The sequence below is a fragment of the Blastococcus mobilis genome (genome assembly GCF_900188025.1).
In the GTDB taxonomy this organism is placed as follows: Bacteria; Actinomycetota; Actinomycetes; order Mycobacteriales; family Geodermatophilaceae; genus Blastococcus_B; species Blastococcus_B mobilis.
This window is the reverse complement of the sequence record NZ_FZNO01000009.1, coordinates 110,963-165,994: the sequence shown is the minus strand read 5'-3', so window position 1 is coordinate 165,994 and position 55,032 is coordinate 110,963. Positions and strand designations below refer to the sequence as shown.

At 70.5% G+C, this 55,032-nt stretch carries 65 protein-coding genes (2 of these 65 only partly in view); 8 read left to right on the top strand and 57 right to left on the bottom strand.

Translation table 11 applies throughout. The features are described from left to right. From glmM to CHB94_RS10425, 6 genes are all read right to left on the bottom strand, one after another. Positions 1–379, bottom strand: partial view of a phosphoglucosamine mutase gene (gene glmM, locus CHB94_RS10450; protein ID WP_089336496.1) — the 5' end (the start) only. It extends 965 nt beyond the left edge of the window; 379 of the gene's 1,344 nt are visible here — the first part of the coding sequence; the start codon lies at positions 377–379; the stop codon falls past the left edge of the window. A gap of 11 nt (positions 380–390) precedes the next feature. Continuing rightward, positions 391–810 (bottom strand): 30S ribosomal protein S9, encoded by a 420-nt coding sequence (rpsI, locus tag CHB94_RS10445; RefSeq protein WP_089336495.1) that lies wholly within the window; start codon positions 808–810, stop codon positions 391–393. Then, a complete protein-coding gene (gene rplM, locus CHB94_RS10440) occupies positions 807–1,250 on the bottom strand; it encodes a 50S ribosomal protein L13 (RefSeq protein WP_089336494.1) in 444 nt (147 codons plus the stop codon). The genes rpsI and rplM overlap by 4 nt, the downstream gene beginning before the upstream one ends. A 196-nt stretch (positions 1,251–1,446) precedes the next feature. Further along, positions 1,447–3,009: a S8 family peptidase gene (locus CHB94_RS10435; protein ID WP_176445497.1), complete on the bottom strand. Its 1,563-nt coding sequence runs from the start codon at positions 3,007–3,009 to the stop codon at positions 1,447–1,449. A 231-nt stretch (positions 3,010–3,240) separates the two neighbouring features. After that, positions 3,241–3,726: a beta-class carbonic anhydrase gene (locus CHB94_RS10430; protein WP_089336492.1), complete on the bottom strand. Its 486-nt coding sequence runs from the start codon at positions 3,724–3,726 to the stop codon at positions 3,241–3,243. A gap of 36 nt (positions 3,727–3,762) precedes the next feature. Continuing rightward, positions 3,763–4,752, bottom strand: a complete 990-nt coding sequence (locus CHB94_RS10425; RefSeq protein WP_089336491.1) for a PfkB family carbohydrate kinase — start codon at positions 4,750–4,752, stop codon at positions 3,763–3,765. 69 nt (positions 4,753–4,821) lie between these two features. On the opposite strand from CHB94_RS10425, the gene moeA reads away from it, so the two are divergent. The 3 genes from moeA to CHB94_RS10410 are packed head-to-tail and all read left to right on the top strand — an operon-like array spanning position 4,822 to position 6,991. Then, entirely contained in the window at positions 4,822–6,024 is a 1,203-nt protein-coding gene (gene moeA, locus CHB94_RS10420; protein ID WP_089336490.1) for a molybdopterin molybdotransferase MoeA, read from the top strand. Next, positions 6,021–6,494 carry a cyclic pyranopterin monophosphate synthase MoaC gene (gene moaC / locus CHB94_RS10415; protein WP_089336489.1) on the top strand — a complete coding sequence of 158 codons (474 nt, stop codon included), beginning with the start codon at positions 6,021–6,023 and terminating at the stop codon, positions 6,492–6,494. Before moeA ends, moaC begins: the two co-directional genes overlap by 4 nt. Continuing rightward, positions 6,491–6,991 carry a MogA/MoaB family molybdenum cofactor biosynthesis protein gene (locus tag CHB94_RS10410; RefSeq protein WP_089336488.1) on the top strand — a complete coding sequence of 167 codons (501 nt, stop codon included), beginning with the start codon at positions 6,491–6,493 and terminating at the stop codon, positions 6,989–6,991. The genes moaC and CHB94_RS10410 overlap by 4 nt, the downstream gene beginning before the upstream one ends. Positions 6,992–7,139: 148 nt before the next feature. Here the strand turns inward: CHB94_RS10410 and fdhD are convergent, their stop codons facing one another. Continuing rightward, positions 7,140–7,976 carry a formate dehydrogenase accessory sulfurtransferase FdhD gene (fdhD, locus tag CHB94_RS10405; protein ID WP_089336487.1) on the bottom strand — a complete coding sequence of 279 codons (837 nt, stop codon included), beginning with the start codon at positions 7,974–7,976 and terminating at the stop codon, positions 7,140–7,142. 40 nt (positions 7,977–8,016) lie between these two features. Here fdhD and mobA point away from each other — a divergent pair, with 40 nt between their 5' ends. After that, positions 8,017–8,667 (top strand): molybdenum cofactor guanylyltransferase, encoded by a 651-nt coding sequence (gene mobA / locus CHB94_RS10400; RefSeq protein WP_089336486.1) that lies wholly within the window; start codon positions 8,017–8,019, stop codon positions 8,665–8,667. A gap of 55 nt (positions 8,668–8,722) precedes the next feature. Further along, on the top strand, positions 8,723–9,388 hold the full coding sequence (locus tag CHB94_RS10395) for an NAD(P)H-binding protein (RefSeq protein WP_089336485.1): 666 nt from the start codon (positions 8,723–8,725) through the stop codon (positions 9,386–9,388). 66 nt (positions 9,389–9,454) lie between these two features. Here the strand turns inward: CHB94_RS10395 and truA are convergent, their stop codons facing one another. From truA to rpsL, 37 genes are all read right to left on the bottom strand, one after another. After that, a complete protein-coding gene (gene truA, locus CHB94_RS10390) occupies positions 9,455–10,384 on the bottom strand; it encodes a tRNA pseudouridine(38-40) synthase TruA (RefSeq protein ID WP_254920554.1) in 930 nt (309 codons plus the stop codon). Next, positions 10,323–10,760 carry a hypothetical protein gene (locus CHB94_RS10385; RefSeq protein WP_254920553.1) on the bottom strand — a complete coding sequence of 146 codons (438 nt, stop codon included), beginning with the start codon at positions 10,758–10,760 and terminating at the stop codon, positions 10,323–10,325. The genes truA and CHB94_RS10385 overlap by 62 nt, the downstream gene beginning before the upstream one ends. After that, positions 10,757–11,368, bottom strand: a complete 612-nt coding sequence (rplQ, locus tag CHB94_RS26565) for a 50S ribosomal protein L17 (RefSeq protein WP_089336484.1) — start codon at positions 11,366–11,368, stop codon at positions 10,757–10,759. Before rplQ ends, CHB94_RS10385 begins: the two co-directional genes overlap by 4 nt. Before the next feature lie 252 nt (positions 11,369–11,620). Next, on the bottom strand, positions 11,621–12,685 hold the full coding sequence (locus CHB94_RS10375; RefSeq protein WP_089336483.1) for a DNA-directed RNA polymerase subunit alpha: 1,065 nt from the start codon (positions 12,683–12,685) through the stop codon (positions 11,621–11,623). A gap of 151 nt (positions 12,686–12,836) precedes the next feature. Next, positions 12,837–13,463, bottom strand: a complete 627-nt coding sequence (rpsD, locus tag CHB94_RS10370) for a 30S ribosomal protein S4 (RefSeq protein WP_089336482.1) — start codon at positions 13,461–13,463, stop codon at positions 12,837–12,839. A 35-nt stretch (positions 13,464–13,498) separates the two neighbouring features. After that, positions 13,499–13,906: a 30S ribosomal protein S11 gene (gene rpsK, locus CHB94_RS10365; protein ID WP_026857037.1), complete on the bottom strand. Its 408-nt coding sequence runs from the start codon at positions 13,904–13,906 to the stop codon at positions 13,499–13,501. A gap of 111 nt (positions 13,907–14,017) precedes the next feature. After that, positions 14,018–14,398, bottom strand: a complete 381-nt coding sequence (gene rpsM / locus CHB94_RS10360) for a 30S ribosomal protein S13 (RefSeq protein ID WP_089336481.1) — start codon at positions 14,396–14,398, stop codon at positions 14,018–14,020. 14 nt (positions 14,399–14,412) lie between these two features. Then, positions 14,413–14,526, bottom strand: coding sequence for a 50S ribosomal protein L36 (gene rpmJ, locus CHB94_RS10355; RefSeq protein WP_012950458.1), 114 nt, complete (start codon positions 14,524–14,526; stop codon positions 14,413–14,415). Between the two features lie 70 nt (positions 14,527–14,596). Then, positions 14,597–14,818, bottom strand: coding sequence for a translation initiation factor IF-1 (gene infA / locus CHB94_RS10350; protein ID WP_012950459.1), 222 nt, complete (start codon positions 14,816–14,818; stop codon positions 14,597–14,599). A 374-nt stretch (positions 14,819–15,192) separates the two neighbouring features. After that, a complete protein-coding gene (gene map / locus CHB94_RS10345) occupies positions 15,193–16,050 on the bottom strand; it encodes a type I methionyl aminopeptidase (protein WP_254920552.1) in 858 nt (285 codons plus the stop codon). A gap of 15 nt (positions 16,051–16,065) precedes the next feature. Next, positions 16,066–16,671, bottom strand: coding sequence for an adenylate kinase (locus tag CHB94_RS10340; RefSeq protein ID WP_089336480.1), 606 nt, complete (start codon positions 16,669–16,671; stop codon positions 16,066–16,068). Beyond that, positions 16,671–17,981, bottom strand: a complete 1,311-nt coding sequence (gene secY, locus CHB94_RS10335) for a preprotein translocase subunit SecY (protein WP_089336479.1) — start codon at positions 17,979–17,981, stop codon at positions 16,671–16,673. Before secY ends, CHB94_RS10340 begins: the two co-directional genes overlap by 1 nt. A gap of 115 nt (positions 17,982–18,096) precedes the next feature. Continuing rightward, on the bottom strand, positions 18,097–18,540 hold the full coding sequence (gene rplO, locus CHB94_RS10330) for a 50S ribosomal protein L15 (RefSeq protein WP_089336478.1): 444 nt from the start codon (positions 18,538–18,540) through the stop codon (positions 18,097–18,099). Between the two features lie 13 nt (positions 18,541–18,553). Further along, entirely contained in the window at positions 18,554–18,733 is a 180-nt protein-coding gene (gene rpmD, locus CHB94_RS10325) for a 50S ribosomal protein L30 (protein WP_089336477.1), read from the bottom strand. A gap of 1 nt (position 18,734) precedes the next feature. Then, positions 18,735–19,349, bottom strand: a complete 615-nt coding sequence (gene rpsE / locus CHB94_RS10320; RefSeq protein WP_089336476.1) for a 30S ribosomal protein S5 — start codon at positions 19,347–19,349, stop codon at positions 18,735–18,737. Positions 19,350–19,398: 49 nt separating this feature from the next. Continuing rightward, on the bottom strand, positions 19,399–19,815 hold the full coding sequence (gene rplR, locus CHB94_RS10315) for a 50S ribosomal protein L18 (RefSeq protein WP_089336475.1): 417 nt from the start codon (positions 19,813–19,815) through the stop codon (positions 19,399–19,401). Then, positions 19,815–20,354, bottom strand: coding sequence for a 50S ribosomal protein L6 (gene rplF / locus CHB94_RS10310; RefSeq protein WP_089336474.1), 540 nt, complete (start codon positions 20,352–20,354; stop codon positions 19,815–19,817). Before rplF ends, rplR begins: the two co-directional genes overlap by 1 nt. 14 nt (positions 20,355–20,368) lie before the next feature. Next, the gene (gene rpsH / locus CHB94_RS10305; protein ID WP_089336473.1) at positions 20,369–20,779 is read right to left on the bottom strand and encodes a 30S ribosomal protein S8; all 411 of its coding nucleotides are present in this window, start codon (positions 20,777–20,779) and stop codon (positions 20,369–20,371) included. Positions 20,780–20,907: 128 nt separating this feature from the next. Further along, complete coding sequence (locus CHB94_RS10300) at positions 20,908–21,093, bottom strand: type Z 30S ribosomal protein S14 (protein ID WP_089336472.1); 186 nt, start codon at positions 21,091–21,093, stop codon at positions 20,908–20,910. A gap of 17 nt (positions 21,094–21,110) precedes the next feature. Next, on the bottom strand, positions 21,111–21,695 hold the full coding sequence (rplE, locus tag CHB94_RS10295) for a 50S ribosomal protein L5 (protein ID WP_089336471.1): 585 nt from the start codon (positions 21,693–21,695) through the stop codon (positions 21,111–21,113). 5 nt (positions 21,696–21,700) lie between these two features. Beyond that, positions 21,701–22,075 (bottom strand): 50S ribosomal protein L24, encoded by a 375-nt coding sequence (gene rplX, locus CHB94_RS10290; protein WP_438264934.1) that lies wholly within the window; start codon positions 22,073–22,075, stop codon positions 21,701–21,703. 2 nt (positions 22,076–22,077) lie between these two features. Further along, positions 22,078–22,446, bottom strand: coding sequence for a 50S ribosomal protein L14 (rplN, locus tag CHB94_RS10285; protein ID WP_089336470.1), 369 nt, complete (start codon positions 22,444–22,446; stop codon positions 22,078–22,080). A 215-nt stretch (positions 22,447–22,661) separates the two neighbouring features. After that, positions 22,662–22,964: a 30S ribosomal protein S17 gene (rpsQ, locus tag CHB94_RS10280; RefSeq protein WP_089336469.1), complete on the bottom strand. Its 303-nt coding sequence runs from the start codon at positions 22,962–22,964 to the stop codon at positions 22,662–22,664. Further along, a complete protein-coding gene (rpmC, locus tag CHB94_RS10275; RefSeq protein WP_089336468.1) occupies positions 22,961–23,194 on the bottom strand; it encodes a 50S ribosomal protein L29 in 234 nt (77 codons plus the stop codon). The genes rpsQ and rpmC overlap by 4 nt, the downstream gene beginning before the upstream one ends. Beyond that, positions 23,194–23,610 carry a 50S ribosomal protein L16 gene (gene rplP, locus CHB94_RS10270; RefSeq protein WP_089336467.1) on the bottom strand — a complete coding sequence of 139 codons (417 nt, stop codon included), beginning with the start codon at positions 23,608–23,610 and terminating at the stop codon, positions 23,194–23,196. Before rplP ends, rpmC begins: the two co-directional genes overlap by 1 nt. A 3-nt stretch (positions 23,611–23,613) precedes the next feature. Beyond that, positions 23,614–24,528: a 30S ribosomal protein S3 gene (gene rpsC / locus CHB94_RS10265; protein WP_089336466.1), complete on the bottom strand. Its 915-nt coding sequence runs from the start codon at positions 24,526–24,528 to the stop codon at positions 23,614–23,616. Beyond that, positions 24,528–25,007: a 50S ribosomal protein L22 gene (gene rplV, locus CHB94_RS10260; protein WP_089336465.1), complete on the bottom strand. Its 480-nt coding sequence runs from the start codon at positions 25,005–25,007 to the stop codon at positions 24,528–24,530. Before rplV ends, rpsC begins: the two co-directional genes overlap by 1 nt. Positions 25,008–25,027: 20 nt before the next feature. After that, positions 25,028–25,309: a 30S ribosomal protein S19 gene (gene rpsS, locus CHB94_RS10255; RefSeq protein WP_089336464.1), complete on the bottom strand. Its 282-nt coding sequence runs from the start codon at positions 25,307–25,309 to the stop codon at positions 25,028–25,030. Between the two features lie 23 nt (positions 25,310–25,332). Continuing rightward, the gene (gene rplB / locus CHB94_RS10250; protein ID WP_089336463.1) at positions 25,333–26,166 is read right to left on the bottom strand and encodes a 50S ribosomal protein L2; all 834 of its coding nucleotides are present in this window, start codon (positions 26,164–26,166) and stop codon (positions 25,333–25,335) included. Between the two features lie 79 nt (positions 26,167–26,245). Continuing rightward, positions 26,246–26,548 carry a 50S ribosomal protein L23 gene (gene rplW, locus CHB94_RS10245; protein ID WP_089336462.1) on the bottom strand — a complete coding sequence of 101 codons (303 nt, stop codon included), beginning with the start codon at positions 26,546–26,548 and terminating at the stop codon, positions 26,246–26,248. Then, positions 26,545–27,480: a 50S ribosomal protein L4 gene (gene rplD / locus CHB94_RS10240; RefSeq protein ID WP_089336461.1), complete on the bottom strand. Its 936-nt coding sequence runs from the start codon at positions 27,478–27,480 to the stop codon at positions 26,545–26,547. Before rplD ends, rplW begins: the two co-directional genes overlap by 4 nt. Then, positions 27,477–28,142: a 50S ribosomal protein L3 gene (rplC, locus tag CHB94_RS10235; protein WP_089336460.1), complete on the bottom strand. Its 666-nt coding sequence runs from the start codon at positions 28,140–28,142 to the stop codon at positions 27,477–27,479. Before rplC ends, rplD begins: the two co-directional genes overlap by 4 nt. A gap of 15 nt (positions 28,143–28,157) precedes the next feature. Beyond that, entirely contained in the window at positions 28,158–28,463 is a 306-nt protein-coding gene (rpsJ, locus tag CHB94_RS10230) for a 30S ribosomal protein S10 (RefSeq protein ID WP_014377994.1), read from the bottom strand. Positions 28,464–28,582: 119 nt separating this feature from the next. Continuing rightward, complete coding sequence (gene tuf, locus CHB94_RS10225; protein WP_089336459.1) at positions 28,583–29,776, bottom strand: elongation factor Tu; 1,194 nt, start codon at positions 29,774–29,776, stop codon at positions 28,583–28,585. A 182-nt stretch (positions 29,777–29,958) separates the two neighbouring features. After that, positions 29,959–32,055 carry an elongation factor G gene (gene fusA, locus CHB94_RS10220; protein ID WP_089336458.1) on the bottom strand — a complete coding sequence of 699 codons (2,097 nt, stop codon included), beginning with the start codon at positions 32,053–32,055 and terminating at the stop codon, positions 29,959–29,961. Between the two features lie 86 nt (positions 32,056–32,141). Continuing rightward, positions 32,142–32,612: a 30S ribosomal protein S7 gene (rpsG, locus tag CHB94_RS10215; RefSeq protein ID WP_089336457.1), complete on the bottom strand. Its 471-nt coding sequence runs from the start codon at positions 32,610–32,612 to the stop codon at positions 32,142–32,144. After that, positions 32,612–32,986, bottom strand: coding sequence for a 30S ribosomal protein S12 (rpsL, locus tag CHB94_RS10210; protein ID WP_012950487.1), 375 nt, complete (start codon positions 32,984–32,986; stop codon positions 32,612–32,614). The genes rpsG and rpsL overlap by 1 nt, the downstream gene beginning before the upstream one ends. 638 nt (positions 32,987–33,624) lie before the next feature. On the opposite strand from rpsL, the gene CHB94_RS10205 reads away from it, so the two are divergent. From CHB94_RS10205 to CHB94_RS10195, 3 genes are all read left to right on the top strand, one after another. Then, positions 33,625–34,575, top strand: a complete 951-nt coding sequence (locus CHB94_RS10205; RefSeq protein WP_089336456.1) for a chymotrypsin family serine protease — start codon at positions 33,625–33,627, stop codon at positions 34,573–34,575. Between the two features lie 60 nt (positions 34,576–34,635). Next, positions 34,636–34,851: a hypothetical protein gene (locus tag CHB94_RS10200; protein ID WP_089336455.1), complete on the top strand. Its 216-nt coding sequence runs from the start codon at positions 34,636–34,638 to the stop codon at positions 34,849–34,851. Positions 34,852–34,924: 73 nt separating this feature from the next. Then, positions 34,925–35,965: an LLM class F420-dependent oxidoreductase gene (locus CHB94_RS10195; protein ID WP_089336454.1), complete on the top strand. Its 1,041-nt coding sequence runs from the start codon at positions 34,925–34,927 to the stop codon at positions 35,963–35,965. Between the two features lie 206 nt (positions 35,966–36,171). On the opposite strand, the gene CHB94_RS10190 is transcribed toward CHB94_RS10195, so the two are convergent. The 13 genes from CHB94_RS10190 to CHB94_RS10130 form a co-directional block, all read right to left on the bottom strand. Then, a complete protein-coding gene (locus CHB94_RS10190) occupies positions 36,172–40,077 on the bottom strand; it encodes a DNA-directed RNA polymerase subunit beta' (protein WP_089336453.1) in 3,906 nt (1,301 codons plus the stop codon). A gap of 105 nt (positions 40,078–40,182) precedes the next feature. Further along, a complete protein-coding gene (rpoB, locus tag CHB94_RS10185) occupies positions 40,183–43,692 on the bottom strand; it encodes a DNA-directed RNA polymerase subunit beta (RefSeq protein ID WP_089336525.1) in 3,510 nt (1,169 codons plus the stop codon). Between the two features lie 453 nt (positions 43,693–44,145). Further along, positions 44,146–44,700, bottom strand: a complete 555-nt coding sequence (locus CHB94_RS10180; protein WP_089336452.1) for a hypothetical protein — start codon at positions 44,698–44,700, stop codon at positions 44,146–44,148. Between the two features lie 274 nt (positions 44,701–44,974). Continuing rightward, positions 44,975–45,670 (bottom strand): Rv1363c family protein, encoded by a 696-nt coding sequence (locus tag CHB94_RS10175; RefSeq protein WP_089336451.1) that lies wholly within the window; start codon positions 45,668–45,670, stop codon positions 44,975–44,977. Positions 45,671–45,722: 52 nt separating this feature from the next. Beyond that, positions 45,723–46,997: an MlaD family protein gene (locus tag CHB94_RS10170; protein WP_089336450.1), complete on the bottom strand. Its 1,275-nt coding sequence runs from the start codon at positions 46,995–46,997 to the stop codon at positions 45,723–45,725. Continuing rightward, positions 46,994–48,268: an MCE family protein gene (locus CHB94_RS10165; RefSeq protein ID WP_089336449.1), complete on the bottom strand. Its 1,275-nt coding sequence runs from the start codon at positions 48,266–48,268 to the stop codon at positions 46,994–46,996. The genes CHB94_RS10170 and CHB94_RS10165 overlap by 4 nt, the downstream gene beginning before the upstream one ends. Beyond that, the gene (locus CHB94_RS10160) at positions 48,265–49,506 is read right to left on the bottom strand and encodes an MCE family protein (RefSeq protein WP_089336448.1); all 1,242 of its coding nucleotides are present in this window, start codon (positions 49,504–49,506) and stop codon (positions 48,265–48,267) included. Before CHB94_RS10160 ends, CHB94_RS10165 begins: the two co-directional genes overlap by 4 nt. Beyond that, positions 49,503–50,534 (bottom strand): MCE family protein, encoded by a 1,032-nt coding sequence (locus CHB94_RS10155; protein ID WP_089336524.1) that lies wholly within the window; start codon positions 50,532–50,534, stop codon positions 49,503–49,505. The genes CHB94_RS10160 and CHB94_RS10155 overlap by 4 nt, the downstream gene beginning before the upstream one ends. Continuing rightward, on the bottom strand, positions 50,534–51,592 hold the full coding sequence (locus CHB94_RS10150; RefSeq protein ID WP_217899249.1) for an MCE family protein: 1,059 nt from the start codon (positions 51,590–51,592) through the stop codon (positions 50,534–50,536). The genes CHB94_RS10155 and CHB94_RS10150 overlap by 1 nt, the downstream gene beginning before the upstream one ends. Positions 51,593–51,659: 67 nt before the next feature. Then, positions 51,660–53,018, bottom strand: coding sequence for an MCE family protein (locus tag CHB94_RS10145; protein ID WP_176445496.1), 1,359 nt, complete (start codon positions 53,016–53,018; stop codon positions 51,660–51,662). Between the two features lie 23 nt (positions 53,019–53,041). Next, positions 53,042–53,911: an MlaE family ABC transporter permease gene (locus CHB94_RS10140; RefSeq protein ID WP_176445495.1), complete on the bottom strand. Its 870-nt coding sequence runs from the start codon at positions 53,909–53,911 to the stop codon at positions 53,042–53,044. Further along, the gene (locus CHB94_RS10135) at positions 53,911–54,726 is read right to left on the bottom strand and encodes an MlaE family ABC transporter permease (protein WP_254920551.1); all 816 of its coding nucleotides are present in this window, start codon (positions 54,724–54,726) and stop codon (positions 53,911–53,913) included. Before CHB94_RS10135 ends, CHB94_RS10140 begins: the two co-directional genes overlap by 1 nt. Continuing rightward, on the bottom strand, positions 54,723–55,032 hold the final stretch of the coding sequence (locus tag CHB94_RS10130; RefSeq protein ID WP_089336446.1) for an ABC transporter ATP-binding protein. Its footprint extends 827 nt past the window's final position; only the last 310 of its 1,137 coding nucleotides appear in the window; its start codon lies off the right edge, out of view; it ends in the stop codon at positions 54,723–54,725. Before CHB94_RS10130 ends, CHB94_RS10135 begins: the two co-directional genes overlap by 4 nt.

Below are 55,032 nucleotides of genomic sequence, written 5' to 3'. Positions count from 1 at the left end.
CCTCGAGAGCGTCGGGCAGCTTGTGCCCGCCGCGGCTGAAGAGTTTGAGCCCGTTGTCGGGCATGGGGTTGTGACTGGCCGAGATCATGACGCCGAGGTCGGCGCCGGTGTCGGCGGTGAGGTGGGCCAGCGCGGGGGTGGGCACCACGCCGGCCAGCAGCACCTCGGCGCCCGCGCTGCTCAGCCCGGCGACCACCGCGGCCTCGAGCATCTCCCCACTGGCGCGGGGGTCACGCCCGACGACCGCGACGGGACGCGAGGTCCCGTCGCGGTCGGCGAGCACTCCGGCGGCAGCACGTGCCACCGACAGGGACAGCTCCGGCGTGAGGTCTGCGTTGGCCAGACCTCGGACGCCGTCGGTCCCGAACAGACGACCCAACGACGTGCGGGTCAGCGCTTGGAGTACTGAGGCGCCTTGCGCGCCTTCTTCAGGCCGTACTTCTTGCGCTCGGTGGCGCGCGCGTCCCGAGTGAGGAAGCCGGCCTTCTTCAGGGCCGGACGGTCGTCGGCCTCGACCTCGATCAGGGCGCGGGCGATCGCCAGGCGCAGGGCACCGGCCTGGCCGGTGACGCCGCCACCCTTGAGGAGGCCGACGACGTCGTACTGCTCGGTCTTCTCCAGAATCACGAACGGCTCACGGATGAGCTGCTGGTGCACCTTGTTCGGGAAGTACTCCTCGAGGCTGCGGCCGTTCAGCTTGAACTGGCCGGTCCCCGGGAGGAGCCGCACGCGGACGATGGCCTCCTTGCGACGGCCGACCGTCTGGATGGGACGCCCGTCGGCGTCGGTCAGGGTCGCGGCGTGGGTCACTGGGCCACCTGCTTGATCTCGAAGGTCTGGGGCTGCTGCGCAGCGTGGGGGTGCTCGGGGCCGGCGTACACCTTGAGCTTGGAGAGCATCTGCCGTCCGAGGGTGTTGTGCGGCAGCATCCCCTTGACCGCGCGCTCGATGACGCGGTCGGGGTGGGTGCGCAGCTGGTCGCCCACGTTGATCGTCTTCAGACCACCGGGGTGGCCGGAGTGCCGGTAGGCGCGCTTGTCGTCCCGCTTGGAACCGGTCAGCGCGACCTTGCCCGCGTTCACGATGACGACGAAGTCACCGACGTCCACGTGCGGGGCGTACTGGGGCTTGTGCTTGCCGCGCAGGAGCTGCGCGGTCTGGCTGGCCAGTCGACCGAGCACCACGTCAGTGGCGTCGATGACGTGCCAGGCCCGGGCGATCTCGCCGGGCTTGGGGGTGTACGTGCGCACGGCGCTCGTGTCCTCTTCGTCGTCGGGATGGCTGGTGGGTTCGCCTCGCCGAGCACGGGAGACGTTGCGACACGCGGGCACCAGCCGGCTTGCGCGCGCCAGCGGGTCACGATACCAGCCGCCGGGCGGGGGCCGTCCCGCGGACGGACGAGGGGCCGGCCGCGACGCGGCCGGCCCCTCCCCCATCCACCTCAGGTCAGCCGTTGGACCTGTCGTTGGTCACCGCGGCGAGCGCGTCGACCTGGCCCGTCCCGTACCAGGACGTGTGCCCGTCGCCGCCCTGGCAGGTGGGCGGGGTACCGCTCTCCGAGCCGGCACCGACGGTCTCGTAGCGGGCCGGCAGCGTCTCCGGGCAGGACTGCGGGTCCGCTGTCTGCTGGATGAGCTGCTCCACCTGGGTCGGCCGCAGCTTTCCGTTCTGCGGGGTCTCCAGGTCGCCGAACCGGCTGATCACCAGCGCGGCGACGCCCGCGACGTGCGGACCCGCCATCGAGGTGCCCTGCAGGTAGCAGTACGTCGCGACCGGGTAGGTCGGCTCACCCGTCGGCTCCTGCTTGCTGCGCGTGCAGGGCTGGTTGGCGGGATACGTCGACAGCACCCGGCCGTTCACCGAGTCCGGCGTGAAGAAGACCGAGTCACCGCCCGGCGCCGCCACGTCGGCGGTGCTCACGCCGTAGCTCGAGTAGAACGACTTCAGGTTGTCCGGGTACTGGCCGGCGCTGGTGTCCTGCACCGTGCTGCCGGTGGCCGTGACGCCGATGACCCCGGGGAGCTCCACGGGGAGGACGACGCACGCATTGGTCACCTCGCGCTCCACCTCGTTGCCCGGCGGGTAGTCCGGGCTGGTGCGGTCCTGCGACGGGTGCGAGAGGTCCTCGGAGTTGTTGCCCTCCGAGGCGACCACCGTCACGCCCTCCTGCATGGCGTAGCGGACGGCGCGCTGCACGGCCTTCCAAATAGCCCGCTGTTCCTCGTCGTTGCGACAGTTGAAGAGGAACGGGTCGACGAAGTAGCTGTTGTTCGTCACGTCGATCTTCTGCTCGGCCGCCCACATGAACGCGCAGACGACCGCCTCCACGAAGAAGTAGCCCTCCGCGGTAGCGGCCTTGATGCTGGCGATCTGCACGTTCGGCGCGACGCCGACGATGCCCTTACCGTTCGAGGCCGCGGCGATCGTCCCGGCCGTGTGCGTGCCGTGCCCGTTGTCGTCGTCGGCCGCCGCCGCACCCGGCACGGGCTTGCCGCCGAGGCAGTTGGCGCTGTGCGCGTCGGAGATGTTGGCGCGAAGGTCGGGGTGCCGGTAGTCGACGCCGGTGTCGATGGTCCCGACGACGACCGCCTCGCTGCCGCCGGTGATGGCGTGGGCCTCGGGCGCCTGGATCTGCCGCATGTCCCACTGGAGGGGCGAGAACGTGTCCGCGTCGGTCGCGGGAGCGTTGGGCAGGTCGCCGGGCTGCGGCCCGGACGGTGCCCCATCCTGGTCGGGTTCGACGGTCTCGAGTCGCGTGGCGAAGTCGGTCGTCGCCGACGCACCCTCGACCTTGTCGTTGGCGCGGACGGTCTCGTCGAACGCGGTGTTGTTGCTCCGCGCGACGAGCACGCCGATCTCGGCGTAGTTCGCGACGACGGTGCCACCGGCCCGAGTGACGATCGACTCGGCGTCACGGGGGCTGGAAGAACCCTTGAAGAGGACGAGGTAGTTCTCCGTCTCGCCCGTCGTCCCCGCGGGGGCGGCGGTGGCCGCCGTTGGGACGCTCATGCCGGTCGCGGTGATGACCGCGGCACCGACGAGGAGGCGACCAAGTCGCCCTCCAGATCTGCGCATCTACTTCTCCGTCTTCGTCTGGACACGCGCCGTGATCGCGGCAGTCGGACGGTATCTGTGACGGACCGCACACGCATGTCCAAGGTCGGACTTCCCCGTCCCACCCTCGGCGCGTCCCTTGACGGCACGCCGCCCCCGGGGACGGGCCCGGGCGCCTGGGAGCGGTCAGACGACCTCGCGGAGCCGGCCCGTCGCGACGTCGTAGACGGTGCCCCGGACCTCGTGCGAGAGCAGGTAGGGGCTCTCCCGCAGGAGCCTCATCGACTCCCGGACGTCGGCGTCGACATCGCTGAACGCGCGCACCGGCCACGGCGGCCGGTGGCCGGTCGCCTGCTCGACCTGATCGGCGAAGGCCTGTTCGGTGGTCGCCTCCAGGCCGCACTCCGTGTGGTGCACCAGCACGATCTCGCGGGTGCCGAGCAGGTGCTGGGAGATCGTGAGCGACCGGATCGTGTCGTCGGTGACGACCCCACCGGCGTTGCGGATGACGTGGGCGTCACCGACCGCCAGGCCCAGGAGCCCGAACAGCGGCATGCGGGAGTCCATGCACGCGACGACGGCCACGGCGCGGGCCGGGCGCGCGGCCAGCGCACCCGGGAACCGACTCGCCCACTCCTCGTTCGCCAGCAGCATCCGGTCGATCTCGGCCACGTGTTCCTCCCACCCTCGGACCCGTAGGACCGGACCTTAGCCGGGATGCTCAGCGATCCTGTGCCGGCGGACGATCTCGCCCAGCGCTTCCGCGTCCAACTCCGGGCGTCCGCCGGCGTGCGCGACGGTGACCGCCGCGGCCGCCGAGGCGGCCCAGGTGGCATCCTCGGGACCGGCGCCGCCGAGCAGGGTCGCGGCGAGCGTGGCGACATAGGCGTCGCCGGCACCGGTCGGATCGACCGGCCGCGCCCCCAGGTGCGGCACGAGGACGTCGCCGTCGGCCCAGCGGGGATCGATCTCGAGGTCCAGCGCATCGACTCCCAGCGTCGGTCCGGACCGCCAGGCGACCAGGTCCCCGGCTCCCTCGACGCCGAGTGCCACCAGGCGCGGACCGGCCGCGAGCAGGTCGGCAGCGGCCGCACGCACGTCGTCGACCCCCGTGAGGGACCGGCCGACGAGGCGATCGACCTCCGGCGCTTCCGCACGGAGGACGGCTGCGCGACCGAGTACGGCCGCACGGGTCGCCTCGTCGGCAGGGGCGCCGTCCGTGACCACGACCGTGGAGTCCGGCAGGCCCTCCAGGGCTGCCTGCACCGCGTCCCCCGGCTGCTGCAACTGGGCCAGCAGCACCTGGCAGGTGCTCAGCTGGCCGGCCGCGGCCGCGACGTCCGCCGGCGTCAGGAGGGCCTCGGACGGCACGTGCAGGACCAGCCTGCAGTCACCGTCGTCGACGAGGTCCAGCAGGAGTGCGGTGTCGGCGCCCGGCCGGACCACGACGCAGGAGACGTCGATACCGTCCTCGGCGGCCTGGGCGCGGGCCTGCCGACCCGGGCCGTCGTCCCCGACGACGCCGAGGAGCGCAACGGGCACACCGAGCTGGGCGAGCGCCACCGCCTGGTTGGCCCCCTTGCCGCCCAGGAGTTCGCGACGGCCGCTGGCCGACGCGGAGCCCCCGGACGCGGGGATCTCCTCGATGCGCAGGACCAGCTCCCGGCCCACCTGCCCGAGGACGACGACGTCGGCCATCCGTGATCCCTCCGGTCGTGGACGGCACCGAGGGGGCCGGCCCGGGGTCGATCGGTCAGGATGTGCCCCGTGCGCACGGTCGAGGAACACCAGGCAGTGGTCGCCGCGCTGCTCCCTCCCCTCCCCGAGGAGGAGGTCCCCCTCGCCGCGGCCCACGGCCGCGTGCTGGCCCGGGACGTCGCCGCGAGGGTCGCGCTTCCTGGCTTCGACAACTCCGCGATGGACGGCTACGCAGCCCGCTGGGCCGAGGTGGCGGGCGCGTCCCGGGCAGCTGTCCGGCTCACCGTCGCCGAGGACATCCCGGCCGGGCGGACCGACGTCGTCCCGCTGGCGCCGGGCACCGTGCACCGGATCATGACCGGCGCCCCGCTGCCGCCCGGCGCCGATGTCGTCGTCCCGGTGGAGCTGACCGACGGTGGCACCGACGTCGTGGAGATCCGGGACGCTCCCCCCGCCGGCAGCCACCTCCGGGCCGCGGGCGAGGACATCACGCAGGGGACCACGGCCCTCCAGGCCGGCAGCCCGCTCGGTGCCGCCCAGCTCGGGCTGGCCGCGGCCGTGGGCGTCACGTCCCTGCCCGTGCGCAGGAAGCCGCGCGTCCTGATCCTGTCCACCGGCAGCGAGCTCGTCGCGCCGGGACAGCCGCTGCTGCCGGGGCAGATCTACGAGTCCAACTCCCAGCTGCTGGTCGCCGCGGTCGAGGACGCCGGCGGGGAGGCACGCCGGCTGCACTTCGTGCCCGACGACGTCGACCAGTTCCTCGACACCGTCCGCGCCGAACTGGCCACCGCGGACCTGCTGATCACCAGCGGCGGCGTCAGCGCGGGCGCCTACGAGGTGGTCAAGGACGCCTTCCGCGAGCTGGGCACCGTCGAGTTCGTCAAGGTGACCATGCAGCCGGGCGGGCCGCAGGGCGCCGGCACGGTCGACGGCGTGCCCGTCGTCACCCTGCCGGGCAACCCGGTCAGCGCGTTCGTCTCCTTCGAGGTGTTCGTCCGCCCCGCACTGCGGCGCGCCCTCGGGCACACCTCCCCCGACCGGCTGCACGTGCCGGCCCGGCTGGCCGGGGCGCTGCGCTCCCCCGCCGGACGGCGCCAGTTCCTGCGCGGCCGGTACGACGGAGGCCGGGTCTCCCAGGTGGGTGGTCCCGGCTCGCACCTGGTCGCCCACCTGGCCCGCGCGAACTGCCTGGTGGTGGTCCCCGAGGACGTCACCGAACTGCCCGCCGGCGCCGAGGTCGACGTCGTGCTGATCGAAGGAGCGCTGCAGTGAACGAGCAACGCCTGACGCACGTGGACGAGAGCGGGGCCGCCCGCATGGTCGACGTCAGCGCCAAGCCGGTCACCGCGCGAGAGGCGACCGCTGCCGGCCGGGTGCTGGTCAGCCCCGAGGTGATCGACCTGCTGCGGGGGCGCGGGGTGCCGAAGGGGGACGCGGTCGCCGTCGCGCGGATCGCCGGGATCGCCGGGGCCAAGCGGACGCCGGACCTGGTGCCCCTGTGCCATCCGATCGCCCTGCACGGCGTCACCGTCGACGTCGACGTGACCGACGACGGCATCGACATCACCGCGACCGCCCGCACCGCCGACCGCACCGGGGTCGAGATGGAGGCGCTCACCTCGGTGGCGGTCGCCGGGCTCACGATGATCGACATGGTGAAAGCCGTCGACCCGCGGGCTGCGATCACCGACATCCGTCTGCTGGCGAAGTCCGGTGGCAAGAGCGGGGACTGGACGCGGTGACGACCGAGCTGCCGGCGAACGCGCGGGCCGTCGTCGTCACGGCCTCCAACCGGGCGGCCGCGGGTGTCTACGCGGACCGCAGCGGGGAGACCCTGGCCGCCGGCCTGCGCGAGCTCGGCTTCGCGGTCGAGGGCCCGCACGTGCGGCCCGACGACGTCGAGGAGCTCGAGGCGGTGCTGCGCGCCGCGGTGGACGTGGGTTTCGACGTCGTCCTCACCACGGGCGGCACCGGACTGTCCCCCACCGACGTCACCCCCGAGGCCACGCGCCGGGTCCTGGAGCGCGACGCACCCGGCATCGCCGAGGCGGTGCGCCGGTACGGGGCCGAGCAGGGTGTACCCACGTCGGTGCTCTCCCGCGGCCTCGCCGGCACGGCGGGCCGCACACTGATCGTGAACCTGCCGGGGTCGACCGGCGGCGTCCGCGACGCCCTGGTCGTCCTGGGTCCGCTGCTCCCCCACGTCGTCAGCCAGCTGCGCGGCGGCGACCATGCCTGATCGCGGTCCTCCGGACCGCACCGCGGCCACGTGCCGTCCCGGCCTGCGCTGAGCCAGCCCGCCCCTCGGTCGCGGGAGCCTCCGGCCCCCACTCCTCGGTCCGCCTCGCAGGGCGTCCCGCGTCTGCCGGCCTCGCGGGGCGACTCCCCTACCCCACCTCCGGCAGGACGATCCGGTCCTGGTGGGTGTAGACGTTGCAGCCGTCGCCCCGGAGGAACCCGACGAGGGTGATGCCCACCTCCCGGGCCAGCTCGACAGCCAGGGACGACGGCGCCGACACGGCCGCGAGCACCGGGATGCCCGCCATCGCCGCTTTCTGGGTCAGCTCGAAGCTGGCCCGGCCGCTCACCATCAGCACGTGCCCGGCCAGGGGCAGCCGGCCCTCGCGGACGGCGTCGCCGATGACCTTGTCGACGGCGTTGTGCCGGCCGACGTCCTCCCGCAGCGCCCCCAGCTCGCCGGCCGCGGTGAACAGCCCGGCCGCGTGCAGCCCGCCGGTCTTCTCGAACACCTGCTGCTCGGCACGCAACCGGTCCGGCAGCGCGAGGAGCACCTCCAGGGGCACCCGCGCGCCGTCGGCGGCCACGTCGTAGGAGGTCCTGGTCCGGATCGCGTCGATGCTCGCCTTCCCGCAGACACCACAGGAGCTGGACGTGTAGAAGTTCCGCTCCAGCCCGGTGTCGGGCACGGGCACGCCGGGCGCGAGGTCGACGTCCACGACGTTGTAGGTGTTGCGACCGTCGGCGTCCACCGAGTCGCAGTAGCGCAGGCCGGCGACGTCGTCGTGCCCGGCGATCACGCCCTCGGTCGCGAGGAAGCCGTGCACGAGGTCGAAGTCGTCCCCCGGCGTCCGCATGGTCACCGCCAGCGGCGTGCCGGCGAGGCGGATCTCCAGGGGCTCCTCGGCGGCCACGGTGTCGGGCCGGGTGGAGTGCTGCGGCCCGCGGATGCGTAGCACCGGTGTCCGGCTGGTGACTCGTCCCACGCGGAGGACGGTACCCACCTCCTCGCTCTACGGTGACGCAGTGGACCCGCTCCCGCCCTACACGGCCGTCGTGCTGGCCGGCGGCAAGGCGGCCCGGTTGGGCGGCCAGGCGAAACCACAGCTGATCGTCGGTGACCGCCCGATCCTGGCCGCCGTCCTCGACGCGGTGAGCGACGCCGAACGCCGCATCGTGGTGGGTCCCCCGCAACCCGTCCCGGACGATGTCCTGCTGGCCCGCGAGCAGCCGGTCGGGGGCGGCCCGGTGGCCGCCATCCGCGCCGGGCTGGCAGCCACCGGTACCGACGTGGTCCTCGTGCTCGCCGGCGATCTCCCCTTCCTGACGGCGGAGCTGGTCGGCCGGCTGCGGGAGCACCTCACCGGCGACGGCGTCCTGGTCGTGGACGACACCGGCCGCGACCAGTACCTGCTGGGCGCGTGGCGGACGACCGCCCTCCGGGGGGCGGTCACCGCTGCCCAGGGGCCGACGTCCCTGCGCAAGGTGCTCGCGCCCCTGGCGGTCCGCCGCCTGCGGCCGGAGGTGCCGGCCGGCCGGCCACCCCCCTGGCTGGACTGCGACACCCCCGCGGACCTGGCGCGCGCCCGGACCATGGCGCGGGCCGTGGCCGCCCGGGAAGGGCGCGCCAGGCCGCCGGCCCGCCCGCAGTTCCTCGCGCCCCCCGACCCCGGGTGAGCAGCTGACCGTCGCGCCGGTGTGCCGGCGGGCGCGGCGCGGGTAGGGCGGGTCCATGCGCATCGTCCTCGCCGGCGGCCACGGGCAGGTCGCCCGCCGCCTCGGCCGTCTGCTGTCCGCCCGCGGTGACACCGTCGTCGGGATCGTCCGTGATCCCCGCCACGAGGCCGACCTGCGCGACGACGGCGTCGAACCGGTCGTGCTCGACCTCGAATCCGCCTCGGTCGACGACGTGGCCGCCGTCGTGCACGCCGCGGAAGCGGTCGTCTTCGCCGCGGGCGCCGGCCCGGGCAGTGGGGCCGCGCGCAAGGACACCGTCGATCGAGCGGCCGCGGTCCTGCTCGCCGACGCCGCCGAACGGGCCGGGGTACAGCGCTACCTGCTCGTCTCGTCGATGGGGGTGGACTCGGTCGCCGGCGGTGGCCGGCCCGAGGGTCTCGACGACGTCTTCGTCGCCTACCTGCGCGCCAAGCTCGCCGCCGAGGAGGGCGTGCGGGCTCGCCCCGGGCTCCGGACGACGGTCCTGCGGCCGGGCGGCCTCACCGACGAACCAGGCACCGGCCGGGTCGCCCTGGACCGGCACGTGGAGCGCGGCAACGTCCCGCGGGACGACGTGGCGGCCGTGCTCCTCGCCCTCCTGGACGCCGACCCCGACGGCGTGGTCCTGGAGCTGGTCAGCGGGTCGACCCCGATCGACGACGCGGTGGCGGCCATCGGCTGAGCCGGACGAGGCCGACCGGCGGAGCCGGGGCGTCTCCGGCCTGCCGGCCGAACCCCTCGTCGACCGCTAGGCCGGTGAGGTCTCCCGGCGCGCACGGGTGATCTGCGCACGAGCTGCCAGCTCCTCGTCGATCGGGTAGTCGACGCGCACCAGGGTCAGACCGCCGGCCGGCGCCACGGGCACCTCGCTGGACCGCTCGGTGCGGGCGAACAGGGCGGCCGGCCACTCCGGAGGGCGGCGGCCTTCCCCGACGGCGGTCAGCGCACCGACGAGGCTGCGCACCATCGAGTGGCAGAAGGCGTCCGCCGACGCCGAGACGGTGACGAGACTGCCGGTGCGGACGACGTCGAGCGCCAGGAGCGTGCGGATGGTGGTGGCACCCTCGCGGCGGCGGCAGAAGGCTGCGAAGTCGTGCTCCCCGAGCAGCAGGTCCGCGGCCGCCGCCATCGCGTCCGCGTCCACTGCGCGGGGCCATCCCACCGTGTCGGCGCGTCGCAGCGGGGGTGGGCCTGAGGGGTCGTCGGTCAGCCGATAGACGTAGTGGCGGCCGAGCGCACTGAACCGGGCATCGAAGTCGGGATGTGCCTCGACGACCGCGGGAACGGCGATGTCCGGCGGCAGCACGCCGCGGAGGCGCCGGACGAGCCGGTGCTCCTGCTCCCGCCACGTCCCGGTGGGCACGTCGCAGTGGGCGACCTGCCCGGTCGCGTGCACGCCCGCGTCGGTCCGCCCGGCCACGGTCAGGTCGACCGGGACGCGCAGCACCATGGACAGCGCCTGCTCGAGCTCCCCCTGGACGGTGCGTTGCCCGGGCTGCCGCGCCCACCCGTGCAGCTCCGTGCCGTCGTAGCTGACGGCCAGTCGAAGACGGACGAGCCCGCCACCGTTGCCGGTGACGGGCTCGTCGGGGTCATGCGTGGTGCTCAGCGACCGCTCACTTGGGGTCGGGAGCGGCGTCGCCCCCCTGGTAGAGGGTGCCGGAGGTCGCGGCGTCACTCAGCTCCGCGGCCTCGATCTCGGCCGCCGCGGCGGCGGCGAGCTCGGGCGACAGGGCCGGGTCGTCGACGACGGCCGCGTTCTGCCGCTGCGGCTCCGGGTTCACGGCACCGTCGTCCTGGCGCTCGCCGTCCGGGCTGAACACGTCGGTGACGGTCTCCTGCGCCTCCGCGTCGACCGACCCGTTCACCACGGCCGGGGACGTGTCCCCACCGGGCCCGGTCGTCTCGCCGTCGAGGGTCGCCCCCTGGTCGCCGCCGCCCACGCGCACGCCCACCGCGCCGGCGTTGCCGCCCGTACCCGGAGCGCCCTGCTGCGGCGCGGCGTCGCCGTCCGCGGCCTCGGCGGCCGGGACAGGGGCGTCGGGGTCACTCACCGTGCGCCGTCCGTGGCCTCGGCGTCGCCGGGGGACTCCGCGTCAGCGGCGACGACGTCGGCGTCCTCGGAGGACGCGTCCTCGGCACCGTCCGCGGCGACGGCCTCGTCGCCGGCGTCCGCGTCCGTGGACTCGGCGTCCTCGAGCGCGTCGGCCGTGACCTCGCCCGAGGCGGCGGCCGACCCGGCGCCCGACGCGAACGTGGTGCCGCGCGCACGCTCGGCCTCGCCGACCGCCTGCTGACCGACGGTCAGGGCCTCGACCAGCTCGATGACCGCCATGGGGGCGTTGTCGCCCTTGCGGGGGCCCACCTTGGTGATCCGGGTGTAGCCACCGGGACGGTTCTCGTAGCGAGGACCGATCTCGGCGAAGAGGGTGTGGACGACGTCCTTGTCACGGATGGTCGTCATCACCTGACGACGGGCGTGCAGGTCACCGCGCTTGGCGAAGGTCACCAGCTTCTCGGCCAGGGGACGCAGGCGCTTCGCCTTCGTCTCGGTGGTCGTGATCCGCCCGTGCTCGAACAGCGAGGTGGCCAGGTTGGCCAGCATCAGCCGCTCGTGCGCGGGAGACCCGCCGAGACGGGGGCCCTTGGTGGGGGTGGGCATGTCGGTCCTTCCTCAAGCGGCCGGGCGGTGCGTGCTCGGCTGCATCCGTGGTGGTGCGTCGTCCGGGTCGTGCTGCGTTCCTGAGTGGTGCCCTGGTGTCGCGGCTGCTGCTCGCGTCCAGTGTCGCTGCACCGAGGGCGGCGCCGGACGGCGGGTTCCCCCGCCGTCCGACCGGCCCCGCTGCAGGGCCCCACCGTGGCCCCGTCCAGGGTCCCACCTTGGGCGTGCGAAGGGTGGGAGGACGGGGTCCTTTCAGAGCTGCTCGGTCTCCTGGAAGGAGGCGTCGCTGTACTCGACGTCGGCGTACTCGGGCGAACCCTGGTACGCGTCGGTCTCGTAGCCCTCGTCGTAGCTCTCGATCGAGGTGGGGATGAACCCGGGCGGGCTGTCCTTGAGCGCGAGACCCATGGCCGCCAGCTTCATCTTGACCTCGTCGATCGACTTGGCCCCGAAGTTGCGGATGTCGAGGAGGTCGGCCTCGGAACGGGTGACGAGCTCACCGACGGTGTGCACGCCCTCGCGCTTGAGGCAGTTGTAGGACCGGACGGTGAGGTCCATGTCCTCGATCGGCATCGAGAAGTTCGCGATGTCGGCGGCCTCGGCCGGGCTCGGGCCGACCTCGATGCCCTCGGCGTCGACGTTCAGCTCGCGCAGCAGGCCGAACAGCTCGACCAGGGTCGAACCGGCAGACGCGATGGCGTCCCGCGGGGCGATCGACGGCTTGGTCTCGACGTCGACGACCAGGCGGTCGAAGTCGGTGCGCTGCTCGACACGGGTGGCCTCGACGGCGTAGGTCACCTTGAGGACCGGCGAGTAGATGGAGTCGACCGGGATGCGGCCGATCTCCTGGCCGGGCTGCTTGTTCTGCGGCGCCGGGACGTAGCCGCGGCCACGCTCGACGACCAGCTCGATCTCGAGGCGGCCCTTGCCGTTGAGGGTCGCGATGTGCAGGTCGGGGTTGTGCACCTCGACACCGGCCGGGGGCGCGATGTCGGCGGCGGTGACCTCGCCGGGGCCCTGCTTGCGCAGGTACATGGTCACCGGCTCGTCCGAGTCGGAGCTGACGACCAGACCCTTGAGGTTGAGGATGATCTCGGTGACGTCCTCCTTGACGCCCGGCACGGTGGTGAACTCGTGCAGGGTGCCCTCGATCCGGATGCTGGTGACAGCAGCGCCGGGGATCGAGGAGAGGAGCGTGCGGCGCAGGGAGTTGCCGAGGGTGTAGCCGAAGCCGGGCTCGAGCGGCTCGATGACGAACCGCGAGCGGGACTCGGTGATCGTCTCCTCGGTGAGGGTGGGGCGCTGTGCGATGAGCATGGTGGATCTCCTTCTGGTCCTCCGGCGACCGCCATATGACGCCGTGAGGGGGTGGTGCTGGCTCCGGCGGGCATCTGTCCGCCCGCCGGAGCCGTGGCCCCGTCCCGAGGCCACCCCCGAGCTTGCGAGGGGTGAGGAGGACGGGGTCCTCTTACTTGGAGTAGAGCTCCACGATCAGCTGCTCCTGGACCGGGGTGTCGATCACCTGGCGGGCCGGGATGCTGTGCACGAGCACGCGCAGCTGGCTGCTGATGACCTCCAGCCAGGCCGGCACGGGACGCTCGCCGGCGCGGGCCTGGGCGATCTCGAACGGCAGCATCGTGCGCGACTTCTCCGCGACCTCGATGATGTCGTTCTCGCTCACCCGGTAGGACGGGATGTCGACCTTGCGGCCGTTCACCCGGATGTGGCCGTGACGCACCAGCTGGCGGGCCATGTCGCGGGACTCGGCGAAGCCGGCCCGGTAGACCACGTTGTCCAGCCGCGACTCCAGGATCTGGAGGAGGACCTCGCCGGTCTTGCCGGTCTTGCGGTTGGCCTCTTCGTAGTAGCCGCGGAACTGCTTCTCGAGGACGCCGTAGATGCGGCGGGCCTTCTGCTTCTCACGGAGCTGGAGCAGGTACTCGCTGTCCTTGGTGCGGCCACGGCCGTGCTCGCCCGGCGGGTAGGGCCGGATCTCGATCGGGCACTTCGGGGACTCGCACTTGCTGCCCTTGAGGAACAGCTTCATCTTCTCGCGCCGGCACATGCGGCAGTCGGCTCCGGTGTAACGGGCCACGTCAAATACTCCTGATTCGTCTCGTCAGTGACCGGTCAGACCCGGCGGCGCTTCTTGGGGCGGCAGCCGTTGTGCGGCTGCGGCGTCACGTCCTGGATCTGTCCGACCTCGAGCCCGGTGGCCTGCAGGGAGCGGATTGCCGTCTCGCGACCGGAGCCCGGGCCCTTCACGAAGACGTCGACCTTGCGCATGCCGTGCTCCTGCGCCTTGCGCGCAGCGTTCTCGGCAGCCATCTGCGCCGCGAACGGCGTGGACTTGCGCGAGCCCTTGAAACCGACGTGGCCGGCGGAGGCCCAGCTGATCACGTTGCCGTTGGGGTCGGTGATCGACACGATCGTGTTGTTGAACGTGCTCTTGATGTGCGCGGCGCCGTGGGCGACGTTCTTCTTCTCCTTGCGGCGGACCTTCTTGGCACCAGCCGCGGTGCGAGCCCTGGGAGGCATGTCTCTCCGGATCCTTGACGTTGCTATGGCCTGGGGGTGCTGCCAGAGGCAGCCCGCTGGCGCGCCGTCGCTCCCGCCCTCACGGGTCGCCGCGACGGCACGCCACGCGGCTTACTTCTTGCCGGCCTTCTTCTTGCCGGCGATGGTCTTGCGCGGGCCCTTGCTCGAGCGCGCGTTGGTCTTGGTGCGCTGACCGTGGACCGGGAGCCCACGGCGGTGCCGCAGCCCCTGGTAGCAGCCGATCTCCACCTTGCGGCGGATGTCGCCGGCCACCTCGCGGCGCAGGTCACCCTCGACGCGGAAGTGCTCGTCGATGTAGTCGCGCAGCTTCAGCAGGTCCTCGTCGCCGAGGTCCTTGACGCGCAGATCGGGGCTGACGCCCGTCGCGGCCAAGGTCTCCTTCGCGTGCGCCTTGCCGATGCCATAGATGTAGGTGAGCGCGATCTCCATCCGCTTCTCGCGGGGCAGGTCGACGCCAGCCAGTCGTGCCATGTTCGCGTACTCCCTCAGCCCTGGCGCTGCTTGTGCCGGGCGTTGTCGCAGATGACCATGACCCGGCCGTGCCGGCGGATCACCTTGCACTTGTCGCAGATCTTCTTCACCGACGGCTGGACCTTCACCGGTGCCGCCCCTCATTCCTCAGATCGTGTGCCGCCGCGGCTCTGCCGGTGGGCAGTCGCGGTCGAGCGGTTACTTGTAGCGGTAGACGATGCGACCGCGGGTCAGGTCGTAGGGCGAGAGCTCCACGACCACGCGGTCCTCGGGCAGGATGCGGATGTAGTGCTGACGCATCTTGCCGCTGATGTGGGCGAGCACCCGGTGCCCGTTCTGCAGCTCGACCCGGAACATCGCATTGGGCAGCGGCTCGACGACGCGACCCTCGACCTCGATGGCCCCGTCCTTCTTCGCCATTCCCTACACGCGCTCCTTGACTCGGTGGTCCATGTCCTCGCGCACCCAGGGAGGAACCCCGTCGGACGCGCTCGGTGGTTGCAGATCAGGTGGTGCAGGCGCTCTCGCGAGGGCGTCCCGCATCGTGCGGCCACAGCACGACGACGAGACGGCGCGAACGCCATCGGCCACTATACCGCGGCGTCCCACCACTCACCAACCCGCCCCCCGGGGGGTGAGGGGTGATGGGCAGCACGCCGAGTGGTGGCTCCCCTGCAGCCGATGGCCCGCTGCCCCCCCAGCGTCCAAGCATCCCGTACACCTCGCCCCTCGCACGCTCGGGTGAGCCTCGGGACGGAGCCGGCAACGGGACCCTGCAAGGGGCGGGTCCTGCTTCAGGTGCGGGGCGTGATGCCGAACGGGGCGAGGCCGGCGACGCCGCCGTCCTCGGCCGTCAGCACCCAGGGGCCCTCGGGGGTGATCGCCACGGTGTGCTCGAAGTGCGCCGCACGTGAGCCGTCCTTGGTGATCACCGTCCAGCCGTCGTCGAGCTCCACCGTCGCCGGGTCGCCGACGGTGACCATCGGCTCGATGGCCAGCGTCAGGCCCGGGACCAGCTTGGGTCCCCGGCCGGGGCGCCCGTAGTTCAGGACGTGCGGGTCCTGGTGCATCTCCGTGCCGATGCCGTGCCCGCCGTAGCGGTCCACGATCCCGTACGGGTGCGCCTCGGCGGTGATGGTCCGCTCGACGGCGGCGCTGATGTCGGTCAGTCGCCCACCGGCGATCGCCTTCGCCAGGCCGGCCCACATCGACCGTTCCGTCACGTCCAGCAACGCGGCGTCCTCGGCCGAGGGCTCCCCCACCGTCACGGTGACCGCGGAGTCGCTGTGCCAGCCCTGCAGGATGGCCCCGCAGTCGATGGAGATGTTGTCCCCCTCGGCCAGCCGGCGATCGGGGTCGGGGATCCCGTGCACGATCTCGTGATTGATGGAGGCACAGATGGTGCCGGTGAACCCGTGGTAGCCGAGGAAGTTGGGCACCGCCCCCTGGGAGCGGATGTGGTCCTCGGCGATCGCGTCCAGCTCGCCGGTGGTGACACCCGGCCGGACCGCGGCCTTCACCGCAGCGAGCGCCCCCGCGGTCACGAGGCCGGAGGCGCGCATGAGCTCGATCTCATGCGGTGTCTTGATCTGGATCATGCGTCCACTCCACTTCGCGAGCAGCGGGATGCGGCTCAGGATCCCGGCCGTCATCTGCTGCCCTGCCCGTCAGTCCGCAGTCGGCTGGCCGGGCTCCGACGCACCGCACGCGGTCAGCGCGCGGGCGGTGACCTCCTCGACCTCACCGATCGCGTCGATGCGGCGCAGCAGGCCTTCGGATTCGTAGAACCCGGAGAGCGGGGCCGTCTGTTCCCGGTAGACGCGCAGCCGGTGCCGGACCGTCTCCGGCTTGTCGTCGTCACGCTGGACCATCTCGCCGTCGACGAGCATCCGGCGGCCGGAGAGCCTGCGGACCAGCTCCTCCTCCTCCACGACCAGCTCCAGCACGCAGTCGAGGGCGGACCCGAGGTCGGCCAGCGACTGGCGGAGCTGCTCGGCCTGGGCGATGGTCCGCGGGAAACCGTCCAGCAGGAACCCGGTCTTGGCATCGGGCTCGGCCAGGCGTTCCCGCACCATGGCGACGGTGATCTCGTCGGGGACGAGGTCACCGGCGTCCATGTAGGTCTTGGCCTTCCGGCCGAGCTCGGTCTGGCCGCTCACGTTGGCCCGGAAGATGTCTCCGGTCGAGATCGCCGGAACACCGAACCGGCCGGCGATGATCTGCGCCTGGGTTCCCTTGCCCGCTCCGGGGGGGCCCAGGAGGACGACGCGCACTACTTCAGGAACCCTTCGTAGTTGCGCTGGTTGAGCTGTGTCTCGATCTGCTTCACCGTCTCCAACCCCACTCCGACCATGATCAGCACCGCGGTTCCCCCGAACGGGAAATTCTGGTTCTGCCCCTCCTGCGTGATCGACAGGAACAGGTTCGGTAGCACGGCCACCGTTCCCAGGTAGATGGAGCCCGGCAGCGTGATCCGGGAGAGCACGTACTGCAGGTACTCGGCGGTCGGCCGGCCAGGGCGGATGCCCGGGATGAAGCCGCCGTAGCGCTTCATGTCATCGGCCCGTTCCTCGGGATTGAACGTGATCGACACGTAGAAGTACGTGAAGAAGACGATCAGACCGAAGTAGAACGCGACGTGGACCGGGCTGCTCTGGTCGATGATGTAGTTCTCGAAGAACCGTCGGACCGGACCCGTCTCGTTGCCCTGCAGCTGGGTGATCAGCTGGGGCAGGTAGAGCAGGGACGACGCGAAGATCACCGGGATGACGCCGGCCTGGTTCACCTTCAGCGGCAGGTACGTCGACGTCCCGCCGTACATCCGGCGGCCGACCATCCGCTTGGCGTACTGGACCGGGATGCGGCGCTGGGCCTGTTCGACGTACACGACCGCACCGATGATCAGCAGCGCGAAGGCGCAGACGACCGCGAAGACGATGCCACCGCGGGTCTGGAGGATCGCGCCGCCCTCGGCGGGGATGCGGGCGGCGATCGAGGTGAAGATCAGCACGGACATGCCGTTGCCGATCCCCTTCTCGGTGAGCAGCTCGCCGAGCCACATGATCAGCGCCGTGCCGGCGGTGAGGGCGATGACCAGCACCACCGTCGACCACACGGAGTCCGACGGGATGATGCTCTCGGAGCACCCGGGGAACAGCTGACCGCTGCGCGCCAGGGCGATGATGCCGGTGCTCTGCAGGACGGCCAGGGCGATCGTCAGGTAGCGGGTGTACTGGGTCAGCTTCGCCTGACCCGACTGCCCTTCCTTCTTCAGCTGCTCGAACCGCGGGATCACGACCACCAGCAGCTGCACGATGATGCTCGCAGTGATGTACGGCATGATCCCGAGCGCGAAGACGCTCAGCCGCAGCAGTGCGCCGCCCGAAAACAGGTTGACCAGCGAGTAGATGTCGCGCTGGTCGGAGGCCTGCGCCAGATCGAGGCACCGGTTGATCGCCTCGACGGAGACGCCAGGCCCCGGTACGGCGGCACCCAGCCGGTAGACGGCGATGATCGCCAGGGAGAACAGCAGCTTGCGCCGGAGGTCTGGCGTCCGGAACGCCGCGGCGAACGCCTGCAGCACGTGCCCTCCCCGAGTCGGTCGTGTGAGGTTAGCAACGGACCCGCCCGGAACGACGACGGGCCGGGCAGCAGACGACCCCCGGAGGCGCATTTTTGCGCCCCGGGGGTCGCCGGCGTCAGATACGGGTGGTGCTGCCCCCGGCCGCACCGATCTTGTCGGCAGCGGACGCCGAGAAGGCGTGCGCCTGGACGTCGACCTTGACGCCGCCGAGCTCGCCGGTTCCCAGGACCTTGACCGGCTGGCCGCGGCGGACCGCACCGGCCTCGGCGAGCGAGTCCGGGGTGACCTGTCCGCCCTGGGGGAAGAGCGCCGCGATCCGGTCGAGGTTGACGACCTGGAAGACGACCTTGTTGGGGTTCTTGAAGCCGGAGAGCTTGGGCAGCCGCATGTGCAGCGGGGTCTGCCCGCCCTCGAACCGGGCGTGGGTGTTGCCGCGCGCGCCGGTGCCCTTGGTGCCGCGACCGGCCGTCTTGCCCTTGGAGCCCTCACCGCGGCCGACTCGCGTCTTGGCGGTGTGGGCGCCCGGGGCCGGACGCAGGTGGTGAACTTTCAGAGTCATAGCGAGTCTTTCCTCAGACTTCCTCGACGCGCACGAGGTGCGGCACCGTCGCGACCATCCCGCGGATCTCGGGACGGTCCTCCTGCACGACCGAGTCGTGGATCCGCTTCAGGCCCAGCGACCGCAGCGTCTCGCGCTGGTTCTTCTTGCGCCCGATGGCCGACTTGACCTGGGTGACCTTGAGCTGCGCCATCTCAGACCCCCTGACCCGCACGCGCACGGAGCATGGCGGCGGGGGCGACGTCCTCGAGCGGCAGACCACGGCGGGCCGCGATCTCCTCGGGGCGGACGAGGTCCTTCAGCGCCTGCATCGTGGCGTGCACGATGTTGATCGGGTTCGAGGAACCCAGGCTCTTGGAGAGCACGTCGTGGATGCCGGCGCACTCGAGCACGGCACGCACCGGGCCACCTGCGATGACACCGGTACCGGGGCTGGCCGGCTTGAGGAGCACGACACCGGCCGCCGCCTCGCCCTGCACGGGGTGCGGGATGGTGCTGGCGATGCGCGGCACGTTGTAGAAGTGCTTCTTGGCCTCCTCGACGCCCTTGGCGATCGCCGCGGGCACCTCCTTGGCCTTGCCGTAGCCCACGCCGACCTTGCCGTCGCCGTCGCCCACGATCACCAGGGCGGTGAAGCTGAAGCGCCGACCACCCTTGACGACCTTGGACACGCGGTTGATGGCGACCACGCGCTCGATGTAGTTGCTCTTCTCCGCGGGAGCGCCTCCGGGGCCCCGCCCGCCGTCACGACGGTCGCGGCGGTCGTTGCCGCCGCCGGCGCCGCCGCCGCGTCGCTGTGGTCCTGGCATCAGACGTCCCTCTCGATCTGCTTCTGCACGGTGTTCGCGATGATGGTCATCAGAAGTCCAGCCCACCCTCGCGGGCGCCGTCGGCGAGCGCGGCGATGCGACCGGCGTACCGGTTGCCGCCACGGTCGAAGACGACGGCGGAGACGCCGGCTGCCTTCGCCCGGTCGGCGATCAGGGCGCCCACCTGACGGGCGAGGGCGGACTTGTCGCCCTCGGCGCCCCGGAGACCCATCGTCGAGGCGCTGGCCAGCGTGCGGCCGACGGTGTCGTCGACGAGCTGCACGTGGATGTGGCGCGACGAGCGCTTGACCACCAGGCGCGGACGCTCCGGCGTGCCCTCGACCCGCTTGCGCAGGCGGTTGTGACGGCGCAGCCGCGAGACGCGGCGGGCCGTGCTGATGTCGGTGCCGACGGGCTTGTGGCCGCCGGCGGACTTCCCGTTCGTGGGAGTAGTTGCGGTTGCCATCACTTACCCGTCTTCCCGACCTTGCGCTTGACGACCTCGCCCTGATACCGCACGCCCTTGCCCTTGTAGGGGTCGGGCTTGCGGATCTTGCGGATCTTGGCGGCGACCTCGCCGACCTGCTGCTTGTCGATCCCCGTGACCCGCAGGCGGGTCGGGGACTCGACGGCGAAGGAGATCCCCTCGGGGGCCTTCACCGGCACCGGGTGGCTGAAGCCCAGGGCGAACTCGAGGTCCGAGCCGCGCGCCTGGACGCGGTAACCGACACCGACGATCTCGAGGGTCTTGGTGTAGCCCTCGGTGACGCCGGTGATCATGTTGGCGATGAGCGTCCGCGACAGCCCGTGCAGGGCGCGGTTCTGACGCTCGTCGTTGGGTCGCTGCACCCGCAGCGTCCCGTCCTCGTCGCGCTCGACCGTGATGGGCGAGGCGACCGTGTGGCTCAGCGAGCCCTTGGGGCCCTTCACGTTGACCGTCTGGCCGTTGATGGTGACGTCGACACCGCTCGGGACGGCGATCGGGAGTCGTCCGATTCGTGACATTGCCGTTCGCTCCCTTACCAGACGTAGGCGAGGACTTCCCCACCCACGCCCTTCTTGTTCGCCTGCTTGTCCGTCAGCAGCCCGGTCGACGTCGAGATGATCGCCACCCCGAGTCCGCCGAGCACCTTGGGCAGGGAGTTCGACTTCGCGTAGACCCGCAGACCGGGCTTCGAGACCCGCCGGACACCGGCGATGCTGCGCTCGCGGTTGGGGCCGTACTTCAGATCGATCTGCAGCTGCTTGAAGGTGCTGCCGTCCTTCTCGACGTCGCTGACGGCCCAGCCGGCGATGTAGCCCTCCTGCTGGAGGATCTCGGCGATGTGCGTCTTGAGCTTCGAGGACGGCATGACCGCGCTGTCGTGGTACGCCTGGTTGGCGTTCCGCAGACGCGTGAGCATGTCCGCGATCGGGTCGGTCATCGTCATGTCAGGTGGTGCCTCTCTCGCCGCGGTTCCTCATGCGCTGGGTCTCGGAGACTTGGCGCTGGGCCTCTCGGCGATCAATGGTGCCGTGGTGCGGCCGGGGCGAGCGCCCCGGCCGGGTGGTGCGGTGCTTACCAGGAACTCTTGCGCACGCCGGGGAGCTCCCCGGCGTGGGCCATCTCCCGCAGGCAGATCCGGCAGAGGCCGAACTTGCGGAAGACGGAGTGGGGACGACCGCACCGCTGGCAGCGGGTGTACCCGCGGACCGCGAACTTGGGCTTGCGGGCCGCCTTGTTGATCAGAGCCTTCTTGGCCATGGTTGTCTCCTACCGGCTCAGCGGATGGTGGTCACGACGGGCTGGCCGGCGAAGGGGAAGCCGAGCTGGCGGAGCAGCTCGCGACCCTCCTCGTCGTTCGTGGCGGTGGTGACCAGCGTGATGTCCATGCCGCGCTGCCGGTCGATCTTGTCGACGTCGATCTCGCGGAACATCGACTGCTCGTTCAGGCCGAACGTGTAGTTGCCGTGGCCGTCGAACTGCTTGGGGCTCAGCCCGCGGAAGTCACGGATACGGGGCAGGGCCAGCGACAGCAGCCGGTCCAGGAACTCCCACATCCGGTCCCCGCGCAGGGTGACCTTGGCGCCGATGGGCATGCCCTCGCGCAGCTTGAACTGCGCGATGGACTTGCGGGCCCGGACGACCGCCGGCTTCTGACCGGTGATCGCGGTCAGGTCGCGGACGGCGCCGTCCATCAGCTTGGCGTCACGAGTGGCCTCGCCGACGCCCATGTTGACGACGATCTTCGTCAGCCGCGGGATCTGCATGACGTTCTCGTAGCCGAACTCCGACTGCATCGTCGGCGCGATGGTCTCGCGGTAGTGGGCGAGCATGCGGGGCAGCTCACGCGTGGGTGCACTCATGGCGATCAGAGGTCCTTACCGGTGCGCCGCGAGACCCGGATGCTGCGGCCGTTGTCGTCCTTGCGGTAACCGACCCGGGTCGGCTTGTCCTCGGAGTCGATCACCATCACGTTGCTCACGTGGATGGGAGCCTCCTGCGTGACGATCCCGCCCTGCTGGGCGCCGCGCTGGGTCGAGCTGATGCGGGTGTGCTTCTTCACGCGCCCGACGCCCTCGACCAGGACACGCTGGACCGCCGGGAAGGCCGCGATGACGCGACCCTTCGCGCCCCTGTCCTTGCCGGACAGGACGACGACGGTGTCACCCTTCTTGATCTTCATGGACGGCGCCTTCGCCTTGCTGGTGCCGGCCTTGTTGGTGCCCTTGTTCGTGGCAGCCATGATCACAGCACCTCCGGTGCGAGCGAGATGATCCGCATGAAGCGCTTGTCGCGGAGCTCGCGGCCCACGGGGCCGAAGATGCGCGTACCGCGCGGGTCGCCGCTGTCGCGGATGATGACCGCGGCGTTCTCGTCGAAGCGGATGTAGGAACCGTCGGGACGACGCCGCTCCTTCACCGTGCGGACGATGACGGCCTTGACCACGTCGCCCTTCTTGACACCGGCGCCGGGCAGGGCGTCCTTCACGGTGCCGACGATGATGTCGCCGATGCCCGCGTAGCGTCGCCCGGAACCGCCGAGCACCCGGATGCAGAGGATCTCCTTTGCACCGGTGTTGTCGGCGACCCGCAGTCGCGACTCCTGCTGGATCACGTCCTACTCCCAAATCTCAGTGGTGACAGCCGGGCCGGATCGGTGAACCGGCTGTCCGGCACCCGCGTGCCGACGCACCGACGGCCTGCGCCGCCGGTGCGTCGTGCACGGGAGCCGGGATGCGGCGCGCACCCGGGAGGCGCGCGCCAGTCGTCCAGCGTACTCGTACGTGCTGGTGCGTGTGATACGGCCCCGGAAGGCCGCCTTCGAGCTGCTTACTTGGCCTTCTCGAGGACCTCGACCAGCCGCCACCGCTTGGTGGCCGACGTCGGCCGGGTCTCCATGATCTGCACACGGTCACCGATGCCGGCGACGTTCTGCTCGTCGTGCACCTTGAGCTTGTTCGTCCGGCGGATGACCTTGCCGTAGAGGGCGTGCTTCACACGGTCCTCCACCTCGACGACGATGGTCTTCTCCATCTTGTCGCTCACCACCAGGCCCTCGCGGACCTTGCGGTACCCGCGCCCGGCCAGGCCGGGGCCGGTCGACGTCGCGCTGACCGTCTGGGGATCGCTCATGCCACACCCTCGTTCGGGGCGACCGAGAGACCCAGCTCGCGCTCGCGCATGATCGTGTAGATCCGGGCGATGTCGCGGCGGACGGTCTGCAGTCGCCTGTTGTTGTCCAGCTGGCCGGTGGCCACCTGGAAGCGCAGGTTGAACAGTTCTTCCTTGGACTCACGCAGCCGCGCGGCGAGCTCGTCGACAGAGAGCTCGCGCAGCTCGGGAGCCGTCAGACCGGCGGCCATCACACTTCTCCTTCACGCGTGATGAAGCGGCACTTCATGGGGAGCTTGTGGATCGCGCGGCGCATGGCCTCGCGGGCTACCGGCTCGGCGACACCCGAGAGCTCGAACATGATGCGCCCGGGCTTGACGTTGGCGACCCACCACTCCGGCGAACCCTTACCGGAACCCATCCGGGTCTCGGCCGGCTTCTTGGTCAGCGGGCGGTCGGGGTAGATCGAGATCCACACCTTGCCGCCACGCTTGATGTGGCGGGTCATGGCGATACGGGCGGACTCGATCTGCCGGTTGGTCACGTACGCAGGCTCGAGGGCCTGGATCGCGTACTCACCGAAATTGATCGCGGTCCCGCCCTTGGCCCTGCCGCCACGGTCGGGGTGGTGCTGCTTGCGGTGCTTGACGCGCCGTGGGATGAGCATGGCTCAGCTCTCCGTGTTCTCGGTGGCCGTCGTCTCGGCGGCCGCGGTGGCCTCCGGGCCGACGGCCTCGGCGACCGTCTGCTCCGGAGGGGCCTCGCCGGCGGTGACGACGACGGCGCTCTCGGTCGGCTCCACGGCCGGGCCGGTGGTCGTCTCGGCTGCCGCGCGGCCGGCCTCGGTCCCGCCGGCGGTGGTGCCGGAGGAGCCGGAGCGGCGCTGCGGGCGCTGGGCCCGCTCGCGGCGCTGCTGGCGGTCGGCGAGCGCCTCGAGGGCCGCACGCTCGGCGCGGGAGCCGCTGACGTCACCCTTGTAGATCCAGACCTTCACGCCGATGCGACCGAAGGTCGTGCGGGCCTCGTAGATGCCGTAGTCGATGTTCGCGCGGAGCGTGTGCAGCGGCACCCGGCCCTCACGGTAGAACTCCGACCGGCTCATCTCCGTGCCGCCCAGGCGACCCGAGCACTGCACCCGGATGCCCTTGACCTGCGGGCTGCGCTGGGCCGACTGCATGGCCTTGCGCATGGCACGACGGAAGCTGACGCGGCTGGACAGCTGCTCGGCGACGCCCTGGGCGACGAGCTGCGCATCGGACTCGGGGTTCTTGACCTCGAGGATGTTCAGCTGCACCTGCTTGCCGGTGAGCTTCTCGAGCTCGCCCCGGATGCGGTCGGCCTCCGCACCGCGGCGGCCGATGACGATGCCCGGCCGGGCGGTGTGGATGTCGACGCGGACCCGGTCACGGGTGCGCTCGATCTCGACCTTGGAGATGCCGGCCCGCTCCATGCCCTTGGACATGAGCTTGCGGATCGCGACGTCTTCCTTGACGTAGTCCTTGTACAGCTTGTCCGCATACCACCGGGACTTGTAGTCGGTGGTGATCCCGAGCCGGAACCCGTGCGGGTTGACCTTCTGACCCACTAGCGGGTCCCTCCCCTCGTCTTGCTCCTGGACTGGTTGCCCTGCTGCTGGGTCGCCGGGCCGGACTGGCCGGTGTCCCGGCGCGCCTTGCGCGACTTCTGCGCGAGGACGGCGCTGGTGGCGACCTCGCTCACCTCGACGGTGATGTGGCTGGTCCGCTTGTTGATGCGGAACGCCCGGCCCTGCGCACGCGGACGGATCCGCTTCAGCGTGGGGCCCTCGTCGACGTAGGCCGCACTGACCACCAGGGCGGCAGGGTCCAGCTGCAGGTTGTGCGCAGCGTTGGCCACGGCGCTGGCCACGACCTTCGCCACCGGCTCACTGGCGCTCTGCGGGGCGAAGCGCAGCAGCGCGAGCGCCTCGTCGGTCGGCAGGTAGCGGATCAGGTCCACCACCCGGCGGGCCTTCATGGGGGTCACACGGACGAACCGGGCCGTAGCCCGGGCGACCGGTGCCTCCTGTCCCAACTGGGAAGTCATCGGAATCTCTCTCTACCTGGTCAACCCCGCCGCGAGCGGCGGTCGTCCTTGATGTGCCCACGGAAGGTGCGCGTGGGGGCGAACTCGCCGAGCTTGTGCCCAACCATCGCCTCCGTCACGAACACCGGGACGTGCTTGCGGCCGTCGTGCACCGCGAGGGTGTGGCCCAGCATGTCGGGGATGATCGTCGAGCGGCGCGACCAGGTACGGATCACGTTCTTGGTGCCCTTGGCGTTCTGTGCGTCCACCTTGGCGAGCAGGTGGTCGTCGACGAACGGGCCCTTCTTCAGGCTGCGTGGCATGTCTGTCGGACTCCTTTACCCGCTCAGCGCTTCTTGTTGGTGCGCCGGCGGCGCACGATCAGGGCATCACTGGCCTTGCGCTTGCGCGTGCGGCCTTCCGGCTTGCCCTTCGGGTTCACCGGGTGGCGCCCACCGGAGGTCTTGCCCTCACCACCACCGTGCGGGTGGTCGACCGGGTTCATGGCGACACCGCGGACGGTCGGGCGCTTGCCCTTCCACCGCATACGGCCGGCCTTGCCCCAGTTGATGTTCGACTGCTCGGCGTTGCCCACCTCGCCGACGGTCGCGCGGCAGCGCACGTCGACGTTGCGGATCTCGCCCGACGGCATGCGCAGCTGGGCGAACCGGCCCTCACGGGCGACCAGCTGGACGCTGGTGCCGGCGGACCGGGCGATCTTCGCGCCGCCACCGGGACGGAGCTCGATGGCATGAACAACGGTGCCGACGGGGATGTTCCGCAGCGGCAGGTTGTTGCCGGGCTTGATGTCGGCCGAGGGTCCGCACTCCACCGTGTCACCCTGCTTGAGCCGGGCCGGCGCGATGATGTAGCGCTTCTCGCCGTCGGCGTAGTGCAGCAGCGCGATCCGCGAGGTGCGGTTCGGGTCGTACTCGATGTGCGCGACCTTGGCCGGCACGCCGTCCTTGTCGGCCCGACGGAAGTCGATCAGCCGGTAGGCGCGCTTGTGACCGCCGCCCTGGTGGCGAGCGGTGACCTTGCCGTGGACGTTGCGTCCACCGCGGCCGTGCAGCGGCCGGACCAGCGACTTCTCGGGATGGTCGCGGGTGACCTCGGCGAAGTCGGCGACGCTGGAGCCGCGGCGGCCCGGCGTCGTCGGCTTGTACTTGCGGATAGCCATGGGTCGTGAGTCCCTGTCTGTTCTCTCTGGTCCGGTCGGATGCTCGGGGTGGTGGGGCGGGCTGGAGAGCCAGCGCGCCTCAGGCGCCCGGGCCGCCGAAGATCTCGATGCGGTCGCCGGGGGCGACGGAGACGATGGCGCGCTTGGTGTTCTTGCGCCGGCCCATCTGCGTGCCCCGGCTGCGCTTGCGCTTGCCCTGGCGGTTGATCGTGTTCACGCCGACGACCTTCACGTTGAAGATCTGCTCGACAGCGATCTTGATCTGGGTCTTGTTCGCCTCGGGCAGCACGATGAAGGTGTACTGGTTGCCGTCGAGCAGCCCGTAGCTCTTCTCGGAGATGACCGGGGCGAGCAGGACGTCCCGGGGGTCGCGGACGCTCATGCCTTCTCCTCGGTGGTCTCGTTCGTGGTGCCGTCCTCGGCGGGCGCCTGTGCGTCCGGACCGGCGTTGGCAGCGGTGGCCTGCTCGACGGGGGCCTTGGCGGCCTCCTCGGGCGTGGCCGGAGCAGCCTTCTTGGCCGGAGCCTTCTTCGCGGCGGCCTTCTTGGCGGGCGCCTCGGCGGCGGTGGCCGTCTCGACGGTGCCCTCACCTTCGGCGGGGGCGATCGAGGGAACGCCACCCGGGGTCACGTGCGTGGCCAGGTCGGGGAGCTCGGACCCCTTCGACCGGCCGGCCACGTACTCGGCCAGCGCGGTCTCGGTGAAGATCACCTCGTCGGCGACCAGCACGTCGTAGGTGTTGAGCTGGCCGGCCTCGATCAGGTGCACCTGCGGCACGTTGCGCAGGCTCACCCAGTTGAGGACGTCGTCCCGGTCGAGCACGACCAGCACGCGCTTGGCATGGGTCACCGCGTTCAACGTCGCCAGGGCGGTCTTGGTCTTCGGGGCGTCACCGTCGACGAAGGCGGACACCACGTGCACCCGGCCCTCGCGGGCCCGGTCGGAGAGGGCACCGCGCAGGGCGGCGGCCTTCATCTTCTTCGGGGTCTTCTTGGTGTAGTCCCGCGGCGTGGGGCCGTGGACGATGCCACCACCGGCGAACTGCGGCGCGCGGGTCGAACCCTGACGGGCCCGGCCGGTGCCCTTCTGCCGGTACGGCTTGGCGCCACCGCCGCTGACCTGACCACGGGTCTTGGTCGAGTGCGTGCCCTGACGGGCCGCGGCGAGCTGCGCCACGACCACCTGGTGCATCAGGGAGACGTTGGCGTCGGCGTCGAAGAGCTCACCGGGCAGCGTGACGCTGCCGGAGGTCTCCCCCGCCGGCGTGCGGACGTCGACCTGGCGGTCGGTGCGCGTGTCGATCGACTGGCTCACTTCTTGTCACTCCCCACGGGGCCACCCTTGACCGCGGAGCGGACGAGGAGCAGGCCACCCTTGGGACCGGGAACGGCGCCCTTGATGAGCAGCAGCCCCCGCTCCGCGTCGACCTTGTGCACGACCAGCGAGAGCGTGGTCGTCCTCACCGCACCCATGCGGCCGGCCATCTTCAAGCCCTTGAACACGCGGCCCGGGGTGGATGCGCCACCGATGGAACCGGGCGACCGGTGCTTGCGCTGGGTACCGTGCGACGCGCCGAGGCCCCTGAAGCCGTGACGCTTCATGACGCCGGCCGTGCCCTTGCCCTTGCTGGTCCCGATGACGTCGACCTTGGCCACGCCGTCGAAGACGTCCGCGGTCAGCTCCTGGCCGACCGTGTAGTCGCCGGCGTCCTCGGTGCGCAGTTCCACCAGGTGCCGCCGCGGCGTGACGCCCGCCTTGGTGAAGTGCCCGCCCTCGGGACGGTTCACCTTGCGCGGGTCGATCTCACCGAAGCCGAGCTGGACGGCGCTGTAGCCGTCGACCTCGGGGGTGCGCACCTGGGTCACCACACACGGGCCCGCCTTGACGACGGTCACCGGCACGAGGCGGTTGTTCTCGTCGAAAACCTGGGTCATCCCCAGCTTCTCGCCGAGGAGACCGCGAAATGTGCTCGCCATGTCTGCTGACTGCCCTTACTGAATGTTGACGTCGACCGAGGCCGGCAGGTCGATGCGCATGAGCGCGTCCACCGTCTTCGGCGTCGGGTCGAGGATGTCGATGAGCCGCTTGTGCGTGCGCATCTCGAAGTGCTCGAACGAGTCCTTGTACTTGTGCGGCGAACGGATCACCGCGTACACGTTCTTCTCCGTCGGCAGCGGCACGGGGCCGACCACACGCGCTCCGGTCTTGGTGACCGTCTCCACGATGCGTCGCGCCGAGGCATCGATCGCCTCGTGGTCGTAGGCCTTCAGCCGGATGCGGATCTTCTGTCCCGCCATCGCTGTCTTCTGCTCCTGCCGATCGGTTGTGAAAGTTCGAGTGGGTCTGCTGACCCGTGGGTCTGACGACCCGGGAGAGGGGCGGCGGCCGGCTGGCGGCCGCCGCCCCTCCAGGGGACTTACTTGAGGATCTTGGTGACGCGGCCGGCGCCGACGGTGCGGCCACCCTCACGGATGGCGAACCGGAGGCCCTCCTCCATGGCGATGGGCTGGATCAGCTCCACCGTCATCTCGGTGTTGTCGCCGGGCATGACCATCTCGGTGCCGGCGGGCAGCGTCACGACGCCCGTCACGTCCGTCGTCCGGAAGTAGAACTGGGGACGGTAGTTGTTGAAGAACGGCGTGTGACGGCCACCCTCGTCCTTCGAGAGGATGTAGACCGAACCCTCGAAGTTGGTGTGCGGGGTGATCGAGCCGGGCTTCACGACGACCTGTCCGCGCTCGACGTCCTCGCGCTTGATGCCGCGCAGCAGCAGGCCCACGTTGTCGCCGGCCTGGCCCTGGTCGAGCAGCTTGCGGAACATCTCGACGCCGGTGACGGTCGTCTTCGTCGAACCCTCGCGGATACCGACGATCTCGATCTCCTCGGAGACCTTGACGATGCCACGCTCGACGCGGCCGGTGACGACGGTGCCGCGACCGGTGATCGTGAAGACGTCCTCGACGGGCATGAGGAACGGCTTGTCGATCTCGCGCTCCGGCTCGGGGATCGCGGAGTCGACCGCGTCCATGAGCTCCATGAGCTTGTTGCCCCACTCGGCGTCGCCCTCGAGGGCCTTGAGCGCGGACACGCGGACCACGGGGACGTCGTCGCCCGGGAACTCGTACTCGGAGAGCAGCTCGCGGACCTCGAGCTCGACGAGCTCGAGGATCTCCTCGTCGTCGACCATGTCGGCCTTGTTGAGGGCCACCACGATGTAGGGAACGCCGACCTGGCGGGCCAGGAGCACGTGCTCCTTGGTCTGCGGCATCGGGCCGTCGGTCGCCGCGACCACCAGGATGGCGCCGTCCATCTGCGCCGCGCCGGTGATCATGTTCTTGATGTAGTCGGCGTGACCGGGGCAGTCGACGTGCGCGTAGTGGCGGTTCTCGGTCTGGTACTCGACGTGCGCGATCGAGATCGTGATGCCGCGGGCCTTCTCCTCGGGCGCCTTGTCGATCTGGTCGAAGGCCGACGCCTCGTTGAGGTTCGGGTACTTGTCGTGCAGCACCTTGGTGATCGCCGCGGTCAGCGTCGTCTTCCCATGGTCGATGTGCCCGATGGTGCCGATGTTGACGTGCGGCTTGGTCCGCTCGAACTTGGCCTTGGCCACTGGGTTCCTCTCTTCGTGTCTTCGCAGTCGTGCGCGTGCTCGTGGGGTTGCGGGCGGTGCTAGCCGGCCGCGGGCAGGGAGCCCGCGTCCGACAGGTCGTTACTCGCCGGTCGCCTTGGCAGTGTCCATTGCTCGGCTCCCGGAGAGCTCCGCTCCTCGGGCCGCGGACGGCCCTACGATGCTCACTCTCCCGTCGCCTTCGCGATGATCTCCTTGGCGACGTTGGCGGGGACCTCGGCGTACGAGTCGAACACCATGGTGTAGCTCGCCCGCCCCTGGGTGCGGCTGCGCAGGTCGCCCACGTAGCCGAACATCTCCGACAGCGGCACCAGGGCCCGGACGACGCGGGCGCCGGAGCGCTCCTCCATCGCCTGGATGGTCCCGCGGCGGGAGTTCAGGTCGCCGATGACGTCACCCATGTTCTCTTCCGGGGTGACGACCTCGACGGCCATCAGCGGCTCGAGCAGGGCCGGGCTGGCCTTGCGTGCGGCCTCCTTGAAGACCATCGAGCCGGCGATCTTGAAGGCCATCTCCGAGGAGTCGACCTCGTGGTACTGGCCGTCGAGCAGGGACGCCTTCACACCGACCATGGGGTAGCCCGCGAGGACGCCGTACTGCATCGCGTCCTGCATGCCCTGGTCGACCGACGGGATGTACTCCCGCGGGATGCGCCCACCGGTGACCTTGTTCTCGAACTCGTAGGTCGGGCCGTCGGCCGTGACCTCGAGGGGCTCGATGCTGACCTGGACCTTGGCGAACTGGCCCGAGCCACCGGTCTGCTTCTTGTGCGTGTAGTCCGCACGCTCGACGGCCTTGCGGATGGTCTCTCGGTAGGCCACCTGCGGCTTGCCGACGTTGGCCTCGACGTTGAACTCGCGACGCATCCGGTCGACCAGGATCTCCAGGTGGAGCTCCCCCATGCCCGAGATGACCGTCTGCCCGGTCTCCTCGTCCAGGCGCACCTGGAAGGTCGGGTCCTCCTCGGCCAGCTTCTGGATCGCCGTACCCAGCTTCTCCTGGTCGCTCTTGGTCTTCGGCTCGATGGCCACCGAGATGACCGGCGCCGGGAAGGACATCGACTCCAGGATCACCGGCTTCTGCGGGTCGCTGAGGGTGTCGCCCGTGGTCGTCTGCTTGAGACCGTTGACGGCCACGATCTCGCCGGCGCCCACGCCCTGGCGCTCTTCGCGCTTGTTCGCGTGCATCTGGTAGATCTTGCCGACCCGCTCCTTGCGGTCCTTGGTGCTGTTGAGCACCGGGGAGCCGGCGTCGAGCTTGCCCGAGTACACGCGGACGTAGGTCAGCTTGCCGAGGTGCTGGTCGGTCTGGATCTTGAACGCCAGCGCGGAGAACGGCTCGTCCTCGTCGGCGTGCCGCAGGACCTCGGTCTCGCCGTCCAGCGCGGTGCCGACGATCGCCTCGACGTCCAGCGGGCTGGGCAGGTAGTCGGTGACGGCGTCGAGCAGGGGCTGGATGCCCTTGTTCTTGAACGCGGTGCCGGTCAGGACCGGGTTGACCTGCGCGGCGATCGTGGCCTTGCGGATCGCGGCCTTGATCGTCTCGACCGAGATCTCCTCGCCGCCGAGGTAGGCCTCCATGATCGAGTCGTCGAAGTCGGCGATGCCCTCGAGGAGCTTCTCCCGGTACTCGGCCGCCTGGTCGGCGAGCTCGGCCGGGATCTCCTCGATGGCGTAGTCCTCGCCCATCTTCGTCTCACCGCGCCAGGTGAGCGCGCGCATCTGGACCAGGTCCAGGACGCCGACGAAGTCGGCCTCGGCACCGATGGGCAGCTGCAGCACCAGCGGGTTGGCACCCAGGCGCTCGACCATCATGTCGACGCAGCGGAAGAAGTCGGCCCCGGTGCGGTCGAGCTTGTTGACGAAGCACATGCGCGGGACGCCGTACTTCTCGGCCTGCCGCCACACCTGCTCGGTCTGCGGCTCCACGCCGGCGACCCCGTCGTAGACGGCGACGGCACCGTCGAGCACCCGGAGGGACCGCTCCACCTCGACGGTGAAGTCGACGTGCCCGGGGGTGTCGATGATGTTGATGTCGTGGCCGTTCCAGGAGCACTTCGTCGCGGCCGACGTGATGGTGATGCCGCGCTCCTGCTCCTGCTCCATCCAGTCCATCGTGGCAGCGCCGTCGTGGACCTCACCGATCTTGTACGTGATACCGGTGTAGAAGAGGATGCGCTCCGTCGTCGTGGTCTTGCCGGCGTCGATGTGCGCCATGATCCCGATGTTGCGGGTCTTGGCGAGCTCGGCCTTCTTGGCCATCTCTTACTCCTCTTCGTTCGGGTCCGCGTGCGGGTTCCGGGCATCGCCCGGGCGTCCCGCCGACAGCGGGTGCTGATGAACCGACGTCACCAGCGGTAGTGCGCGAAGGCCTTGTTCGACTCGGCCATCTTGTGGGTGTCCTCGCGCCGCTTGACGGCGGCACCGAGGCCGTTGCTCGCATCGAGCAGCTCGTTCATGAGGCGCTCGGTCATCGTCTTCTCGCGACGCGCGCGGCTGTACTGGATGAGCCAGCGCAGGCCGAGCGTGGTGCTGCGCGAGGGACGGACCTCGACCGGGACCTGGTAGGTCGCGCCACCGACGCGGCGGCTGCGGACCTCGAGGGCCGGCTTGACGTTGTCCAGCGCCCGCTTGAGCGTGACGACCGGGTCGGTGTCGCTCTTCGCACGGCAGCCCTCGAGGGCGCCGTACACGATCGCCTCGGCGACCGAGCGCTTGCCGTCGACGAGCACCTTGTTCACCAGCTGGGTGACCAGCGGCGACTGGTACACCGGGTCGGCGACGAGCGGACGCTTCGGGGCAGGACCCTTGCGCGGCATTAGCTCTTCTCCTTCTTCGCGCCGTAGCGGCTGCGGGCCTGCTTGCGGTTGCGGACACCCTGGGTGTCCAGCGAGCCGCGGATGATCTTGTAGCGCACACCGGGGAGGTCCTTTACCCGGCCGCCGCGCACGAGCACCATCGAGTGCTCCTGCAGGTTGTGGCCGACGCCCGGGATGTAGGCGGTCACCTCGATGCCACTGGTCAGGCGGACGCGAGCGACCTTGCGCAGCGCCGAGTTCGGCTTCTTCGGCGTCGTCGTGTAGACGCGCGTGCAGACTCCGCGGCGCTGGGGCGAACCCTTCAGCGCCGGAGTCTTGGTCTTTTCGACCTTGTCCTCGCGGCCCTTGCGGACCAGCTGGTTGATCGTGGGCATGGGTGGCCTGGATCTCCTACCTGCGCTGGGTCGTGCTCATCGACTGGTGCTTCGTGTGTGGTGGTGCCCTGCGGGTCGTGCTGCGTGCTGTTGGTGCGGAGTGCCGGCCCGCTCGGACCTCCCCATTCTGATCGCCAGCCACCCTCCGGTCCACGCGGTCGGGCGTGTCGCCCTACCCGGGACCGGCCGATGGATGTCGGACCGGAATCGGTCGCCCCTCGCGACTCGGCGCCGCCACCTTCCGGACCACCATCACCTGCAATGGCCAGGAGGTGGACCCCGGCGACCCGGAGGCCATGTCGTAGAAGACCGAGCCTCTGGTCACCCAGGCGCACCGCGAACGGGAGCAGGCCCAGGCACCCTGGGCACAGCAGACCACGATACCCGTGGCTCGGAGACCGGTCAAAGCCGGGTCCCTCACACCCATGGCCGGTGGCCCGCCATCGACCACCGGAGCGGGCGACACCCGGGAGGAACGACACTGCGGCCGCATCTCTTCCGGCCGTCCGGCGCTCCTCGCGGCGGACCCGACGGTACCCGGCGGAGCGCCAGAGGGGAGTAAGCCACGCGCTGGGAGGGAACGTCGTACCCGGGCCCTAGCGTTCCCGTGACGCCTCTCCCCTGACCCCGGAGGCCCTGTGGACCCCGACGCCGCCCGCGAGCTCAAGGCTCGCATCATCGAACGACTGCCGGCCACGATCCGAACGGTCACCCAGGCCTCCGGCGCGGCGCGGCCCTGGGTCGCCGTGGGCCTGAGCCCCACCGGTGACGGAGCGCGGGTGGCGGTGCGCCTGCAGCGGGCCGCCGACCGCGCGCTGCTGCCCGACCTGGGGCGCGCCGCCGCCGCGGAGGTCGACGTGCGGGTGATCGGGCGGGTGCGTCCGTTCTCCTCCCCCGTCGAGCTGCAGCGACGGGTGCGCCCCCTGCGTCCGGGGCTCTCCCTCGCGCACCCGACGGTCACCGCCGGCACCCTCGGCGGTTTCGTGCGGACACGGGGCGGACTGGCGGTCCTGTCCAACAACCACGTCCTCGCCGCGAGCAACGCGGCGGCCGTGGGCGACGCCGTCCTGCAGCCGGCTCCGGCCGACGGCGGCGGACCGGGCGACCGGGTGGCCACGCTCGCCGCCTTCCAGCCGCTGGTCGCCACCGGCACCAACCTCGTCGACGCCGCGGTCGCGACGCTCGACCCGGGCGTGGACGCCGACCCGGGCGACCTGCCCGGCGGTCGCCTGCTCAGGTCCGTGCCGGCCGGCCTCGACATCGACCCGGAGGAGGCGGTGGAGAAGGTGGGCCGCACCACCGGGCACACCCGCGGCCTGATCACCGCCGTCGAGGTGGACGGGGTGGCCGTCCAGTACGACGCCGTCCCCTACCGCTTCGACGACCAGATCGAGATCGACGGCCGCGCCCAAGCCTTCAGCGCAGGGGGTGACAGCGGTGCGGTGATCTGGCGCAGCCGGGACCGGGCACCCATCGCACTGCTCTTCGCCGGCAGCGAGATCGGCGGGGCGGCCGGCACCGGCGTCACTTACGCCCATCCCCTGGCGACGGTCCTCACGACTCTCGGCGTGGAGTGGGCCGCCGGCTGAGCCTCACCCGGCAGGGTCCGCGGGCTGTCGCCGCGGACGGAGGCAGGGGACCATGGGCGGATGTCCGACCGCGCCGCCGCACGGGCGGCCAAGACCACCCTGGCCCACCGGCTCGCCGGCGAACCGGGCGTCGTCGGTATCGGCCTGGCCCGGCGCGCGAGTGGTTACGTGGTCAAGGTGAACCTCGCTGACCCGGCCGCGGCGCCCCGCGTGCCCGGGGACGTCGACGGCGTGCGTGTGGTCACCGAGGTGATCGGGGCGGTCCGACCGCTCTGACCACGGCGGGAACCGCAGCCGATAGCGTGCCCGGTGGCGCCGACGGTGGTGCCACGACACCTGTGGAGGGCACGTGCGCATCGGCATCCAGGCCAGTTACAGCGGCGGGTTCCAGGAGACCGCCGCCGAGATCCGCGACCTCGAGTCCGCCGGTCTCGACGTCGCGGCGGTGGCCGAGGTGTACACGTTCGACGCGGTCAGCCAGCTCGGCTACCTCGCGGCGGTGACCGAGCGGGTGGAGCTGCTCAGCGCCATCTTCCCGATCTACAGCCGTACGCCCGCCCTCACCGCCATGACGGCGGCCGGACTCGACTTCGTCTCCGGCGGCCGGTTCACCCTCGGTCTGGGTGCCTCGGGCCCGCAGGTCATCGAGGGCTGGCACGGCGTCCCCTACGACGCCCCGCTGCAGCGCACCCGCGAGATCGTGGAGATCTGCCGGCAGGTGTGGCGGCGGGAGCGGCTCGACCACCAGGGCAAGAAGTACACCGTGCCCCTCCCCGCCGACCAGGGCACCGGGCTGGGCAAGCCGCTGAAGCTCATCAACACCCCCGTGCGGGAGCACATCCCGGTGATGCTGGCCGCGCTCGGTCCGAAGAACGTCGAGCTCGCCGCAGAGATCGCCGAGGCCTGGGAGCCGATCTTCTTCGTGCCGGAGAAGGCAGCGTCGGTCTGGGGTGACTCGCTGGCGGCCGGCCGGGCCAAGCGCGCCCCGGAGCTGGGCGACCTGCAGGTCATCACCGGTGTCCCCGTCGCCATCGGCGAGGACGTGGAGTCGTTGGTGGACTTCGTCCGGCCGGCGCTGGCCCTCTACATCGGAGGCATGGGCGCCCGGGGCAAGAACTTCTACAACGACCTCGCGGTCCGCTACGGCTACGAGGCCGAGGCCAAGACGATCCAGGACCTCTACCTGGACGGCAAGAAGGACGAGGCTGCCGCCGCCGTCCCCGACGAGCTCGTCCGCTCGACGTCGCTCATCGGCCCCGAGTCCTACGTGGCCGAGCGGATCGCCGCCTTCGCCGAGGCGGGCGTCACCACGTTGATGCTCCAGCCGCTCGACGGCTCCCGCGAGGGTCGGCTGAAGACCGTCGAGACGACGAAGCGCCTCGCGGGGTAGGTCCCCTGTCGCGCCGAGGTTCGCGCAGGCGCGACGCAGCGGCTCAGCGCCGCGGCGGACGGCACCGGGCCGCGGTGTCGTCCGGAGGACGACAGATGAAAGGGCCCCGTAGGTCGGCTTGCGACCTACGGGGCCCTTTCGTCACTGCCGGCCTACCTCAGGGTCCCGCCGCGAGCCTGCGAGCGGTGGGGGGAGGTAGGTGTTTTTCAGCCCCGCCAGTCGTACTCCTCGAGACGCACGGCCTCGCCGGTGCCCTGACCGAAGACGTCCGGGCTGTAGTACTGCCCGTCGTCGTAACCGGCCATGGTGTAGACGGCGGCCCGTGCCTCCTCGGTCGGCTCGACCGTGATGTTCCGGTAGCGGCTGATGCCCGTACCCGCCGGGATCAGCTTGCCGATGATCACGTTCTCCTTGAGGCCGAGCAGGCTGTCGCTCTTGCCCTGGATCGCGGCGTCGGTGAGCACCTTGGTCGTCTCCTGGAAGGAGGCGGCCGACAGCCACGACTCGGTCGCGAGCGAGGCCTTGGTGATGCCCATGAGCACCGGACGGGCCGAGGCCGGCTCGCCGCCCTCGGCGACGACGCGGCGGTTCTCGGTCTCGAACAGCGTCCGCTCGACGAGCGCACCCGGCAGGAACTCCGTGGCACCCGAGTCGATGATGGTCACCCGCTTGAGCATCTGCCGGATGATCACCTCGATGTGCTTGTCGTGGATGGACACGCCCTGGGAGCGATAGACCTCCTGGACCTCGCGGACCAGGTGCAGCTGCACCTCGCGCGGGCCCATGATCCGCAGCACCTCGTGCGGGTCCACCGCACCCTCGGTGAGCTGCTCGCCGACCTCGACGTGGGCGCCGTCCTCGACCCGCAGCCGCGAGCGACGCGACAGCTTGTCGTAGACGACCTCGTCGGAGCCGTCGTCCGGGGTGATGGTGAGCTTGCGGAACTGGTCGCCGTCCTCGATCCGGATGGTGCCCGCCAGCTCGGCGATCGGGGCCTTGCCCTTGGGGACGCGGGCCTCGAAGAGCTCCACCACCCGCGGCAGACCGTGGGTGATGTCCTCACCCGCGACACCACCGGTGTGGAAGGTGCGCATCGTCAGCTGGGTGCCGGGCTCGCCGATCGACTGGGCGGCGATGATGCCGACCGCCTCGCCGACGTCCACCAGCTTGCCGGTCGCCAGCGAGCGGCCGTAGCAGGTGGCGCAGGTGCCCAGCAGCGACTCACAGGTGAGCACGCAGCGGACCTTGACCTCGGCCACACCGGCGTCGATCAACGTCTGGATCAGGACGTCACCCAGGTCGGCGTTCGCCGGGGCGATGACCGTCCCGTCCTCGGCCACCACGTCGGCGGCCAGGGCGCGGGCGTATACGCTGGTCTCCACGTGCGCATCCCGTGTGACGACACCGTCGACGACGGTGCCGATCGGCATGATGACGCCGCGGTCGGTCCCGCAGTCCTCCTCGCGGATGATGACGTCCTGCGAGACGTCGACCAGCCGGCGGGTGAGGTACCCGGAGTCGGCGGTCCGGAGCGCCGTGTCGGCCAGACCCTTGCGGGCACCGTGCGTGGAGATGAAGTACTCCAGCACGGACAGACCCTCCCGGAAGTTGGCCTTGATCGGCCGCGGGATGATCTCGCCCTTCGGGTTGGCGACCAGCCCTCGCATACCGGCGATCTGGCTGATCTGCATCATGTTGCCTCGGGCGCCCGAGTTGACCATGACCCACACCGGGTTGGTGGTGGGGAAGTTGTCCACCATCGCCTGGCTGACCTCGGCCCGCGCTCGGGTCCAGATCTCGATGAGCTCCCCACGACGCTCGCTGTCGGTGATGACACCGCGCTCGTACTGGCGCTCGATCTTGGCGGCCTCGTCCTCGTGCCGGTCCAGGATCGCCTGCTTCGACGGCGGCGTGACGACGTCGTCGATGGCGATCGTGATGCCGGCCCGAGTGGCCCAGTGGAACCCGGCGGACTTGAGGGCGTCCAGCGTCGCCGCGACCTGCACCTTGGGGTAGCGCTCGGCGAGGTCGTTGACGATCGCCCCGAGCTCCTTCTTCGGCACCTGGTAGTTGACGAAGCGGTAGTCCTCCGGCAGGGCCTCGTTGAAGAGCACCCGCCCGAGGCTGGTGACGACGGTCGCGGGCGCGCCCGGTGTCCAGTCCTCCGGCTGCTGCCACGCCTCGTTCATCGAGCCGTTGTCGACGCCGAACACCTCGTCGAGGCGGATCTTCGCCCGCTCCTGCAGACCCAGGGCGCCCTTGTCGTACGCCATGATCGCCTCGGCGGTCGACGAGAACGCCTGCGGCTCCCCACCGTCGGCCTCGGCGGGCGAGGCCACCAGGGTCGTGAGGTGGTAGAGGCCCAGCACCATGTCCTGGGTCGGCGCGGTGATCGGGCGACCGTCGGCCGGCGACAGGATGTTGTTCGAGGACAGCATGAGGATGCGGGCCTCGGCCTGCGCCTCGGCCGACAGCGGCAGGTGCACCGCCATCTGGTCACCGTCGAAGTCCGCGTTGAACGCGGTGCAGACCAGCGGGTGGATCTGGATGGCCTTGCCCTCGACCAGCTGCGGCTCGAAGGCCTGGATGCCCAGGCGGTGCAGCGTCGGCGCGCGGTTGAGCAGCACCGGGTGCTCGGTGATGACCTCTTCCAGCACGTCCCACACGACCGGGCGCGCGCGCTCGACCATCCGCTTGGCGGACTTGATGTTCTGCGCGTGGTTGAGGTCGACCAGCCGCTTCATGACGAAGGGCTTGAACAGCTCCAGCGCCATCTGCTTGGGCAGGCCGCACTGGTGCAGCTTGAGCTGCGGGCCGACGACGATGACCGATCGGCCGGAGTAGTCGACGCGCTTGCCGAGCAGGTTCTGGCGGAACCGGCCCTGCTTGCCCTTGAGCAGGTCGCTCAGGGACTTCAGCGGACGGTTGCCCGGGCCGGTGACGGGGCGGCCGCGCCGCCCGTTGTCGAACAGCGCGTCCACGGACTCCTGGAGCATCCGCTTCTCGTTGTTCACGATGATCTCGGGAGCACCGAGGTCCAGCAGACGCTTCAGCCGGTTGTTCCGGTTGATCACGCGGCGGTACAGGTCGTTCATGTCGCTGGTGGCGAAGCGACCACCGTCGAGCTGCACCATCGGGCGCAGGTCCGGCGGGATGACCGGGACGCAGTCCAGCACCATGCCCATGGGCGAGTTGCGGGTCTGCTGGAACGCCGCGACCACCTTCAGCCGCTTGAGGGCCCGCAGCTTGCGCTGCCCCTTGCCGCTGCGGATGGTCTCCCGCAGCGAGACGGCCTCGGCGTCGAGGTCGAAGCCGGCGAGCAGCTTCTGCAGGGCCGCTGCGCCCATGCCGCCCTCGAAGTACTCACCGAAGCGGTCACGCAGCTCGCGGTAGAGGCCTTCGTCGGCGATGAGCTGCTTGACCTCCAGCTTGCGGAAGGTGTCCATCACCTCTTCGAGGCGGTCGATCTCCCGCTGGGCCCGGTCGCGCAGCTGTCGCATCTCGCGCTCGCCGCCCTCGCGCACCTTGCGGCGCACGTCGGACTTGGCACCCTCGGCCTCGAGCTCGGCGAGGTCGGCCTCCAGCTTCTGCTGGCGGGCCTCCACGTCGGCGTCGCGGCGGCTCTCGAGGTTGTGCTTCTCCGCGCTGATCTCGGCCTCGATGGTCGGCAGGTCGCGGTGCCGCGCCTCCTCGTCGACGGAGGTGATCATGTACGCGGCGAAGTAGATGATCTTCTCGAGGTCCTTGGGCGCCAGGTCGAGGAGGTAGCCCAGACGCGAGGGGACGCCCTTGAAGAACCAGATGTGGGTGACCGGAGCGGCCAGCTCGATGTGGCCCATCCGCTCACGGCGCACCTTGGCGCGAGTGACCTCGACGCCGCAACGCTCACAGATGATGCCCTTGAAGCGGACACGCTTGTACTTGCCGCAGTAGCACTCCCAGTCCCGGGTGGGACCGAAGATCTTCTCGCAGAAGAGGCCATCCTTCTCCGGACGCAGGGTCCGGTAGTTGATGGTCTCGGGCTTCTTCACCTCACCGTGCGACCACTGGCGGATGTCGTCGCCGGTGGCCAGGCCGATGCGCAACTCGTCGAAGAAGTTGACGTCGAGCAATGTGACCCCTTTCAGGGGCTAGTGATGCTTTTGCTTTTGTCTGTGGGCTTGAGGCCGACCCAGGTAATCGCTGCGCTTGCGGAGCGAAAACCTGGGTCGGAACTCTTAGACGTCCTCGACGGACGACGGCTCGCGGCGGGACAGGTCGATGCCCAGCTCCTCCGCGGCCCGGAAGACCTCGTCGTCGGTGTCGCGCAGCTTGATTGCCTGCCCGTCGCCGGACAGCACCTCGACGTTGAGGCAGAGCGACTGGAGCTCCTTGAGCAACACCTTGAACGACTCCGGGATGCCCGGCTCGGGGATGTTCTCGCCCTTGACGATCGCCTCGTAGACCTTGACGCGGCCCAGGATGTCGTCGGACTTGATGGTCAGCAGCTCCTGCAGCGCGTAGGCCGCGCCGTAGGCCTGCATCGCCCAGCACTCCATCTCACCGAAGCGCTGGCCACCGAACTGCGCCTTACCACCCAGCGGCTGCTGCGTGATCATCGAGTAGGGGCCGGTCGAGCGGGCGTGGATCTTGTCGTCGACCAGGTGCAGCAGCTTCAGGATGTAGACGTAGCCCACCGAGATCGGCTCGGGGAAGGGCTCGCCGGAACGACCGTCGAACAGCCGGGCCTTGCCGGTCTCCTTGACCATCCGGTCGCCGTCCCGGTTCGGCGTCGTCGAGCCCAGGAGGCCGACGATCTCGTCCTCCTTGGCGCCGTCGAACACCGGGGTCGCGGTCCGGGTGCCGGGAGCCGCGCTCCTGGCCCCCTCGGGCAGGTTCTTCGCCCAGTCCGGGTTGCCCTCGACCTGCCAGCCCTGCTTGGCGACCCACCCGAGGTGGGTCTCCAGGACCTGGCCGACGTTCATGCGGCCGGGCACGCCGAGCGGGTTGAGGACGATGTCCACCGGGGTGCCGTCCTCGAGGAACGGCATGTCCTCCTGCGGCAGGATCTTCGAGATGACGCCCTTGTTGCCGTGGCGGCCGGCGAGCTTGTCGCCGTCGGAGATCTTGCGCATCTGGGCGACGTAGACCCGGATCAGCTCGTTGACGCCGGCGGGCAGCTCGTCGCCGTCCTCGCGCGAGAACACGCGGACGCCGATGACCTTGCCGGACTCACCGTGCTTGACCTTCAGCGACGTGTCGCGGACCTCGCGGGCCTTCTCACCGAAGATCGCGCGCAGCAGCCGCTCCTCCGGGGTCAGCTCGGTCTCGCCCTTGGGCGTGACCTTGCCGACGAGGATGTCGCCGGGGACGACCTCGGCACCGATGCGGATGATGCCGCGCTCGTCGAGGTCGGCGAGGACCTCCTCGGAGACGTTCGGGATGTCCCGGGTGATCTCCTCGGCACCGAGCTTGGTGTCGCGGGCGTCGACCTCGAACTCCTCGATGTGGATCGAGGACAGGACGTCGTCCTGCACGAGGCGCTGCGACAGGATGATCGCGTCCTCGTAGTTGTGGCCCTCCCACGGCATGAAGGCGACGAGCAGGTTCTTGCCCAGCGCCATCTCACCCTGGTCGGTGCACGGACCGTCGGCGATGACCTGACCGACCTCGACCCGCTGGCCCTCCTCGACGACCGGGGACTGGTTGATCGAGGTGCCCTGGTTCGAGCGGCGGAACTTCAGCAGCCGGTAGGTCTGCCGGGTGCCGTCGTCGGCCATGACGGTGACGTAGTCGGCGGTGGAGTCCTCGACCACACCGGCCTTCTCGGCCACGACCACGTCGCCGGCGTCGACGGCGGCACGCAGCTCCATGCCGGTGCCGACCAGCGGCGCCTCGCTGCGCAGCAGCGGGACGGCCTGACGCTGCATGTTCGCGCCCATGAGCGCGCGGTTGGCGTCGTCGTGCTCGAGGAACGGGATCATCGCCGTCGCGACCGAGGTCATCTGCCGCGGCGAGACGTCCATGTAGTCCACGTTCTCGGGGGCGAGGTAGTCGACCTCACCGCCCTTGGTGCGGACCAGGACACGCTCCTCGGCGAGGCGACCCTGCGCGTCGAGCGGGCTGTTGGCTTGCGCGACGACGAAGCGGTCCTCCTCGTCGGCGGTCAGGTAGTCGATCTGGTCGGTGACGGTGCCGTTCTCGACCTTGCGGTACGGCGTCTCGATGAAGCCGAAGGCGTTCACCCGACCGAACGAGGACAGCGAGCCGATCAGCCCGATGTTCGGGCCTTCCGGGGTCTCGATCGGGCACATCCGGCCGTAGTGGCTGGGGTGCACGTCGCGGACCTCCATGCCGGCCCGCTCACGCGACAGACCACCTGGGCCCAGCGCCGACAGGCGGCGCTTGTGGGTCAGGCCCGCGAGCGGGTTGGTCTGGTCCATGAACTGGGACAGCTGGCTGGTGCCGAAGAACTCCTTGATGGAGGCGACGACCGGCCGGATGTTGATCAGGGTCTGCGGCGTGATCGCCTCGACGTCCTGGGTCGTCATCCGCTCGCGGACCACGCGCTCCATGCGGGAGAGGCCGACCCGGATCTGGTTCTGGATCAGCTCACCGACGGTGCGCAGGCGGCGGTTGCCGAAGTGGTCGATGTCGTCGACACCGTGCTCGGGCTCGCCGGCGTGCAGCCGCACGACGTACTCGATGGTGGCGACGATGTCGTCCTCGGTCAGCGTGCTGGTGCTCTGCGGCACCGAGACGCCGAGCTTCTTGTTCACCTTGTAGCGGCCGACCTTGGCCAGGTCGTAGCGCTTCGGGTTGAAGAAGAGGTTCTCCAGCAGCGCCTGGGCGGACTCGCGCGTCGGCGGCTCGCCCGGGCGCAGCTTCCGGTAGATGTCCAGCAGCGCCTCGTCCTGCCCGGCGATGTGGTCCTTCTCCAGGGTCGCCAGAACGGTGGGCGACCACTGGAAGTGCTCGCGGATGCGGTCCTCGCCCCAGCCGAGCGCCTTCAGCAGCACGGTGACGGGCTGACGGCGCTTGCGGTCGATGCGGACGCCGACGGTGTCGCGCTTGTCGACGTCGAACTCCAGCCACGCACCGCGGCTGGGGATGACCTTGGCGCTGAAGACGTCCTTGTCCGAGGTCTTGTCCAGCGTCTTGTCGAAGTAGACACCGGGGCTGCGGACGAGCTGGGAGACGACGACGCGCTCGGTCCCGTTGATGACGAACGTGCCCTTGTTCGTCATGATCGGGAAGTCGCCCATGAACACCGTCTGGCTCTTGATCTCGCCGGTGGTGTTGTTCATGAACTCGGCGGTGACGAACAGCGGCGCCGCGTAGGTCATGTCCTTGTCCTTGCACTCCTCGAGGGACGCCTTGACGTCCTCGAAGCGCGGGTTGGAGAAGGACAGCGACATCGATCCGCTGAAGTCCTCGATCGGGGAGATCTCCTCGAGGATCTCGGCGAGACCGCCGACGGCGTCGGCCTGCTCCTCCGGGGCGAGGGTGGCCCGCCACTCGGGGCTGCCGATCAGCCAGTCGAACGACGCGGTCTGCAGAGCCAGCAGATCCGGGACCTCGAGGGGCTCCCGGATCTTGGCGAAGGAGACGCGGAGCGGGGCGCCGGGAATCTTCTGCTGGTCGGTCTCGCCGGTCCGGGTACCGGGCTGAGGCGACTGCGGGGTGGTGCGGGTGGTGCCGGACTCAGTGGTGCTGGGGTTGATGCTGGTGGGGCGAGAGCCTGCCAAGATGCGTCCTTCCAAGGACCTCACGACGTGCGGGCGGGACTGTGCGGGGTCGTCGTCGGTAATGGCGGAGCTGTCCATCTGGTCTGTCCGACGTTCCGGAAGGCCGACCAGCAGGTGTCCGGGACCACTCCCGGGCACCCCCGGTGACCCGTCTCGGCGGGGCAGGCAGTCAGAGGGCAGCGCAACAGGAGACCCTACCCCTGCCCGAGCGCGATGTCCACGCCGGGGGCGCCGGTGCGACCGGCGCCACAACCCGGGGACCGCGTCCCGTCGAGCCGGGTGCAGCGGGCGTGCGCGGACCATGATGCCAGCCGGAGCCGTTCCGCCGGAATGCCACGCCGCGCGAGAAAGGACCCCGTCCTCCTCACACCTCGTGGAAGGACCGCCTCCTCCCCACCCCTCGCAGGCTCGGGGCGGTGCCCTGGAGGGGGCGAGCCTCGGGACGGGGCCGGCTCAGCTGGTCGTCAGGAGCGTCAGCTCGCTGATCTTCCAGTCGCCGTCGACGTCGACGACGGTGACCTGGACCGTCTGGGTGCATGACTGCGCCCCGGCCGGCGTCACCTGGCACTCCGAGCCCTCCGGGGCGGGCTGGCTGCCGCTGTTCACCGACTCCACGACGTACTGGCCGAACACCACGAGGGTCGCGGTGTCCTGCGCCTCGTTGACCTGTTGCAGCCCGACGTCGAGCACCTCGTAGCGGGTCGTCGCGGACACCTGCTCGTAGGTGTCGATGATCCCGCCCTCCGAGAGGTCCTGCTCGTACTCGTCGCGCAGGTCGCCGGTGAGCACGTCCAGCTTGCCCTGCACGCTGCCCTCGGAGTCCTCGTAGTCGTAGGCGTAGACCGCCTCGATCCCGCTGCGTGCCGCGGCGAGGATCGACGAGTCGACGTACGCCGGGTTCAGCCGCTGCCACAGCAGCAGGCCGGCACCGGCCACCGCGAGCACGCACAGGAGCGCGAGCAGCAGTGGCAGGGCAGGAAGCCGCCGGCGCACGGTCTGCGTGCTCACCCCCGCGTCCGTGGACGACGGGGCGGCCGATCGCGACGTGCGCGGCCGCGCGGTCGCGGCGCGGCGGGCGGACGCCGCTCCCGCGGATGCCGTTCCCGCGGATGCCGTTCCCGCGGATGCCGTTCCCGCGGATGCCGTTCCCGTCGAGTCGCGGGCGGTGCCGAGCGGGTCCTCGCGGTCGCGGCGGCTTCCGGCGACCCGGGGTCGCGGCATCGGGCGAGGAGCGGCACCGGCGCGCGGGCGGGGCGTGGGCCGTGGAGCGCCGTCTGGGACGTCAGTCATTGCCGGGCGCCTCCGTCCCCTTGATGCCCGACAGCAACCACCGGCCGTCCGACTTCTCCAGCGTCACCTCGATGCGGTATCGCACGATCTGGGCCTGCGGATCGGCCGCGCTCTCCTGCGTCGACTGGATGACCAGCAGCGCCGTGGCGTCCTCGGCGTCGGCACGGGTGATCCCGGCGCCGACGACCTCGGTGCTCACGACCGCCTGCAGGTCGGTGAGCTCCTGCCGCCGCTGGTCCAGCTGGGCCACCGACTCCTCGCGCAGGTCGCCGGTGGTGACCCGGCGCGCCTGCTCGATGTCGTCGTCGAGCGTCAGGTGGTCGAACGAGGTCAGGTCGACGACGCCCGAACGGGCCGCCTGCAGCGCCTCGGCGTAGTCGCGGGTGCTGATGGCCGACTCCGGGGGTCGCGTGAACCAGAGGTAGGCCACCGCGCCGAGCAGCAGGACGAGCACGACCGACAGGGTCGGCACCAAGCGGACGGTGATCCGGCCCTCGCCACGGTGGCCGCTGTCGGTGCCGCCGTCCGCGGACGCCCCGGCGCGGCTCCCCGCGGCGGGTGCGCCGACGTGGGCAGTCCGGGCGTCGGGAGCCTGCACATCGGTGGCTCCGGTGGGGTCGTCACCGGGATCGACGGAGGGCACGACGTCCTCCTCGTCCCGGGCACGTGCCCGCGCTTCACTCGTCACCCGCGCGATTCTCCTTGTCCTGGTGTGATGTGGGCCGGCGGCAGGCTGCTGATCAGCCCGTTTGGGTGGCGATCGGGTTGGCGTGCAGGAGCCCACCCATCAGCTGGGAGAGCGCCGTGGCCGACAGCGGGCTACCAGCCCCGGCCTCTTCCTGCGGCGTGGTCACACCGCGGCCGCCGTCCCGGCCGATGTTCTGCTCGCCGCGGATGTTCGACCCGTTCTCGTCGTAGCCGTCACCCGGGTCCGGGTCCACGCCGTTGATCACCCCGCACCGCACGGCGTCGGTGTCGACGTTCTCGACCGCTTGCTGGGTCGGGGTGCTCTGGGTGGAGACGTAGCCGGTGGTGCACGAGTGCGGCTCGCCGGCGTTGAGCACGAAACCGAAGTGCGAGCGCAGCTGCCCGTCCTCGTCCCGGCGCACGACGGTGAACCCGCCCGTGACCGCGTCGGGATAGGTGATCAGCATCTGCCGGATGCCGTCCAGCCGCGGGATCTGGACCCCGTTCAGGATGTCCAGGTTGCGCACCAGGGACCCCAGGCCCGGGCCGGCGTCCTCCACCAGGTCCTCCAGGGCCTCCCCCGCGTCGGGGGCGTTGACCACGATGCTGCGCAGGTCGGGGTCCATCTCGACGAGCGTGTCGGTGAACAGCCGCAGGTCGGCGGCCCACTGACGGATCGCGGAGCGGCTGTCCCGCTGGGTGTCGAGCACCGTCTGGCCGTCGGTGATCAGCCGGAGCGTCTCAGGGAGAGACTGTTCGGCCCGTGCGAGGAGCAGGTCACCGTTGTCGATCAGCCGGCCGAGATCGTCGCCGGCGCCTTCGAAGGCCTTCCCGAGTTCCTCGATGACGATCCGCAGGTTCTCCTGGTCGATCGAGCCGACGAACTCGTCGAGGTTCAGGAGCATCTGTTCCACCGGCACCGGGATGCTGGTGCGCTCCTGCGGGATGACCGCGCCGTCCTCCAGGTAAGGCCCCCCCGCCTCGCTCGGCCGCAGCAGGACGTACTGCTCCCCCACCGCACTCCGGGTCGCCACGACGGCATCGGTGTCGGCCGGGATGGGTTCGGTCCCCGGGTCGATCCGGAGCGTGACACGGACTCCGTCGTCCACCAGCTCCATGTCGGTGACCCGGCCGACCTCGACGCCGCGGTAGGTCACCTCGGCATTGACGAAGATGCCGCCGGAGTCACGGAAATCGGCCGCGACCTCGTACCCGCCGCCCAGCAGGGCGCGGTCGAGACCGACGTACTTGAACCCCAGGTAGGCCATGCCCAGCACCGCCAGGGTGACGAAGGCCAGCAGCTTGACCTTGGTGCTGCGCGTGATCACTGCGCCACCCCCGTGACGGACGGCAGGCCGAGCCGGCCGGCGGGCTGGTCGGCTCCGGGCACCTGCTGGACGACCTGCCCCTCGATGCCGCTCAGGATCGACGGCGAGCTCGACGTGGACGAGGTGGACTGCGAGCCACCGGAGCCCCCGGTCGTGGCCCGGCTCCCGTCGCCCTCGACTCCGCACCTGCCCTGCGCGAGGGCCTCCTCCAGCGGCAGTTCACGAAGCGCGCCCGACTGGTCGACGACGTACCGACACAGGAGGTGGGTCAGGTCCAGGTCGACCGTGGCCGTCATGTTGGTGAACAGCGCCACCCCGCCGGACTGGGCCTCGCGGTAGTTCAACGCCGAGAGGGAGCTGTCCGGGAAGGGATAGGTCAGCAGCATCTCCAGGGACCCGGCGAGGTCGGGCCCGGCTGCGGCGAGCTGGGTGAGGATCGGCTGCAGGAGCTTCAGGTCCTCCACCGTGTCGGCCGCCGACTGCTGGATGATCCGGGTGCCGACGTCACCCAGCCGAGCCAGGCCCTCCAGCATGGAGACGAGCAGGTCGCGCTGCTCGTTGATGACGTCCAGACCGGGGCCGATGGTGTCGAGCGCGTTCTCGATCGTCGCGGTCCGGGCGCTCAGGGTCGCGGCCAGCTCGTTCGCGCGGTCCAGTGCCCGGTTGATCTCCGCCTTCTGCTCGTCGAGCCCGCCGATGAAGGTGTCCAGCTGGTCGAGCGTGTCCTTGATCTCGGCCTCCCGGCCTTCCAGCGCTTCGCCGAGTTCCCGGTTGATCGTCTGCAGCTGGGCGAGCCCGCCGCCGTTGAGCACCAGCGACAGCGCCCCGAGCAACTCCTCGACCTCGACGTTGCGGTTGGTGCGGTCGAGGGTGATCCGCGAGTCGTCGCCCAGTTTCCCCTCAGGCTCCTCGTTGCCCGGCGGAGCCAGCTCCACGTACTTCTCGCCGAGCAGCGACGACTGCTGGATGGCCGCGACCGCGTTGGCCGGCAGGTCGACCTCGCGGTTGACCGAGATGGTCACGAGCGCCGTCCAGTCGTCCTCGTCCAGCTCGATGGACTCCACGCGCCCGACCGGGACGTCGGCGACCCGGACACCGGACTGCGGCACGAGGTCCAGCACGTCGAGGAATTCCACCTGGACGGTGTACGGATCGTCACCGGTGTCGGCTCCGCCGGGAAGGTCCAGGGAGTAGGCACCGCGGAAGCCGCAACCGCCGAGCAGCAGCATCCCGGCCGCGAGGGCAACGACCCGCTGCGCGCGCCGGCTCACGGGGCACTCACCGGGGGGAGTCCGGGCCGCATCCCGCCCGCGGCGCCACCGCCACCGCCGCCACCGAGCAGCGCCTGACGGAGTTCCTCGTAGTCGGGAACGGCGTTGCCGTTCAGGTCGTCGAGGGTGCCGTCGGCGTCGGCGTCTCCGGACAGGAGGCGGGCGCAGATCTCCTCGACGGAGTCGCGCAGCGGCGCGGTCGCGTCGGGCAGCTTCCCTGGGAGGTCGGTCTCCAGGTCGACCCGGCCGACCTGGGCCAGCGCGCCGCAGACGACGATCTCGGCGTTCACCGAGCCCAGCCCGTTGTCGCGGGTGTCCAGCGTGCCGTAGTCGGGGTTGTAGGCGTGCGTCAGGTTGCCCAGCGCCGCCGGGGCCACGTCGAGCACCTCGGCCAGCTTGGCCCGCTGCTGCACCAGCACCAGCGTGACGTCCGCCAGCCGGTCGACGTTGGTGGTCAGCAACGTGGTGTTGTCCCTGACGAAGCCGGCCACGTCGCCCAGGGCGTCGCTGAGCAGGGCGACCGCGGTCTGCAGATCCTCCCGCTCGCTGGCCAGCAGCTCACTGACGGCGGCCATGTTGTCGTTGAACTGGCCCACCTGCGCATCGATGGTGGCCAGCGCGGAGGTGAAGGTCTGCAGGTTGTCCAGCGAGCCGAAGAGGTCGTCGCGGTTCTCGGCCAGGGTCTCCACGGCCTGCGAGAAGCCGGTCAGCGTACGGTTCAGCGCCTCGCCGTTGCCCTCGAGGTTCGCCGCGCCGACGTCGACGAGGTCGGACAACGCGCCGTCCTTGTTGGCGCCGTCGGGCCCCAGCGCAGCGGAGAGCTCGTCGAGGGCGCCGTAGACGGCGTCGAGCTCCACCGGGATGGCGGTGCGGTCCAGCGGGACCTCGTCGCCGTCCTGCATGGTCGGTCCCTCGTCGTAGACCGGCGAGAACTGCACGTACCGGTCGGAGACCAGCGACGGCGCCAGCACGATCGCCTCGGCGTCGGCCGGGATGTCGTAGTCGTCGTCGATGCTCATCTGGACCCGCACCTTGTCGCCCAGCGGGAGGACCTCGGTGATCGTGCCGATGGGAATGCCGAGCACCCGCACGTCCGAACCCGGGTACAGGCCGACCGTCTCCGTGAAGTAGGCGGTGACCCGGTACTGACCCGCGGGCCGCAGGATCGTCCAGCCCAGTGCTGCCAGCAGCACCAGGGCGGCGGCCAGCGCGATGCCGCGCTGCAGTGTGCCGCTCATCGGCCTCCCTCCGTCGCGGAACAACCGGTCACCGACGTCTCGGCGGTGGTGCAGACCGCCGCACCCACGATCGTGGGCACGAGGTCGTTGACGAAGCTGTCGAACCAGCGGCCGCTGCCCAGGGTGTTGGTGAACACCCGCACGAAGGGCGCGAGCTCGCTCACCGTCTCGGCCAGCGCAGCGCGGTTGCGCGAGAGGATCTCGGTCACGCGGGACAGCTGCTGGAGCGCCGGGGTGAGGGTCTCGCGGTTGTCGGCCACCAGCCCGGAGAGCTGATCGGCGAGCTCCTGTGTGTTGGTGAGGATCGAGTCGATCAGGGCCCGCCGTTCCTGCACCTCCGTGAGGAGCGTGTTGGAGTCCAGGATCAGCTGGGTGAACTCGCCGCTGCGGTCGGCGAGCACGTCGGTCACCTGCCGGGTCGCCGACAGCAGGTCGCGCAACTGCGCGTCCCGCGAGGCGATGGTGTCCGACAGCCGGGCCAGCCCCTCCAGCGAGGTGCGGACCTCCTCGGGGGTGTCGGCGAAGGTCTCCGACAGCACGTCGAAGGAGCTGGCGAGCTGGGCGGTGTCGATCTCCTGAACCGTCGAGGAGAGGTCGGCGAACGCCTCGACGACGTCGTACGGCGAGGCGGTGCGCTCCCTGGGGATGCGCTCGTCGGGATCGAGCGGCTGGGCCCCCCGCGGCACCAGGGCGATGTACTTCGCGCCGAGCACGGTCTCGATCTTGATCGCGGCCTCCGACCGGTCGCCCACGAAGGCGTCCTTCACCCGGAACTCGACAGTCACCGCGCCGTCCTCCAGGGCCAGACCCTCGACCGTGCCGACCTTGACGCCCGCCACCCGCACCGGGTCGTCGGGCTGCAGTCCGGCCGCCTCGGAGAACTGCGCCTTGTAGACGGTGCCCCCGCCGATGAGCGGCAGCGACTGTGCGTTGAAGGCGAGGAACACCAGGGCGGCGATGACGGTCAGGCTGACCGCGCCGACGACCACCGGGTTCCGGTCGCGGAAGTTCTTCGACTGGCGGGCCATCAGCCGCATCCCTCCGCTCCGCTGTCGTAGTCGAACGTCTTCGTGACCGGCGTCCCGTCCGGACCGGTGCCGGGCAGGGTCACCGTGCCCCCGGCTCGGCACATGAAGAAGTTGAACCAGCTGCCGTTGATGGCCGTCCGCGTCGTCAGGTCGAGCTTGACCGGTGCGGTCTGCAGGAATCGCTCCACCAGGTCACCGGTGTCGGCCAGGTTGCCGGACAGGTCGCCCAGCGCCTGGATGTCGGCGGCCAGCGGCGCGCGGGCCTCCTCCAGGAAGCCGCTCGAGGAGACCGCGAGCTGGTCGATGGTCTGCAGGGAGTCGAAGATCGCCTCCCGGTCGCCGGCGAGCCCGGTGACGAACTGCTGGAGGCTCACCACGAGGTCAGACAGCTGCTGGTCGCGGGCGGCCAGCGTGCCCATCACCGTCGTGAGGTTGTCGATCACGCTGCCGATGACCTGGTCCCGGTCGGCGAGGCTGTTGGTCAGCGAGCCCACGTGCGCCAGCAGGCTCTCCATGGTGCCGCCCTCGCCCTGGAACACCTGGATGATCTCGAAGGACACCCGGTTCATGTCCGCCGGCGACAGCGCCTGCAGGAGCGGCTGGAACCCACCGAAGAGCACCGTCAGGTCGAGCGCGTTGGTGGTCTGCGCCAGCGGGATGACCGCTCCCTCCGCGAGGGTCTTCCCGGACGAGCCCTCTCCCTCGGTGAGGGCGATGTACCGCTGACCGACCAGGTTGCGGTAGCGGATGGTCGCCTCGACGGCGGCGGGCAGCGGCACGTCGGCACTGACCTCGAGCTCGACCTCGGCCACCGGCCGGTCGGTGCCCTCGCCCAGGCCGATGCCGACCACCTGACCGACACGGACGCCGGCGATGCGCACCTCGTCGCCCTCCACGAGGCCGGCGACATCGGTGAACTGTGCCCGGTAGGTGAGCTGTTCCCCGTAGCCGGCGTTGGTGATGGTCGTGAGCAGCACGTAGGCGGCCATCACGGTGACGAGAGCGAAGACCACCAACTTGACCAGCGGGCCGGCGAGCCCCCTCAACTGGCCCTTCACAATGACACCTCCGCTGCGCGGCCGACCGCTCCGCTCCTCGCTCGCTGGCGCTCGCTGCGATGCTCACTCATCGGAGCATCACGCTCTTCCCGCGCAGTATCGGTGCCAGGGTGGCCGCGCCGAGGTCGGAGACGTCCGAGGGTCGCTTGCCGGACTGGTAGGCGAGGATGCTCCGGACGAAGTCCAGCTCGGCGGCCGAGCCGGCCAGGACGTCGGGCAGGGACTGGCCCGCCCGGGCTGCGGTGGGCACGTTGTCCGGGTTCCCGCCGTCGTCGGCCCCACCCTCGAAGCACGCGGGCACGGGCCGCTCGGCGCTCTCCGGCGACTCGACGCCGTCCTTGGCCGGGTACGGGCAGTAGTACTCCCCGGCCGCCGCCTGAGCGATCTCGGCGTCGATGTCGTCCAGCCCCCGGCAGTCGGGCGGGGCGGTGTCGGCGTAGACCGGCTGGTCGCCGGGCTGGTACGGGTTGCGCGGCGGCAAGGGGAACTGGATGTTCAGGTTCAGGGCCGGGTCCCCGTCCTGCCCGAAGCTCTCCCCGATCCGCGGAACCGACCGGGCGAGCCCCTCGAGCAGGCAGGGGTAGACCGGCGAGTACTCGGCGAAGAGGCCGAGCACGGGACGGGACGTCTCCGCCAGCGAGATCAGGTTGCGCTCGTTCCGCTCCAGGAAGCCCGCCGTCACGTTCGACGAACTCGTCCCGACGCTGAAGGTCCGGCGTAGCTGCTCGGCCTGGTCGACCACGGTCGTGTTGGTCACAGCAAGGTTGTCCAGCACGGCCAGCAGATCGTCCGCTGCGCCCTGGTAGGTCTCGGCGAAGTCGGCCAGGCCGGAGATGTCGGCCTGCAGCTGCGGGAGCACGGTGTTGATCTCGCCGATGTAGTCGCCCGTCGCGGCGAGGTTGGCGCCCAGGTCGTCGCCCCGGCCGCGCAACGCGTCGGCGACGGCGCCCAGGGTGAAGGACAGGTCGTCGGGGTGCACGGCCTGCAGCAACGGCAGCGTGTCGTCGATGACCCGCTGCAGCTCGATGGCGTTCTCGGTGCGGTCCTGGCCGATGACGTCGCCGTCGGCCAGCCGCTCCCCGCTGGGCCGCTCGGGCAGCACCAGCGACACGAACCGCTCGCCGAACAGCGTCTTGGGCAGCAGCCGCGCCGAGACGTCCGCCGGGATCTGTTCGAGATGGTCGGGGTCGATCGCCAGCTCGATGGTGGCGCCGTCGGCAGTGGCCTCGACCTCGCGGACGTCACCGACGATGACGCCCCGCACCTTGACGTCCGAGGCCTCCTGCAGCTGGTTGCCCGCCGTGTCGGTCTCCAGGGTCACGGTGGCGACCTCGGTGAACGCCTTGTTGTAGGAGGCCACCGACAGCCCCAACAGCAGCACGAGGACGACGAGGAACCCGATTCCCTGCGCCCGCCGGCGGATCACTTGTCCTCTGCCACTCACTGCCATCACCCCGCAATCCGGACAGTCGTCGTCGAGCCCCAGATGGCCAGGGACAGGAACAGGTCGATGATGTTGATCGCCACGATCGAGAACCGGACGGCCCGGCCGACGGCCAGGCCCACGCCCGCCGGTCCGCCGCTGGCCCGGTAGCCGTAGTAGCAGTGCGTCAGGATGATCACGACGGCGAAGACGAGGACCTTCAGGAACGACCACAGCACGTCCTCCGGGGGGAGGAACAGGTTGAAGTAGTGGTCGTAGGTGCCCGTGGACTGCCCGTAGGCCTGGGTGGCGATGGTCCGGGTCGCGAAGTAGCTGGTCAGCAGACCCAGCACGTACAGCGGGATCACGGCGATGAAGCCGGCGATGATCCGGGTCGTCACCAGGAACGGCAGCGAGGGCACGCCCATGACCTCGAGGGCGTCGATCTCCTCGTTGATCCGCATGGCGCCGATCTGCGCGGTGAACCCGCAACCGACCGTTGCCGACAGCGCCAGGCCGGCCACGAGTGGGGCGATCTCCCGCGTGTTGAAGTAGGCCGAGAGGAAGCCGGTGAAGGCCGACGTCCCCAGCTGGTCCAGCGCCGCGTACCCCTGCAGGCCCACCTCGGTCCCGGTGAAGAACGACAGGAACGCGATGACGCCGACGGTGCCCCCGATGACCGCGAGCGCCCCGGTCCCGAATGTGACCTCCGCCAGGAGGCGGAGAACCTCCTTCTTGTAGCGCTTGAGGGTGCGGGGGGTCCAGGCGAGTGCCCGACCGTAGAAGCCGAGCTGGTCGCCGAGGTCGTCGAGCGTGCCCAGCGGCTGGCGGTACACCTTCCGCGCGACGCGGCGGGCAGCCACCTTGACCCGGTCGCCGGGTGAGAGCAGCGCCATCACTGCCCCTTCGGCGGGACGAGCTGGAAGTAGATCGCGGTGATCACGAAGTTCACCGCGAACAGCAGGAGGAACGTGATGACGACGGACTGGTTCACCGCGTCACCCACGCCCTTGGGCCCACCTCCGGCCCGCAGCCCCTTGTAGGAGGCGACGATGGCCGCGATCAGACCGAAGATCAGCGCCTTGATCTCCCCTGACCAGAAGTCCTCGACCTGCGCCAGCGCGCTGAAGGAGGCCAGGTAGGCACCGGGTGTGCCGCCCTGCAGGACGACGTTGAAGAAGTAGCCGCCCGCGACACCGACGACGCTCACCAGGCCGTTGAGCAGGACGGCCACCAGCATCGAGGCCAGCACGCGGGGGACGACGAGGCGCTGGATCGGGCTGATGCCCAGCACCTCCATCGCGTCGATCTCGTCGCGGATCTTCCGGGCCCCGAGGTCCGCGCAGATGGCCGAGCCGCCCGCCCCCGCGATGAGCAGCGCGGTGACGATCGGGCTGGCCTCGCGGAGCACCGCCAGCACCGAGGCCGCCCCGGTGAAGGACTGTGCACCGAGCTGGCGGGTCAGCGAGCCCAGCTGCAGCGCGATGACCGCACCGAAGGGGATCGCGACCAGCGCCGTCGGCAGGATCGTGACGCTCGCGATGAACCAGGTCTGCTGGATGAACTCGCGGATCTGGAACGGGCGCTTGGGCAGCGCCTTGACCACGTCCAGCCCGAAGGCGAAGAGGTTGCCGCTCGCCGCGAGCGGACGGGTCGGTGAGAACTTTCCGTCGAGCAGTCCCGGGGCCTTCGGCTTGTCGGTGGCCGTCACCCCTCACCCCCCTGGCGGGGCAGGACGGCGGTGGCCGCGACACCTGCGGGGACGGCACCGGGCTCGGCCGCCCAGTGCCGGCCACGGGAGCCACGGGTGGGCTCGAACACGCCGGAGTCCACCTGGGCGAGCAGGTCCTCGGGCAGCGAGGCGCGGATGGCCTCCTGCGTCTCCGCGTCGAACTCGTGCAGCATGCGGGCGACCCGCTCCTGGCGGCGGCGTTCGGCCTGGCGCACGGGCAGGCCCTCGGTGGGGGTCAGCTGCGGCGGGACGGCGTCCCCTCCGCTGGCCCCCTTGGGCCCGACG

Excerpts from the sequence above, each read along its gene's own strand:
- rplW (WP_089336462.1), bottom strand. The coding sequence starts at position 26,548 with ATGAGCGTCCGCGACCCCCGGGACGTCCTGCTCGCCCCGGTCATCTCC.
- rplV (WP_089336465.1), bottom strand. The coding sequence starts at position 25,007 with ATGACTTCCCAGTTGGGACAGGAGGCACCGGTCGCCCGGGCTACGGCC.
- rpsG (WP_089336457.1), bottom strand. The coding sequence starts at position 32,612 with ATGCCGCGCAAGGGTCCTGCCCCGAAGCGTCCGCTCGTCGCCGACCCG.
- rpsH (WP_089336473.1), bottom strand. The coding sequence starts at position 20,779 with ATGACGATGACCGACCCGATCGCGGACATGCTCACGCGTCTGCGGAAC.
- rpsJ (WP_014377994.1), bottom strand. The coding sequence starts at position 28,463 with ATGGCGGGACAGAAGATCCGCATCCGGCTGAAGGCCTACGACCACGAG.
- rplX (WP_438264934.1), bottom strand. The coding sequence starts at position 22,075 with ATGGCTGCCACGAACAAGGGCACCAACAAGGCCGGCACCAGCAAGGCG.
- rpsM (WP_089336481.1), bottom strand. The coding sequence starts at position 14,398 with ATGGCACGACTGGCTGGCGTCGACCTGCCCCGCGAGAAGCGGATGGAG.
- rplE (WP_089336471.1), bottom strand. The coding sequence starts at position 21,695 with ATGAGTGCACCCACGCGTGAGCTGCCCCGCATGCTCGCCCACTACCGC.
- CHB94_RS10375 (WP_089336483.1), bottom strand. The coding sequence starts at position 12,685 with ATGCTCATCGCACAGCGCCCCACCCTCACCGAGGAGACGATCACCGAG.
- rplR (WP_089336475.1), bottom strand. The coding sequence starts at position 19,815 with ATGGCAACCGCAACTACTCCCACGAACGGGAAGTCCGCCGGCGGCCAC.
- CHB94_RS10200 (WP_089336455.1), top strand. The coding sequence starts at position 34,636 with ATGTCCGACCGCGCCGCCGCACGGGCGGCCAAGACCACCCTGGCCCAC.
- infA (WP_012950459.1), bottom strand. The coding sequence starts at position 14,818 with ATGGCGAAGAAGGACGGGGCCATCGAGGTCGAGGGTCGCGTCGTCGAG.
- CHB94_RS10425 (WP_089336491.1), bottom strand. The coding sequence starts at position 4,752 with ATGGCCGACGTCGTCGTCCTCGGGCAGGTGGGCCGGGAGCTGGTCCTG.
- rpsK (WP_026857037.1), bottom strand. The coding sequence starts at position 13,906 with ATGCCTCCCAGGGCTCGCACCGCGGCTGGTGCCAAGAAGGTCCGCCGC.
- CHB94_RS10140 (WP_176445495.1), bottom strand. The coding sequence starts at position 53,911 with ATGGCGCTGCTCTCACCCGGCGACCGGGTCAAGGTGGCTGCCCGCCGC.
- CHB94_RS10435 (WP_176445497.1), bottom strand. The coding sequence starts at position 3,009 with ATGAGCGTCCCAACGGCGGCCACCGCCGCCCCCGCGGGGACGACGGGC.
- CHB94_RS10395 (WP_089336485.1), top strand. The coding sequence starts at position 8,723 with ATGCGCATCGTCCTCGCCGGCGGCCACGGGCAGGTCGCCCGCCGCCTC.
- rpsE (WP_089336476.1), bottom strand. The coding sequence starts at position 19,349 with ATGCCAGGACCACAGCGACGCGGCGGCGGCGCCGGCGGCGGCAACGAC.
- CHB94_RS10300 (WP_089336472.1), bottom strand. The coding sequence starts at position 21,093 with ATGGCCAAGAAGGCTCTGATCAACAAGGCGGCCCGCAAGCCCAAGTTC.
- rplB (WP_089336463.1), bottom strand. The coding sequence starts at position 26,166 with ATGGCTATCCGCAAGTACAAGCCGACGACGCCGGGCCGCCGCGGCTCC.
- rplC (WP_089336460.1), bottom strand. The coding sequence starts at position 28,142 with ATGGCGAGCACATTTCGCGGTCTCCTCGGCGAGAAGCTGGGGATGACC.
- fusA (WP_089336458.1), bottom strand. The coding sequence starts at position 32,055 with ATGGCCAAGAAGGCCGAGCTCGCCAAGACCCGCAACATCGGGATCATG.
- rplO (WP_089336478.1), bottom strand. The coding sequence starts at position 18,540 with ATGACTCTGAAAGTTCACCACCTGCGTCCGGCCCCGGGCGCCCACACC.
- rpsQ (WP_089336469.1), bottom strand. The coding sequence starts at position 22,964 with ATGAGCGATCCCCAGACGGTCAGCGCGACGTCGACCGGCCCCGGCCTG.
- CHB94_RS10155 (WP_089336524.1), bottom strand. The coding sequence starts at position 50,534 with ATGGCCCGCCAGTCGAAGAACTTCCGCGACCGGAACCCGGTGGTCGTC.
- rpmD (WP_089336477.1), bottom strand. The coding sequence starts at position 18,733 with ATGGCGCAGCTCAAGGTCACCCAGGTCAAGTCGGCCATCGGGCGCAAG.
- rpsL (WP_012950487.1), bottom strand. The coding sequence starts at position 32,986 with ATGCCCACGATCAACCAGCTGGTCCGCAAGGGCCGCGAGGACAAGGTC.
- CHB94_RS10160 (WP_089336448.1), bottom strand. The coding sequence starts at position 49,506 with ATGAGCGGCACACTGCAGCGCGGCATCGCGCTGGCCGCCGCCCTGGTG.
- rpmC (WP_089336468.1), bottom strand. The coding sequence starts at position 23,194 with ATGGCCGCCGGTCTGACGGCTCCCGAGCTGCGCGAGCTCTCTGTCGAC.
- rplQ (WP_089336484.1), bottom strand. The coding sequence starts at position 11,368 with ATGCCCACCCCCACCAAGGGCCCCCGTCTCGGCGGGTCTCCCGCGCAC.
- rplP (WP_089336467.1), bottom strand. The coding sequence starts at position 23,610 with ATGCTCATCCCACGGCGCGTCAAGCACCGCAAGCAGCACCACCCCGAC.
- rplF (WP_089336474.1), bottom strand. The coding sequence starts at position 20,354 with ATGTCACGAATCGGACGACTCCCGATCGCCGTCCCGAGCGGTGTCGAC.
- map (WP_254920552.1), bottom strand. The coding sequence starts at position 16,050 with ATGACGGCCGGGATCCTGAGCCGCATCCCGCTGCTCGCGAAGTGGAGT.
- rpsS (WP_089336464.1), bottom strand. The coding sequence starts at position 25,309 with ATGCCACGCAGCCTGAAGAAGGGCCCGTTCGTCGACGACCACCTGCTC.